Origin of the sequence: Massilia sp. 2TAF26, assembly GCF_052115005.1 — a bacterium.
Lineage (GTDB): Bacteria > Pseudomonadota > Gammaproteobacteria > Burkholderiales > Burkholderiaceae_D > Telluria.
In genome coordinates this window covers 1-55928 of sequence record NZ_JBFRFV010000027.1, presented here as the reverse complement: position 1 = coordinate 55928, position 55928 = coordinate 1, and the positions used below count along the sequence as shown (strand labels likewise).

Below are 55928 nucleotides of genomic sequence, written 5' to 3'. Positions count from 1 at the left end.
CTGTTCCTGTCGGACCGCCGCGCGCTGGTCATGACCCTGGTGCTGCCGGTCGTGATCGCGGCCTTCTTCGGCTCCCTGTTCGGCGGCAGCGCCAAGACCAGCGCGATCGAGGTCGCGCTGGTGCAGCAGGACGGCAGCGAGATCGGCAACCGGATCGCCGCCGGCCTCAAGGCCGACCCCAACCTGCGCATCACGCCGATGACCCGCGAAGCCGCGGAAAAAGCGGTGCGCAAGGGCGACCAGAAAGTGGCGATCGTGCTGCCGGCGGGCTTCGGCGAAGCGGCCGGCGCGGCCCTGTTCGGCAACGGCGGCAAGCCCGCGATCCCGCTGTTGTACGATCCCTCGCAGCCGGCCGTGCTGGGCATGGTCAAGGGCATGCTGACCCAGCAGGTGATGTCGGTGGTGAGCGCCGAGATGTTCGGCGGGAAGATGGGCCAGGAGATGACCGAGCGCAGCCTGCGCCAGCTCGACGCGAAAGCGCAGACCGACCCGGACAGCCGCGCCTTGCGCGACATGCTGGCCAGCGTGCAGAAATTCCAGGCCCTGCCGCAAAAGGATGCCGGCGCGTCCGGCGCCGCGGGCAGGGGCCTGAGCATGCCCTTCACCACCCGCGACCAGCAGCTCAGCAGCGGCGCGGCGGAGCAGGGCTACAACGCCTACGCCCACGCCTTCGCCGGCATGGGCGTGCAGTTCATTCTCTTCATGGGCATCGACATGGGCATCGGCATCCTGCTGGCGCAGCGCACCGGCGTCTGGAACCGCCTGCTGGCGGCGCCGGTGGGCCTGACCCAGTTGCTGCTGTCGCGCGCCGCCTCCGGCGCCATCATCGCCTTTACCCTGCTGTGCATCGTGTTCGCGGTGGCGGTGGCGGTGTTCGGCGTGCACATCGCCAGCCTGCCGGGCTTCCTCGGCCTGGCACTGTGCTTCGGCGTGCTGACCGCCAGCCTGGGCCTGCTGATCGCGGCCTTCGGCAAGACCCCCGAAGCGGCGCGCCGCATCGCGATGTTCGCGGTGCTGATCATGGTGATGCTGGGCGGGGCCTGGATGCCGTCCTTCCTGTTCCCGGAATGGCTGCAGAAGCTGACCATGGCGGTGCCGACCCGCTGGGCGGTCGACGGACTCGATGCCGTCACCTGGCGCGGCATGGATGCGATGGCGGTGGCGCCGGCGATGGGGGTGGAGCTGGCGTTTGCGCTGGTATTCGGCTTGCTCGCCGTGTGGAAGTTCAAGCGGGCGTAGCCACCACGTCGTTCCCGCTTTCGCGGGAATGACGGCTCAGGCGTTACAGGTTCGGCGCCAGATAGCGCTCGACGTCTTCCTTCGGCAGCCCGCGGCGCGCCGCCATGTCGTCCAGCTGGTCCTGCCCGATCTTCCCGACCACGAAGTACTTCGACTCCGGATGCGAGAAGTAGAAGCCCGACACCGCCGCGCCCGGATACATGGCGAAGGATTCCGTCAGCTGCATGCCGATCTCCTCGGCCTGCAGGGTCTTGAACAGCTCGGCCTTCACCGTGTGCTCAGGGCAGGCCGGATAGCCCGGCGCCGGACGGATGCCGACATAGGCTTCCTTGATCAGCTGCTCGTTGCTGAGCTTCTCCAGCGGCTCGTAGCCCCACAGGTCGGTGCGCACGCGCTCGTGCATGTACTCGGCAAAGGCTTCGGCCAGGCGGTCGGCCAGGGCCTTGACCATGATCGACGAGTAATCGTCACCCTCGGCTTCGAAGCGCTTCTCGATCTTCTCGGCGCCCAGGCCGGCGGTCACCGCGAACATGCCGATGTAGTCGGCCACGCCGGACTCCTTCGGCGCGATGAAGTCGGACAGGCACTGGTTCGGACGCTGCACGCCGTCCACCACCGGCTTCACGCCCTGCTGGCGCAGGCCGTACCAGGTGAAGGCGACTTCGCTGCGCGATTCGTCGGTATAGATCTCGATGTCGTCGTGGTTGACGCTGTTCGCCGGCAGCAGGGCGACGGCGCCGTTCGCCGTCAGCCAGCGTCCATCGACGATCTTCTTCAGCATCGCCTGGCCTTCCTCGAACACCTTGGAAGCCGCTTCGCCCACCACCTCGTCGCTGAGGATGGCGGGGTAGGGGCCGGCCAGGTCCCAGGTCTGGAAGAAGGGGCCCCAGTCGATGTAGCGCGCCAAGGTGGACAGTTCGACGTTCTTGAAGACGCGGCGGCCGATGAACTTCGGCTTTTGCGGCGCGTAGTCGAGCTTGGCCTTGTTGGCGCGCGCCTGTTCCAGGCTCACCATCGGCAGCGCCTTCTTGTTGGCGTGCTGCTCGCGGATGCGCTCATAGTCGCCGGCCAGTTCGGCCACATAGGCGTCGCGCGTGTCCGCGGTCACCAGGGCCTGGCCCACCGACACCGAGCGCGAAGCGTCCGGCACGTACACGACCGGGCCTTCGTAATGCGGTGCGATCTTGACCGCGGTGTGGGCGCGGCTGGTGGTGGCGCCGCCGATCAGCAGCGGCACCTGGCGCTCGCGGAACCAGGGGTCGCGCTGCATCTCGCGCGCCACATAGGCCATCTCTTCCAGCGACGGCGTGATCAGGCCGGACAGGCCGATGATGTCCGCGTTCTCTTCCTTGGCCTTGGCCAGGATCTCGGCGGCGGGCACCATCACGCCCATGTTGACGATCTCGAAGTTATTACATTGCAGGACCACCGAGACGATGTTCTTGCCGATGTCGTGGACGTCGCCCTTCACGGTCGCGATCACCATCTTGCCCTTCGGTTTGGCGACGATGCCGGTGCGGCGTTCCTCCTCCGCCTTTTCCTCTTCGATGAAGGGGATCAGGTGGGCCACGGCCTGCTTCATGACGCGTGCCGATTTCACCACCTGGGGCAGGAACATCTTGCCCTGGCCGAACAGGTCGCCGACGATGTTCATGCCGTCCATCAGCGGGCCTTCGATCACCTGGATCGGACGGCCGCCTTCATTCGCGATTCCAGCGCGCGCTTCCTCGGTATCCTCGACGATCCACTGCGTGATGCCGTGCACCAGCGCGTGCGCCAGGCGCTTGCCGACCGGCGCCTCGCGCCACTCGAGGTTCGCTTCCTGTTTATTCCCGCCGGCCTTCAGGGTGCCGGCGAATTCGATCATGCGCTCGGTGGCGTCCTTGCGGCGGTTCAGCACCACGTCCTCGACGCGCTCGCGCAGCTCGGCATCGAGATCGTCGTAGACGCCGATCATGCCGGCGTTGACGATCCCCATGGTCATGCCGGCCTTGATCGCGTGGTACAGGAACACGGTGTGGATGGCTTCGCGCGCCGGGTCGTTGCCGCGGAAGGAGAAGGACACGTTCGACACGCCGCCCGACACCTTCGCATGCGGCAGGTTCTCGCGGATCCAGCGGGTCGCGTTGATGAAGTCGACCGCGTAGTTGTCGTGCTCCTCGATGCCGGTGGCGATCGCGAAGATGTTCGGGTCGAAGATGATGTCTTCCGGCGGAAAGCCGACCTTCTGCGTCAGCACGTCGTAGGCGCGCTTGCAGATCTCGGTCTTGCGCTCGAAGGTGTCGGCCTGGCCCTTTTCGTCGAAGGCCATCACGATCACGGCGGCGCCGTAGCGGCGGCACAGCTTGGCCTGGCGCAGGAATTCTTCCTCGCCTTCCTTCATCGAGATCGAGTTGACGATGGCTTTACCTTGCACGCACTTCAGGCCGGCCTCGATCACGCTCCACTTCGAGGAGTCGATCATGATCGGCACGCGCGAGATGTCCGGTTCGGAGGCGATCAGGTTCAGGAAGCGGGTCATGGCCGCCTGCGAATCCAGCATCGCCTCGTCCATGTTGATGTCGATGACCTGGGCGCCGTTCTCGACCTGCTGGCGCGCCACCGACAGCGCCTCGTCGAACTGCTCGTTCAGGATCATGCGCGCGAAGGCCTTGGAGCCGGTCACGTTGGTGCGCTCGCCGACGTTCACGAACAGCGAGGCGTCGTCGATGGTGAAGGGCTCCAGGCCGGACAGGCGCAGCGCGGTCGGTACCTCCGGCACGGTGCGCGGCGTGGCCTTGGCCATCACGTCGGCGATCGCCTTGATGTGTTCGGGCGTGGTGCCGCAGCAGCCGCCGGCCACGTTGATGAAGCCGGCTTCGGCGAACTCTTTCAGCAGCGCCGAGGTGTCGGCCGGCAGCTCGTCGAAGCCGGTGTCGCTCATCGGATTGGGCAGGCCGGCGTTCGGGTAGATGCACACATAGGTGTCGGCAATCGTCGACAGCTCCTGCGCATAGGGACGCATCAGGGCCGCGCCCAGCGCGCAGTTCAGGCCGATGGTCAGCGGCTTCGCGTGGCGCACCGAGTTCCAGAAGGCCGGCACGGTCTGGCCGGACAGGATGCGGCCCGAGGCGTCGGTGACGGTCCCGGAAATCATCAGCGGCAGGCGCGGCGTCTGCGGATGCTCGTCGAAGTACTGGTCGATCGCGAACAGGGCCGCCTTGCAGTTCAGGGTGTCGAAGATGGTCTCCACCAGCAGCAGGTCGACGCCGCCGTCGACCAGGCCGCGCAGCTGCTCGTAATAAGAGCTCACTAATTGATCGAAGCTGACGTTGCGCGCGGCCGGGTCGTTCACGTCCGGCGAGATCGATGCGGTCTTCGGGGTCGGGCCGAGGGCGCCGGCGGCGAAGCGCGGCTTGTCCGGGGTCGAATACCTGGCGCAGGCGGCGCGCGCCAGTTTGGCGGCCTCCACGTTCATCTCGTAGACCAGCTCCGCCATGTGGTAATCGTCCTGGGCGATGCCGGTGGCGCCGAAGGTATTGGTTTCGATGATGTCGGCGCCGGCCGCGAGGTAGCGCTCGTGGATCTCCTGGATGATCTGCGGCTGGGTCAGGTTCAGCAGCTCGTTATTCCCCTTCACGAACAGCTCGCGTGCTCCGCTGCCGGCAGGCGCGGCGAAATCCCGGAAGCGTTCGCCGCGGTAGGCCTGTTCGTCGAGCTTGTACTGCTGGATGATCGTGCCCATCGCCCCATCGAGGATCATGATGCGGCGCGCAAGGATCTCGCGCAGCTGGGCGTCGGCGGGGGAATAGGTCGGGGCAGCGGTGTTCATCGTCGGTTTCCGGGAGGGTTTTACAGAGGCGGGTCTTCGATTATACCTTTACTAGCAGAGTTTGTTCGGCTGTCAAGCGGAGGCTACCGAAGGCCTCCGCGTAAAGACGTTTGTAACCTTATGTATCAGAAGTCACATTGTTACAGTACGATACAAAATGAGGCTTATTAGCAATTTCCCGGATACATACAGGGACGACAATTAATTCCCATGGAGCCGCCGCTGGCGCGGCCCCTAGTCCAAATCGAACGGAATGTGCGGACCCGTCGTCCGCCGCCTCAATGGGAAGAATTGCAATGAACAAAGAATACGTGCCTGAATGGGACCAGCCGGCAACCCGCACTGAAGAAAGCACCGCCAACAAGAACGCCGCCAGCGGCGTGAAGCAGATTGTGACGATCCGCCTGGACGTCGACATGCTGGAATGGTTCAAATCGGCAGGCCCGGGCTACCAGACCCGCATCAACCAGGTCCTGCGCGAGTACATGGAAGCCAATCGCGTGCGTGCTCAGGTAGAGCAGCACTAAGATGCAGGGTGTGATTGATGCAGGGCATCGATCACGAAGCCCACGAAAGATGTGAATGTGTAAAGGTGGGCATGGAGTGCCCACCCTATGTAGCAATTATTCGAACGACACGCCGTCGAACGAAAATCCCTTCAGGAACTCTCCCGCCGCCAGGCGCTTGCCGCCCGGTTTCTGCAGTTCCGTCAGGCGCAGCGCGCCTTCCCCGCAAGCCACCACGATTCCCTGGGCATCCGCCGCCAGCACCTGGCCGGGCCGGCCTTTGCCGTCGACCGCCTGCGCATTCCAGATCTTGATGGTCACGCCACCCGCCTGCGCATGCGCACCCGGGAAGGGATTGAAAGCCCGCACCTTGCGCGCCAGTTCGGCAGCGGGGCGCTGCAGGTCCAGCTTCGCTTCTTCCTTGCTGATCTTGGCGGCGTAGGTCACGCCTTGTTCCGGCTGCGGCACGGCGGCCAGGCCGCCTTCCGCCATCTTGTGCAAGGCCTCGACGATCATGCGGCCGCCCATCGCGGCCAGCTTGTCGTGCAGGCTGCCGGTAGTGTCGGTGTCGAGGATGGGCAGGCGCTCCATCGACAGCATCGGGCCGGTATCCAGGCCTTCTTCCATTTCCATGATGGTGACGCCGGTCTCGGCATCGCCGGATTCGATCGCGCGGTGAATCGGTGCCGCCCCGCGCCAGCGCGGCAGCAGGGAGCCGTGGATATTGATGCAGGGCTTGATGTCGAGGGTGGAGCGCGGCAGGATCAGGCCATAGGCCGCGACCACCATCACGTCATAGCTGGTGGCCAGCAGGCGTTCGTGGGCGGCTTTCGCCTCCTCGGCGCGCTGGGCATCCCTGGCATCCATGCGCAGCGACAGCGGCTGCAGCACCTCGATGCCATGGGCCAGCGCGACCTGCTTGACGGCGGAGGCTTGCAGCTGCATGCCGCGCCCGGCCGGACGGTCCGGCTGGGTCAGCACCAGGGGAATCTCGAAACCGGCGTCGATCAGGGCGCGCAGGGCACAAGCGGCAAACTCCGGCGTGCCGGCGAAGACGACCTTCATGCGAGCCGCCATCAACGGCGGCCGGCGGCCTTCGGACCGCTGTTCTGGTGGGCGCGCTCTTCCTTGAGCAGCTTGGTCTTGATGCGGTTGCGCTTGAGCGGCGACAGGTATTCGACGAAGACCTTGCCCATCAGGTGGTCCATCTCGTGCTGGATGCATACCGCCAGCAGGCCGTCGCATTCCATCTCGAAAGGCTTGTTGTGCTGGTCGACGGCCTTGACCTTCACGCGCGCCGGACGCTCGACGCCGTCGTAGACGCCGGGCACCGACAGGCAGCCTTCGTCGTAGACCTGCTTTTCCGGGCTCGACCAGGTGATTTCCGGGTTGACGAATACCAGCAGCTGGTCGTGGGTTTCGGTGACGTCGATCACGATCACGCGCTCGTGCACGTCGACCTGGGTCGCAGCCAGGCCCACGCCGGGGGCGTCATACATGGTCTCGGCCATGTCCTCGACCAGCTTGTGCAGGCGCTCGTCGAATTCGGTGACCGGTTTGGCCACTTTGTGCAGGCGCGGGTCGGGATAGCGAAGGATGTTCAGTAAGGCCATGGCTCTCTATTTACTCTGTTTATTCTGTCGTAATGCGTAGATGGGGTGTCCGTCACGCCCGTTCAAGCCTGTACAATTGTTTCCGCACAGACACAAAAGCAACACGCCGCGCCTGTGGCAGGACGCGGTTGTCTTGCTAGTTCAGGGATTTGTGGGCAGAATTTGATTCAGTTCGGCAACCCTTCGGTACAACAAGCTTTGATCCGGCGTGCGGTCAGCGAGTCGATTGCCAGGAACTTATCTGTGTTTTAGCCGCACTTTACGGACTCTTTGATGAAAAATTTTAGCACAGGCGTCGTCCGATCGCTCACGGTCCGCAGCGCCGCCGCCGCTCTTGCATCTGCCGTTCTGGCCATCCCGGCCCTGGCCGCTCCCGCCGCCGGCCCCCACTGCAGCTTCCGCCCGAACGCGCCCGACCAGCACGTGGTCGTCAAGCGCGATACGCTTTGGGATATTTCTGGCAAGTTTCTCGAGCATCCCTGGTGCTGGCCCCAGGTCTGGGGCATGAACCGCGACGAGATCCGCAACCCGCACTGGATCTACCCCGGCCAGATCATCTATTTCGACCGCGCCCACGGCCGCCTGACGCTCAGCAAGCCGGGCGCGGGCGGCGCCGGCGCCGAAGCCGGCCTGCCGCCGGTGACGAAACTGTCGCCGCAGATCCGCACCGAGGAAATGGCGCGCGACGCCATCTCCTCGATTCCCTCGAGCGCGATCGAGCCCTTCCTGACCCAGCCGCTGGTGGTCGAGCCGCGCGAGCTGGATGCCGCGCCGCGCATCGCCGCGACCCCGGAAACCCGGGTCTACCTGGCCGAAGGCGACCGCGTCTATGTGCGCGGCCCCCTGAACGGCGCCGCCAATTTCCAGGTCTTCCGTCCCGGCAAGGAACTGATCGACCCCGATACCGGCAAGGTCGTCGCCCACGAAGCCGCCTATGTCGGCTCGGCCAGGCTGGTGAAGGAAGCCGGGCCGGGCGTGGACGTGCACAGCTTCACGGTCACCAGTTCGGTGCAGGAAATGGGTGTCGGCGACCGCCTGCTGCCGACCCCGGCCGTCCCGATGCGCAACTACGTGCCGCACGCGCCGGAGCGGCCGGTCACGGCGCGCATCATGTCGATGGCCAGCGAATCGAATTACGCGTCGCAGAACCAGGTCGTGACTGTCAACCGGGGCGCGCTTGACGGACTCGATGTCGGCTCCGTGCTGCAGCTCTATCATCTCGGGAAGACGATCCAGGACCCGGGCGGCAGCAAAGGCTTCCTCGGCTTCGGCAAGTCGAGCTTGAGGATGCCGGACGAGCAGTATGGCGAACTGTTCATTTTCCGGGTGTTCGGCCATGTCTCGTATGGACTGGTCATGCAAGTGACGTTGCCGGTGGAAATAGGCGACGTGGCGAAATCACCGGAGTAATCCCGCCGTGCAGGACACGGACTTCCACCCCTCGCACAAGACGGCCGCTGCAGACGATCCAGCGGCCGTCGCGTTTCTGGCGTCACCCATGAGCGACGCAAGGCTGGCGGCCTGGCTGCGCCTGGAGCGGGCGAGCGGCATCGGCCCGCGTACCGGCATCAAGCTGATCGAGGCCTTCGGCAGCATCGACGCCGTGTTCGGCGCCGGCCAGGCGGCCTTGGCGGCGCATGTGAGCCCGGCCCAGGCAAGGGCGCTGCTGGCGCCCGCCCCGGCCGAGCTCGAGCGCCTGGTCGAGGCCACGCTGCGCTGGCGCGAGCGGCCCGGCCACCGGGTGCTGGCGCTGGGCGAGCCCGGCTATCCGGAACTGCTGGCCCAGATTCCCGATCCGCCCTTGCTGCTCTATATAAAAGGGCGTGTGGAATTGCTGGCATCGCCCATGCTGGCGGTGGTCGGCAGCCGCAACGCCAGCGCCCAGGGCAAGGCGAACGCGCTGGCCTTTGCCGCGAGCCTGTCCGGTGCCGGCCTGTGCATCGTCTCCGGCCTGGCGCTGGGGATCGACGCCGCCGCCCACGAGGGCGCGCTGACGGGGCCCGCCTCGACCGTCGCCGTGATCGGCACCGGACCGGACCTGGTCTATCCGGCGCGCAACCGCGCCCTGTGCGAGCGCATCGGCGTGGAAGGCTGCATCGTCAGCGAATATCCGGTCGGCACGCCTCCATTGCCAGGCAATTTCCCGAAGCGCAACCGGATCATCAGCGGGCTGGCGGCCGGGGTGCTGGTGGTCGAGGCGGCGGCGCAGTCCGGTTCGCTGATCACGGCGCGCCAGGCGGCCGAGCAGGGCAGGGAGGTGTTCGCGATCCCGGGTTCGATCCATGCCGCGCTGGCCAAGGGCTGTCATATGCTGATCCGCGAAGGCGCCAAGCTGGTCGACACCGCGGCCGACGTGCTGGAGGCGATGGCGATGTCGCCGCTGGCGCGCTGGGCGTCGCCGGAGGCGGCCCGTTGCGCCGCCCGCTGCGATGCGCCGGACGCCGCGCCGGCCGGCAGCGACGCCCTGCTGGCCGCGCTCGGCCATGACCCGGTCGAGCCCGATATTTTGCTGGCATCGCTGGGCATCGGCCCCGCATTATTGAGCAGCCAATTGCTTGCGCTCGAGCTCGCCGGAATGGTCGAACGCCAGCCAGGTGGCAGGGTGCAAAGAGTGGTGAAGTAAGTAGAGAAGCGGATAAGGCCGATAAACAACGGTGATGTTTCTGGACGGCAGTGGACCTTGTGACGCACTTGTGCCGGGGCGAACTTAGCTGCTACAGTAGCGTCACCATGTTCGACATTCTAGTCTACCTCTACGAGACGTATTACCGTCCCGATGCCTGCCCCGAGCCGGCCGCTTTGGCGCGCAAGCTGTCCGCCGTCGGTTTCGACGATGTCGAGATTTCCGAAGCGCTGGACTGGCTGAACGGTCTCACCGAAATGGCCGGCACCACCAATCCGGCCCTTGAATCCAGCGGTACCCGTTTCTATATTTCGCAAGAAGTCGATGCCCTCGGCAGCGCTGCCGTCGGCTTCATCCAGTTCCTCGAGCTGGCCGGCCTGCTTACCGCCTCGCAGCGCGAGATCGTCATCGAACGCGCGCTGGCGCTGGACGAATCGCCGGTCACGCTGGGCAAGCTGAAGATCATCGTCCTGATGCTGCTGTGGAGCCAGGGCAAGGAGCCGGACGCGCTCATGTTCGACGACCTGTTCGGGGCCGACGAAGACGAAGACGCCGAACCGCGCTTGCTACACTGATATTTCACAATCGTCATGACGAAAACGGGGCTGCGGCCCCGTTTTTTCTTGCAATAAGGCAAGATGAGGCGTATTTTCGCTCAGCAGACGGGAGGCAGAGTCTACTTGCGGAGTGCGCGTCAACCCGCTTATCATTTGCGGCTACTTGTTAATTGTTACCAATAAGCTATCAACGGACGGGACTCCAGGGGATGCGATCCTGATCCGTGCGGCCGCCGTCATGTATGATGCGCGTGCCGCGACCACCGAATATAGAGAAACCATATGACCAAAGCCCTCATCATTGCCGAGAAGCCCTCCGTGGCGAACGACATCGCCAAGGCGCTCGGCGGCTTCACCAAGCACGATGAGTATTTCGAATCCGACGAATACGTCCTGTCGTCCGCGGTGGGCCACCTGCTCGAGATCGCGGTGCCGGAGGAGTACGACGTCAAGCGCGGCAAGTGGAGCTTCACCCACCTGCCGATGATCCCGCCGTACTTCGCGCTGAACCCGATCGCCAAGACCGAATCGCGCCTCAAGGTGCTGAACAAGCTGATCAAGCGCAAGGATGTCACGACCCTGATCAACGCATGCGACGCGGGCCGCGAAGGTGAACTGATCTTCCGCCTGATCGCCCAGAACGCCAAGGCCAAGCAGTCGGTCAAGCGCCTCTGGCTGCAGTCGATGACGCCGAACGCGATCCGCGACGGCTTCGCCCACCTGCGCAGCGACGAAGAGATGCTGCCGCTGGCCGACGCCGCGCGCTGCCGCTCGGAAGCGGACTGGCTGATCGGCATCAACGGTACCCGCGCCATGACCGCCTTCAACTCGAAGGAGGGCGGGTTCTTCCTGACCACCGTCGGCCGTGTGCAGACCCCGACCCTGTCGATCGTGGTCGAGCGCGAAGAGAAGATCCGCAAGTTCGTGCCGCGCGATTACTGGGAAGTGCGCGCCGAGTTCGTCTGCGCCGCCGGCGTCTACGAAGGGCGCTGGCTGGACACGAATTTCAAGAAGGACGAGAACGATCCGGAAAAGCGCGCCGAGCGCCTGTGGAGCAAGGCCGCCGCCGAATCCATCGTCGTCGCCTGCCATGGCAAGCAGGGCATCGTCACCGAGGAATCGAAGCCGACCACCTCGATGGCGCCGGCCCTGTTCGACCTGACCTCGCTGCAGCGCGAAGCCAACGGCCGCTTCGGCTTCTCGGCCAAGAACACCCTGGGCCTGGCCCAGGCGCTGTACGAGAAGCACAAGGTGCTGACCTATCCGCGTACCGATTCGCGCGCGCTGCCGGAAGACTACATCGGCACGGTCAAGGACACCCTGGGCGTGCTGAAGGAAAACCCGAACTACCACCAGTTCGCCAAGCAGATCCTGGATAAAGGCTGGGTCAAGCCGAACAAGCGCATCTTCGACAACAGCAAGATCTCGGACCACTTCGCGATCATCCCGACCGGCGTGGTGCCGAAGAACCTGTCCGAGCCGGAACAGAAGCTCTACGACCTGGTCACGCGCCGCTTCATGGCCGTGTTCTTCCCGGCCGCCGAGTTCCTGGTCACGACCCGCTATACCGAAGTCTCGGGCCACCAGTTCAAGACCGAGGGCAAGGTCATGACCAACCCCGGCTGGCTGGCCGTGTACGGCAAGGAAGCCGCCGGCGACGACAAGGACGGCGCCAGCCTGGTGCCGGTCGCCAAGGGCGAGAAGGTGCTGGCCGACAAGGTCACGCCGAACGGCCTGGTGACCAAGCCGCCCGCACGCTACAACGAAGCGACCCTGCTGTCGGCGATGGAAGGCGCGGGCAAGCTGGTCGATTCCGACGAGCTGCGCGACGCCATGGCCGGCAAGGGCCTGGGCACGCCGGCGACCCGCGCGGCCATCATCGAAGGCTTGCTGACAGAGAAATACCTGCTGCGCGAGGGCCGCGACCTGATCCCGACCGCCAAGGCCTTCCAGCTGATGACCCTGCTGCGCGGCCTGGGCGTGAACGAGCTGACCGCGCCGGAACTGACCGGCGAATGGGAATACAAGCTGTCGCAGATGGAGAAGGGCCAGATCTCGCGTGAAGAGTTCATGCGCGAGATCGCACAGATGACCCAGATCATCGTCAAGCGCGCCAAGGAATACGACAACGACACCATCCCGGGCGAGTACGCGACCCTCAAGACGCCGTGCCCGAATTGCGCCGGCGTGGTCAAGGAAAACTATCGCCGCTTCGCCTGCACCAAGTGTGATTTCTCGATGAGCAAGGTGCCGGGCGGCCGCCAGTTCGAGATCGAGGAAGTCGAGGAACTGCTGAAGAACCGCACCATCGGCCCGCTGCAGGGCTTCCGCTCGAAGATGGGCCGTCCCTTCGCCGCCATCCTGCGCATCGTGCGCGACGAGGACATCCACAACTACAAGCTGGAGTTCGACTTCGGCCAGGACCAGCAAGAGGGCGAGGAGGGCGAAGGCGTCGACTTCACCGGCCAGACCCCGCTCGGCCCCTGCCCGAAATGCAATGGCGGCGTCTACGAGATGGGCCTGGCCTATGTGTGCGAACACCAGGTGGCCAAGCCCAAGACTTGCGACTTCCGCAGCAGCCGCATCATCCTGCAGCAGGAGATCCTGCCGGAGCAGATGGCCAAGCTGCTGAACGAAGGCAAGACCGACCTGCTGCCGGGCTTCATCTCGCAGCGCACCCGCCGCCCATTCAAAGCTTTCCTGGTGCGCGGCAAGGACGGCAAGATCAGCTTCGAATTCGAGGAGCGCAAGGCCAAGCCGGGCGCCAAGGGCAAGGCTGCGGGTGCCGACGAGGGCGGAGACGAGGGCGGCACGGCGGTAGTGGCCAAGACGGCAGCCAAGACCGCCGCCAGGAAGACGGCGGCCAAGACGGTTGCCGTCAAAAAGCCTGCCGCCAAGGCAGTGGCAGCCAAGAAGCCGGCGGCCAAGCGTGCCACGGCGGCAAAGAAGGCGGTTGGCGAATAAGACCAGCTGTTTCCCATAAAGGAACGCGGGCTTTGGCCCGCGTTTTTTTGCTGTTCGCGCCATGTATGGAATCTTTTCCGCAATGTCCGGCCCGGCCGTCACGCCCGGCGATGGCTGGGAAAGCTTCTGCGCCAATTCAGAAGCTGAGCCGATAAATCGACAGTGCCTATAAGCATTGCCGATGGAGGCGTGTTACGCTCTTCCAGGATTCGTCATCGGAAAGTGAACACGCGTGAAGGCACTGGAAAAAGTCAGCAGTTTTGTAGGCAGAACATTTTCGGCCTGGGTCCTCCTGTTCGCCTGCTTCGGCTTTTTCGCGCCCCAGCTGTTCACGGGCCACAAGGCCTGGATCACGCCCCTGCTCGGCATCGTCATGTTCGGCATGGGGCTGACCCTGTCGGCGGCGGATTTCCGGGAAGTCTTCCGCCGGCCGAAGGACGTCGCGATCGGCGTCGTCGGCCACTACCTCATCATGCCCGGCATCGCTTACGTGCTGGCGGTGGCGCTGCGCCTGCCGCCGGACATCGCCGTCGGCGTGATCCTGGTCGGCTGCTGTCCCAGTGGCACGGCCTCCAACGTGATGACCTTCCTGGCGAAGGGCGATGTTGCGCTCGGGGTGTCGATCGCCTCGGTGTCGACCCTGGTCGCGCCGCTCGCCACGCCGGCCCTGGTGTCCCTGCTGGCCGGCAAATGGATGAGCATTAACACGCAGTCCCTGTTCCTGGATATCGTGCAGGTAGTCATCGTCCCCATCCTGCTGGGGATCGTCGCCAAGACCCTGTTCCGCCGGCAGGCGGCGGCCAGCGTCAAGGTCCTGCCGCTGGTGTCCACGGCGGCCATCGTGGTGATCGTCGCCATCGTCGTTGCCCTGAATCAACCCAAGCTCGCGACCGGCAGCCTGCTGATCCTGGTCGCCGTGGTCCTGCACAATCTGCTGGGTTTCGCGCTCGGCTACCTGTTCGCCAGGATGTTCGGCATGGACCTCGCGAAGCGCAAGGCGGTCATGCTGGAGACGGGCATGCAGAATTCCGGACTCGGCGCCGCCCTGGCGGCCGCGCACTTCAGTCCCCTGGCGGCGGTGCCGAGTGCGCTGTTCAGCGTCTGGCACAACCTCTCCGGTTCCGTGCTGGCGGCCTGGTTCGCGCGCAGGACCGATACCCGGGCATAAAAAAACCGCGAATCGCTTCGCGGTTGTTTCAAGGTCTGCCACAAGCCGCGGCAGCGGCGGATTACTCCCGCCAGTCTTCCTTCAGCGCGCGGATCGCCGCCTCGCCGTTACGGATCGCCTTCACGCGGCGCACGATCTCGGCGCGCCAGGCTTCGTCGGCGTCCTGTTCCGCCTCGTCGCTGTCGGTCAGCAGCAACTGCAGCAGCTCGCGCTTTTCCGCTGGGGAAAGCTGCTGGATCTGTGCGGCCAGTTCGGCGACGATAGACATCCTCATACTCCTAACAGGAAATTGTGACCAGATAATAACGTGAAGTTTATTGCGTGTCGACAGGGACCATATTATCCGTTGGTTTCCTGTCGATCAGCTTGTTATCGGGGTCGATGCCGGCCCTTGCCGGGCGGCCGTCGACCACCAGCACGACGGTCTGCTGGCGGCGCTCGACCAGGCGGCGCTCGCGTGCCAGCGGGTTGCCGTTTTCGTCGTCGACGCCGAATTCGATCCAGTCCTTGAGCGGCACCTCGCGTTCCTCGCCCAGTTCGCCGGCGCTCACCTTGCCGGCGGTGGCGCGGATCGTCACCTCGTATTTGCCATCCTTGCGGCGGCGCGCGCTGGCGCTGTCGGCGCGGTTCCCGTACAGCACGATGGACTCGAACAGGTCGTCGATCAGGTAGGCCTTGTCCGCCGGCGTCACCGCGCGCAGCCTCTCGATCAGGGTGGTGACGGTCGGGTAGGGTGCCCCGCGGAAGGCGTATTCGGCCAGCAGCTGGCGCAGCACGCCGTTCACGGTTTCCTCGCCCACCAGGTCCTGCAGCAGGTACATCGCCAGGCTGCCCTTGCGGTAGTGGATGTAGGGCTGGTCCTCGTTCTGCGCCAGCGGCAGTTCGCGCTTGCGTTCCGTCGCCCGGCCCATCAGGTATTCCTCGAGGTCGTAGCGCAGGAAGCGCCGCATCTTGCTGGAGCCGAAGCTGCGCCGCATCGTCATCAGCGCCGTGTATTCGGCCAGGCTCTCCGACAGCACGGTGGCGCCGCGGGTGTCGGCGCCGATCAGCTGGTGCGCCCACCACTGGTGGCCGACTTCGTGGGCGGTCACGTAATACGGGTAGTCGATGTCCTTGCGCGACTCCGGATCGACCTTGGCGATGAAGCCGGCGCTCTCCGAGAACGCGATGGCGCCCGGCGCCGCCTGGGCATACGAGGCATAGCGCGGGAACTCTGCGATGCGCAGCTCGCGGAACTGGTAGGGAGCGAAGTGCTTCGTGCCGTATTCGAGGGCGGCCTTGGCGCCGCTGATCATGCGGTCGACGTTGAAGTCGTGGCCGGGCTGGTAGTAGACGTCGATCGTCACATCCTGCCAGCGGTCGTGCCGCACTTCGTAGCGCGCCGACTGGAAGGTATAGAAGTTCAGGATCGGCTTGTCCATCCGGTAGTGGAAGTAGTGGCGGCCCTTGGCCATCCACTCGCTGTCCAGGGTGCCCGGCGCCACCGCGATCTGGTCGAGCGAGGTGGAGACCACGGCGTCGAAGCGGATCCAGTCGGCGTCGCCGCCGAGGTAGTTGCTGGCGCGCGCGCTTTCGTCCTCGCGCGCCGCCATGCGCTCCTTCGGCGCCAGGCCGTGGCGCTTGCGGTCGCGGTCGTCCTGCAGTTCGACGTTGTGCTGGTAGCCGACGTGGGGCAGGAGCGCGTTGCTGAAGAAGGTGCCGTTGCCTACCACCGCCGTGTCGCGGCCCAGGCCCAGCACGCCGCCCGGCGCATCCTCCAGTTCGAATTCGAGGGCGATGCGCGCGCCCGCCGCCAGCGGCGTGGCCAGGGTGTAGCGGTAAAAGCCGCGTTTGGCGTCGGCCGACAGCAGGCGCACCGGCTGCGAGAAGCGCGGACGCAGCACCGGGCCGGGCTGCTGGGTCAGGACCAGTTCCGAGATCGGTGCGCCGCTGCGGTTCTCCAGCTGGTAGGCGCCCTTCACCTTCAGGGTGCGGGTGGCCGGCATGATGTCGACCTGCAGGTCGACGTCGGTGATGCGCGGCTGCGCGAGTTTCGCGTAGCGGTGGTAGCGCAGTTCGTACTCGGCGCGCAGGCGGTCTTTGGTCCAGGCGGATTGGTAGGCGCCCACGTGTTCCAGGTTGTACCAGAGCAGCGCGCCGGACCCCAGGAACAGCAGGGCGCCCAGGCCGAAGGCGCCCAGCACGCCCGGGCTCAGGCGCTGGCGCGCCAGCTGCAGGCGGTCGTGGAAGCGGTCGGTCACGCCGCGCGGCCACAGCACCAGCGCGGCCGCCAGCAGCACCAGCGCGGCGCCGCCCCAGTACACCAGCAGCGCGCGCTGCAGCGCCAGGTGGTGGCCGAAGCCGTTCATCGCCGAATAGGTCACGTCCGGCAGCGCCCCGTACAGCAGCATCGGGTGGTCCAGGCCCAGGGTGGACAGGGTGATGCTGGCCACGTAGTACAGCACCAGCACGAAGTAGCCGAGGTATTTGTGGTTGAGGATGGCCTGGACCGCGACCGCCAGCACCGCCACCAGCGCGTACTTGGGCAGCAGCACGACGAACAGGGTGAACAGGTAGAGGCCCGGCTCCAGCGCCACGTAGCCGCGGAACAGCTGGATCAGCATCCCGCACACCATCGCCACCAGCAGCAGCACGGCCTGCAGGCCGACCAGGGCCAGGGTCTTGGCCGCCAGCGGCAGCCAGCTCGGCACCGGCATCGCGTCCAGCATCTGGGCCATGCGCGATTCGCGTTCGCGCCAGACCATCTCACCGGCATAGAAAGTGGTGACGATCAGCAGGAACACCGCGAACACGTCGCGGATCAGGTCCAGCACCATGTAGGTGACCGGATAGGTGGTGGTGCCGTAGATGGTGCCCAGGTCGAGCGAGCTGACCACCAGCACCAGCACGCCGGCCAGCGCGATCACGGCAAAGTAGACGTTCTTGACCGACTCGCGCAGGTTGAGCCAGGTCGATTTCAGCAGCAGCAGGCCCAGGTTGCGGGCGGCGAAGTCGGGCGCCTCGCGCGTGCTGGCGGCCGGCTGGGGCGTGGCCGCCGCGGTCTCGCCTTCGCCGCGCGCGGCCGCGCGCCGGGCCGGCGGGCTGGAGACGAAGCTGAAGCGCCAGTAGCCGAGCAGCAGCACGACCAGCGAGAAGGCCGACCAGATCAGGCGGTTCGCCAGGTAGACGCCTTCGAACGGGACCATGCGCGTGTTGCGCTCGGCGATGGTCCAGTATTCGGTCAGGCGGATCAGGGCGGTGGTTCCGAAGGGGTCGATCAGGGCCGCCAGGGTCTTGTAGTCGAGGTCGCGCGCCAGCGAGGGCGCCACCAGGTAGCCGATCATCATCACCACGCCGGCCACGTACACCGGCAGCATGCGCCGCGTCAGCGCCGCCAGCACGAAGAAGATGGCGCCGAAGATGAACAGGTTGGGCAGCAGGGTCAGGAAGTAGGGCGCCAGGTAGGCCAGCGCCGAGAATGGCCCGACCCGCGACGGGTCGACGCCCGGCAGCAGGGTCCCCAGCAGGTTGCCCAGCACGATCGAGGAATACACCACGGCCATCGTGGCCAGGGCGCCGAGGAAACGCCCGAACACGTAGGCGGACTTCGGGATCGGCGCGCTGAAGAAGAAGTGGTGGGTCTCGTATTCGAAGTCCTGCTGCACCGAGCGGCCCAGCATGGCGGCCGCCACCACGATGCCGAAGCAGCCCAGCAGGGCCACGGACAGCGCCACCTGGCGCGGACCGTTGACCAGCACCCGGCCGCCGAAGGAGACCGTGAAGTCCTTGAAGGCGCCGCCGGACGCGGCCACCCACAGCATCGCCAGCGCCAGGAAGGAGGCGAAATAGACCCAGGTCGAGAGGAGCTTCAGGCGCTGCCGGGCCTCGAACAGCGCAATGGCGTAGAGCGCGCGCATGAACTCAGCAGTTTCCCGCCGCCGCATTGTGGCGGCCGGCAATGGTGGCGAAGTAGACGTCTTCGAGGGTGGGGTGGACGGGTTCGAAATCGTCGCCCGGATAGCGCTCGGCATACACGTGGATCATCGGGCGTCCGCTCAGCAGGCGGGTCGAGATCACCGTATGGCGCTTCTGGAAGGCGAGCAGCTCGGGCTTGCTGACGAAACGCGCCCAGATCCTGCCTTCGATGCCCTCGATCAGCCTGGCGGGCTCGCCGCACAGCAGCACGTGGCCCTTGTTGATGATCGCCATGTTGGCGCACAGGTCGGCGACGTCGGACACGATGTGGGTGGACAGGATCACGGTCTTGTCCTGGCCGATGTCGGACAGCAGGTTATGGAAGCGCACCCGCTCCTGCGGGTCGAGGCCGGCGGTCGGCTCGTCGACGATGATCAGCTGCGGGTCGCCCAGCAGGGCCTGGGCGATGCCGAAGCGCTGCTTCATGCCGCCCGAGAAGGTGCCGAGGCGCTGGTCGCGCACCTCGAACAGATTGGTCTGCTGCAGCAGGCCGTCGACCACTTCGCGCCGGCGGGCGCGGTTCGCCAGGCCTTTCAGCTGGGCGAAATGGTCGAGCAGTTCGTAAGCGGTCACTTTCGGATAGACGCCGAAATCCTGCGGCAGGTAGCCGAGCAGGCGGCGCACCTCGTCCTTTTCGTCGAGCAGGTCGATATCGTCCAGGAACACCGAGCCGGAATCGCATTCCTGCAGGGTGGCCAGGATCCGCATCAGGGTCGATTTGCCGGCGCCGTTCGGCCCGAGCAGGCCGAACATCCCGGGCGGGATGCTCAGCGTGACCCCGTCCAGCGCCACCACGCCGTTGGCGTAGGTCTTGGACAGGTTGCGGATTTCTAATTCCATAGTGAGAATCTGCGTATTTTGATGACTATTGCATTGTATTAAAAATGAGCGCCAGGGGCAGCGTCCATGCGACACACGGCAGTTTCACCGTCCCAGATTGCAAAAATGCGCGACCAGGGTGCAGCGGAAACTGCGTCTCAGCATACGGCAGTGAAAAATTTCTGTCCAGTTTGACAACTTCCCTTCCCTGCCGGATGGGGGAAAAGCGGCCGAGGGATATAATGGCGCTTTCAAGCGTATTGAACATGCAAGCCATGGATAACCTGTCCCGCTCCATCAATCCTCTCGACAACCTGATCTCGGGCTTCGACCGCGCGCTGCGCGTGGTCGGCGGCGTGGCCAAGGCCTCGCGTCCGAATCCCGGCACCCTGGCCCAGGACTGCGAACTGAATGCCCAGGAGGCGCGCCACAGCGCCGGCCTGATGCGCGTGAACCACGTCGGCGAAGTCTGCGCCCAGGCCCTGTACGACTCGCAGTCGCGCCATGCCGGCAGCCCGGCGATGCGCACCCAGTTCCAGCAGGCCGGCCGCGAGGAAGAAGACCACCTGGCCTGGACGGCCGAACGCCTGGCCGAACTGGGTTCCCAGCCGAGCCTCCTGAATCCCTTGTGGTATGCCGGCGCCTATGCGCTGGGGACGGTGGCGGCGCGCATGGGCGACGCCCACAGCCTGGGCTTCGTGGTCGAGACCGAACGCCAGGTCGAGGCCCACCTGAACAGCCACCTGGACAAACTGCCGCCGCAGGACGGCAAGTCGCGCGCCATCGTCGACCAGATGCGCGTCGACGAGATCGAGCACGGCGCCAAGGCCCAGGCGATGGGCGCGGCCGAGATGCCGCTGCCGGTGCGCATGGCGATGCGGGCGATGGCCAAGGTCATGACCACCACCGCGTATTACATTTGATTGGATGTCCGCGTGGGCACCCCGTGCCCACGTGCTTACGCCTCGACGATCTCGAACGAGTGCGTGATCTCGGCCGTCTTGGCAAGCATGATCGAAGCCGAGCAGTACTTGTCGTGCGACAGGTTGACGGCCCGCTCCACCGCCGCCGGCTTCAGGTTGCGGCCGCTGACGATGAAATGGAAGTGGATCTTCGTGAACACCTTCGGATCGGCGTCCGCGCGTTCGGCCTTCAGCGTGACGTCGCAGCCGCGCACGTCCTCGCGGCCGCGCTTCAGGATCAGCACCACGTCATAGGCGGTGCAGCCGCCGGTACCGAGCAGCACCATCTCCATCGGGCGCGGCGCCAGGTTGTGGCCGCCGCCTTCCGGCGCGCCGTCCATGCTGACCATGTGGCCCGAGCCGGTTTCGGCCCGGAAGCTCATCCCCGACGGGCCGTTCCAGCTGACTTTGACTTCCATTGCATTCTCCCTTGCGTGATTCAGGGCGTCTATTCTAAGGCTTACACGGAGAGCACGTAGCGTTCGCTCTTCATGCGCCAGCTGGCGAAGCCGACGGCCACAAGCGCCGCCAGCGCCGAACAGGCAAAGGTCATCAGGACGGGCAGGGCGCCGATGTCGCCGCCCTTGCTCATTTCGCGCAGCAGGGTCTGGTTCGACAGCACCGGCACCATATACATCCAGTCAGCGGTCTTCAGCTCCATCATCGGCACGATGAAGGCCGGCAGCATCGGCACGATCATCACGAAACTCAGCACGCTCTGCGCTTCCTTGAAGGATTTGGCGTTCATGGCCAGCGCCACCTGCAGCCCGGCGGCGAACAGGCACAGCGGCACGCTGACGATGCAGATCAGTATCAGCTCGCCCCAGCCCATGCTCCACGACATGCCGATCTCTTCCAGCGGCAGCCAGGACAGGATGGCGTGCGCCAGCACCAGTTCGAGCGTGACGCCGATGATGGCCAGGCTGCCGGAAGTCAGCCATTTGCCGACCACCAGTTCCCAGGCCTTGGCCGGCTGTGCCATCAGCACTTCCATCGAGCGGCGCTCGCGCTCGCCGGCGGTGCTGTCGACGGCGGTCGACATGCCGCAGATGAAAGCCGGCACGAACAGGATGCCGAGGATGCCGCCGATCAGGCCCGCCGAACGCGAAGCATTGGTGGCGGTATCGAAGCGCTGGACCTGGACTGGCGCCAGCGTCGCCGGCGACACCCCGTGGGCGAGCAGGCGCGCGCCGGCGACGTTGGCGTTGTAGGCTTCCAGCACGCTCTCGACTTCGCGGCGGCGCGGCCCGTTTTCGTCGGCTGAGTCGTACCACAGCTCGACGCGCGCCGGGCGCATCGCCGCATAGTTCTCGGTGAACTTGTCGGACAGGCGCAGCACCACGGCGTATTTGCGCGCCTGCAGCGCTTCGGTGATCGCCGGCTCGTCGAGCGGGCCGAGTTCCCTGGCGGTGATGTTGCGCTGCTTGAGCTGAGCCATCAGCGTGGGCGCCTGGGCGCCGCCGATGACCGCGATCTCGACGCCGTCGCGCTCCGGCTTGGTGGCGCGCTTGATGGTCTGGTTGACCACGTAGCCGATCATGATCGGATACATCAGGGTGAACAGCGCCAGCAGGGCGAGCGTGCGGCGGTCGCGCAGGGCTTCGCGCAGCTCTTTCAGGAAGACGATCAGGAATTTCGGTTTCATGCGGCGATCCCTTCTTCGGTGCCGACCAGGCTGACGAAGGCGTCTTCCAGGTTGGCGATGCCGGTACGCCGGCACAGGTCCTCGGGCGAGCCCTGGGCCACCGTATGGCCCTTGGCGATGACGATCACGTCGTCGCACAGGTGGGTCACTTCCTGCATCACGTGGGTGGCCATGATCACGCAGCAGCCCTCGGCTCGAAGGCTTGACAAGGCGGTGCGCAGGGCGCGCGTGCTCATCACGTCCAGGCCGCGGCTCGGTTCGTCCAGCAGCAGGTGGCGCGGGCGGTGCAGCAGCGTGCGCGCCAGCGCCACCTTGATGCGCTGGCCCTGCGAGAAGCCCTTGGCGCGGCGCTCCAGGATGTCGTCCATCTGCAGCAGCCCGGACACTTCGTCGATGCGCTCCTGCAGCGAGGGGCCGGCCATGCCGTTCAGTTCACCGAAGTACCGCAGGTATTCGCGCGTGCTGAGGCGCTCGTAGAGTCCGAACTGGTCGGTCAGGAAACCGATGTTGCGGCGTACCGCCAGCGGATCCTTTTCCGGGTCGACGCCGTCGATCGCGATGCTGCCGTGGTCGCGCCTGAGCAGCCCGACCAGGGTGCGCAGGAGGGTGGTCTTGCCGGCGCCGTTGGGGCCGAGCAGGGCGGTGATCTGGCCGTCGCGTGCGGTGAAGCTGACGCCGCCGAGGGCGTGCACGGAGCCGAACTGTTTGCGTACTTCCTGGACTTCTATCATGGCGGACTGGGGATCAGGGTTGCGGCCCGGCGCTGCCGAGCTGGAAGGTCGGGGCCGGGATCTCGGACAGGCACTTGGCGTCGAGCGGGCTGGCCGGGCGGTCGAGGAATTCGCGCAGCAGGCGCGGCGCGCAGCCGAGCTGCGAGACGCCGTGGCCGGCATTCGCCACCACCAGCTGCTGGGCATTGCGCATGTGGCGCGCGGCGCTTTCGGCGCGGCGCGGCGGCGTCACCGGATCGAGGGCGCCGGACAGCAGCAGCGCCGGCGCCTGGATCGTCGACGGCTCGGCATACGGCACCGCCGGCACCGACATCAGCCGGCACAGGCCGGGAATGCGGTCGGCCAGCGGGCGCGTGAGCAGCGCCGCGTCGTCCTTCAGCAGCGCCGGCGTCATGCGCGGAACGTCCTCGGCGCAGACCACCGACAGGTAGAGCAGGGTCGCGGTCGAGGCATCGCTGGCGAAGTCGCCGGCGATGTTGTGGCGCGCGATGAAGGGCTCCCAGCGGCCCTGCCAGGCGCTGTGCAGCAGGAAGGGCAGGCGGCGCGCGTCGGCCGGCGAGTACAGGATGTTGTGCACGGTGCCGAGGAAGCGCGGACCGGTCATCGTGAACGTCACCTGCTGGGCCGTGCGCGGATCGGCGACCGACAGCTTGAGGCCGGCCTCGGCGCGCGCGGCCAGGGTGTCGAACTCGGCGCGCAGCTTGGGGTAGGCCTTGTTGCAGGCGGCGTCGGCCCGGCATTGCGCGAACAGCTTGTCGAGCGCGGCCTGGCCGTCGCGGCCGCCGGCCGGAATCACCTGGTCCGGCGCGGCGACGCCGTCCAGCACCAGCGAACGCACGCTGTCCGGGAAGGCGCGCGCATAGGCCTGGCCGAGGCGGGTGCCGTAGGAGCCGCCCCAGACGTTGATCTTGCCGTAGCCGAGGGCGCGGCGGACCTGCTCGATGTCGCGCGCGGCGGCGGCCGTGGTGTAGGCGGCGAAGGGCGCCGGCTTGGTGCCGATGCAGCGGCGCAGCCCGGCTTCGATCTCGGCGTCGCTCAGCATCTCTTCGTTGGGCGGGGTCTCGCAATCGAGCTTGCCGGACAGGCCGGTGCCGCGCTGGTCGATGAAGACGATGTCGCGGGTGGCGCGCACGCGCTTGAAAGCGGCCGACAGCAGGGGCAGCACGTCGCTGCCGGCCTGGCCGGGACCGCCGGCCAGCACGAACAGCGGATCGGGGCGCGCCGGCGCGCGGAAGGCCGGGGCCACGGTCACGTGCAGCTTCAGGCCGGCGGCCGCGGGCGCGGCATAGTCGAGCGGGACGGGAATGGACAGGCAGCGCAGGGTTTCCTCGGCGCCGGGCAGGTGGCAGCTGTGGGCAGCCGGCTTGGCGGCGGTGACGGCGGACGCGCTGGCGGACGCGGCGGGTAGCGCGGCGAGCGCCGACGCCGAGTACAGCAGGGCGAACAGGGCAGGCAGGATCGGACGGGTGTTCACGGAGTCTCCTCTACGATGTCACCCATAGTAAATTGCTATTCTTTTGTGGGTCAACAAATAGTTGCATATACGCATTAACCTTCTTTGTGCTGGATCACCATGCGGAGTGTGGGGTATGCGTCAAGGCTGGCTTGACTGGGGAGCCCCCGATCAGCTATGATCGTGGGCTTTCCATTTGCTCAGGAAAAGACAATAAGGCAGAGTCCGCAGTTGGCTGCATCGACGAGCGGAACCACCATTTGAGCATTTACACCTAGATATAGGAAGTCAACATGAAAACTTTTTCCGCTAAGGGCCATGAAGTCCAGCGCGATTGGTACGTGATTGACGCGACGGACAAAGTCCTCGGACGTGTTGCCAGCGAAGTGGCACGCCGACTGCGCGGCAAACACAAGCCGGAATTTACTCCGCACGTCGACACCGGTGACTTTATCGTCGTCGTCAACGCAGGCAAGCTGCGCGTGACCGGCACCAAGGCCACCCAGAAGACCTACTACCGTCACTCGGGCTACCCGGGCGGTATCTACGAAACCAACTTCCTGAAAATGCAACAGCGCTTCCCGGGCCGCGCCCTGGAAAAGGCTGTCAAAGGCATGCTGCCGAAGGGCCCGCTGGGCTACGCCATGATCAAGAAGCTGAAGGTCTATGCGGAAGCTACCCACCCGCACGCAGCCCAGCAACCGCAAGCACTCGATTTCTAAGGAACTGACATGATCGGTAACTACAATTACGGCACCGGCCGTCGCAAGAGTGCAGTCGCCCGCGTGTTCATCAAGGCTGGCACCGGCCAGATCATCGTGAACGGCAAACCGGCCGCCGAGTACTTCTCGCGCGAAACCGGCCTGATGGTCATCCGTCAGCCGCTGGAACTGACCGGCAACGTCGAGCGTTTCGACATCAAGGTCAACGTGCATGGCGGCGGCGAGTCCGGCCAGGCAGGTGCAGTGCGCCACGGCATCACCCGTGCACTGATCGACTACGATGCAGGCCTGAAGCCTGACCTGGCACGTGCCGGTTTCGTCACCCGTGACGCCCGTGAAGTCGAGCGTAAGAAAGTTGGTCTGCGCAAAGCACGTCGCGCAAAGCAATTCTCGAAGCGTTAATTGGATCTGCAGCGCTCTGCGCTGCTGCCAGACAGAAAGCCGCCCGCTGCAAAGCCGGCGGCTTTTTTGTTTTCCAATAACTCGGGTCAGTAATTCGGGGTCAGAGCACTTTTTCAGCATGCGAAAAAGTGCTCTGACCCCGAATTTTCGGTGACGCTGCTAAAATTGCAGCCTCGTCCTCGCTGGGCCTTATTTATCTTTACGAAGGAAAGAACATGATCAAAGTTGGCATCGTTGGCGGTACCGGTTACACGGGCGTGGAGTTGCTGCGCCTGTTGTCGGCCCATCCCGAGGTGCAGCTGACCGCCATCACCTCGCGCAAGGAAGACGGCCTGCCGGTGGCAGACATGTTCCCGTCGCTGCGCGGCCACGTCGACCTGGCCTTCTCGAGTCCGGACAAGGCCGACCTGACCCAGTGCGACGTGGTGTTCTTCGCCACCCCGCACGGTGTCGCCATGGCCCAGGCCCCGGCGCTGCTGGCCGCCGGCGTGAAAGTCATCGACCTGGCCGCCGACTTCCGCCTGAAGGACCGCGCCGCCTTCGAGAAGTGGTACAAGATGGAGCACACGGCGCCCGAGCTGATCGAGGAAGCGGTGTATGGCCTGCCGGAGCTGAACCGCGAAGACATCAAGAAGGCCCGCCTGATCGCCAACCCGGGCTGCTACCCGACCACCATGCAGCTGGGCTTCTACCCGCTGCTGAAGGCCGGCCTGATCGACGCCGGCAACCTGATCGCCGACAGCAAGTCGGGCGTGTCCGGCGCCGGCCGCAAGGCCGAGATCGGCACCCTGTTCTCGGAAGCCAGCGACAACTTCAAGGCCTACGGCGTGGCCGGCCACCGCCACACCCCGGAAACCTCGGCCCAGCTGCAGCGCTATACCGACCAGAAAGTCGGCCTGATCTTCACGCCCCACCTGGTGCCGATGATCCGCGGCATGCACTCGACCCTGTACGCGCGCCTGACGAAGGAGATCGACAACGCCGCCCTGCAGGCCCTGTTCGAGGACGCCTACCGCGACGCCGAATTCGTCGATGTGATGCCCTTCGGCTCGCACCCGGAAACCCGCTCGACCCGCGGCTCGAACATGCTGCGCATCGCGCTGCACCGTCCGGACGGCGGCGACACCGTGGTGATCCTGGTGGTGCAGGACAACCTGGTCAAGGGCGCCGCCGGCCAGGCCGTGCAGTGCATGAACCTGATGTTCGGCGTGCCGGAAAACATGGGTCTGCAGCAGATCGCGCTGCTGCCGTAAGGAAAGCGCGTCTCCCCTCGCAAGGGTTGCCGACAAGATGCAGATCAAGGCAGGTGATGTTGAGCACGGTAAATTGATCTTTGCACTAGCTTGCTTGGCAACGCATCACAACGCGAGGGGAGTCCCATGTTCGGTCGTAATGCAAAAAGCGAAATCGATAGCCTGATCGGCATTTCCGCACGCATCGAAGGTGACCTGGTATTCACCGGCGGCCTGCGCATCGACGGCGAGGTGCACGGCAACGTGATTGCCGGCGATGCCGCCGCCGACAGCGTCCTGATCGTTTCCGAGCACGCGCGCATCGAGGGCGAGGTGCGCTGCGCCAACCTGGTTGTCAACGGCCATATCGCCGGGACGGTGCGGTCGACGGAACTGCTTGAATTACAGCCGAAAGGCCGCATACATGGGGATGTCCATTACCGCCTGCTGGAAATGCACGGCGGCGCCCTGGTGACGGGCAAGCTGACCCACGAAGCCGCGCCGATCCCGGCCGCCGAGCCGGTGTTTCATTTGGGCGTCGCCGCGGAAGGGGCATCAGCATGACTGGCGCCAACCGTCTATAATGGACGAAATCCGAATTCAATCAGGAGTTTATCCATGACCGCAATCGCCGAATTGCATCGCTCGCAAGAGCAGGACACCATGCCGTCGCCCATCAACTTCACCGATAGCGCCGCGCAGAAGGTCGCCCAGCTGATCGAGGAAGAGGGCAATCCCGACCTGAAACTGCGCGTGTTCGTGCAGGGCGGCGGTTGCTCGGGCTTCCAGTACGGCTTCACCTTCGACGAGATCATGAACGACGACGATACCGCCATGGAAAAGAACGGCGTCACCTTGCTGATCGACTCGATGAGCTACCAGTACCTGGTCGGCGCCGAGATCGATTACAAGGACGACCTCGAAGGCGCCCAGTTCGTCATCAAGAACCCGAACGCCACCTCGACCTGCGGCTGCGGTTCGTCGTTCTCGGCGTAATCGTTCTTCGCATTCATCAAATGGCCGCCCCGGCATTGCCGCGGCGGCCATTTCATTGTCAGGCCGGCGCGCGCCGATAAGCCATGCCGATCGATGCCGGCGCCGTCGGCACGAAACCGAACTGCGCGTACAGGGCATGCGCCTTGCCGTCCGCGATCAGGCTGACGTAGCCGCTGTCCGGCACCTCGCGCTCGATATAGGCCATGATCTCGCGCATGATGGTCTTGCCGAGTCCCTGGCCCTGGTGTGCCGGCAGGACGGCAATGTCGACAACCTGGAAGAAGCAGCCGCCGTCGCCGATCACGCGTCCCATGCCGACCGGCGCGCCTTCATGCAGGATCTGCACGGCGAACAGCGTGTTCGGCAAGCCTTTCGCGGCCGCCTCCACCAGCTTCGGGCTCAGGCCGGCGCCGACGCGCAGCATGCGGTAGGTATCGATCGAAGGCGTGGAAAGCCGGGTAATATAGGGCGTCATCGAACGCTCCTCAGGCTGGATACAAGGCGCCGAGTACGCGCAGGCCCGCCGCGCCGGTCACCGCCGGCAGGTTGCCCGGCTGGCGCCTCGTGAAGCGGTAACCCAGCCAGGCAAAGGCCAGCGCCTCGACCCGGTTCGGCGCCACGCCGAGTTCTTCGGTGGACGCCACCGGAATCCCGCCGCCGAGGGCCTCTGCGATGTCTTTCAGCAGCACGCCGTTATAGGCGCCGCCGCCGCACACGTAGACGGCCTGGGCCGGCCGGCCGGCGGTCGCATCCTGGATCGCCTGCGCGATCGTCACCGCCGTCAGGCGCGTCAGGGTTGCCTGGACGTCGGCCGGGGCCAGGCCGGGGCGCTGGAGCAGCTTCGCATCCAGCCATTCCGCATGGAAGAGGTCGCGCCCCGTGCTCTTGGGCGGCGGCTGGCGGAAATATGGCTCGTCCAGCAGGATCTCCAGCAGTTTTCCGTCCACCTTGCCGGCCGCCGCGAAGGCGCCATCCTCGTCATAGGGCTTGCCGGTGTGGCGCGCAACCCACAGATCCATCAGCACGTTGCCGGGGCCGGTGTCGAAGCCGCTCACGCGGCCGTCGCCGTGCAGCACGCTGATATTGCCGATGCCGCCGATATTCACCACCACCCTCAGCATCTTCGGCTTGCCGAAACGGGCTTCATGAAAAGCCGGCACCAGCGGCGCGCCCTGGCCGCCGGCGGCGATGTCGCGCGTGCGGAAATCGGCGATCACGTCGACGCCGGTCAACTCCGCCAGCAGGGCCGGATTATTGGTCTGGCGCGTGAAACCCAGTTCCGGGCGGTGGCGGATGGTCTGGCCATGTACGGCGACGGCGCGTACCGGACCCGGCGCCCGGGCCAGAAGTTGCTGCACGCAATCGGCGTAGCAGCGCGCCAGCGCGTTCGCGGCCAGGGCTTCGCGCTCCAGTTCGTTCTCGCTGGCCGCCTGCAGGGCCATCAGCTCGGTGCGCAGTTCGGCAGGGAAGGGCGTGAAGGCGGCGTCCAGGGTGCGGATGCCGCGGCCGGAAAAATCGGCCAGGACGCCGTCGACGCCGTCCAGGCTGGTGCCGGACATCAGGCCGATGTAGAGGGAGGAAGCGCTCATATTCTATTTGCTTGAATGGGCTCTTGAGTAAAAAAAAAGCGCCTTGCACTGTGCAGTGCAAGGCGCCTCATTCTATCTACGATTCAGTTGCAGCTCAGCGCGCAGCCATCGCGTTGCCGGCCGGATTCAGCAACGAGAAGCGGTGCGACATATCGGTGGCGGCCATGCGGAAGCGCGACAGTTCGCCGGCGTTCAACGGCTGGGCCTGCAGGTTCTTCAGCTTCATCGGGTCGGTAGCCTGGCCGCCGATGCGGAATTCGTAGTGCAGGTGCGGGCCGGTTGCCCAGCCGGTCGAACCGACGTAGCCGATCACGTCGCCCTGGTGGACCTTCTCGCCGCGGCGCAGGCCGCTGGCGAAACGGCTCATGTGGCCGTAGGCGGTGCTGTAGTTCGACCAGTGCTTGAGCACGACCATGTTGCCGTAGCCGTTCGACACGCCGACGAAGTCGACGGTGCCGTCGCCGGCGGCGCGGATCGGGGTGCCCGTCGGGGCGGCCATGTCGACGCCCTTGTGCGCTTTCCACACATTGAACACCGGGTGCATGCGCATCGAGAAGCCGGAAGAGATGCGGCTGAAGGCGACCGGCGACTTCAGGAAGGCTTTCTTCAGCGACTGGCCGTCCAGGCTGTAGTAGCCGCCCTGGTGGCTGACCGGGTCTTCGTACCAGACCGACTGGTAGGCGACGCCGCGGTTGATGAACTCGCCGGCCAGCACGCGGCCGGTACGGACCAGTTCGCCATCCTGGTAGAAGTTTTCGTAGACGACGTTGAAACGGTCGCCGCGCTTCAGGTCCGAGCGGAAGTCGATGTTGGTCGAGAACATCTCGATGATCTGGTTGACCACCGAATCCGGGATCTGGCCGCCGTCGACGTTGGCGTCGGTAGCGGCGTACAGCGAGGTGCTGATTTCGCGCGAGCGCATTTCGACGCGGCGCTCGAGTTCGGCCGGCGCCTTGGTGACGACGAACTTGTCGCCCTTGCGCGTCACGGTAACGGTATTAAATTGATCCTTGTCGACGGCGATGGTGGCGCGCAGCGACAGCATCAGGCCGTTCTCGTCGGTCTCGGCCTGGATGCGCTTGCCGGTCTTGAGGGAGAGGATGCTGCGGGCCAGCTTGTCGTTGCGGACGAAAGCCGCTGCCTGCTGGTCGTCGATGCCGAGGCGGGTGAAGACGGAGCCGAGCGAGTCGCCCGGGCGGATGCGTTCTTCGTGGATGAATTCCTGCTGGTCCTGCTGCAGCGCGGCGATCTGGTCAGCCAGGTTCGGCAGTTGCAGGTCTTGTGCGATGGACTTGACAGGAATGTCGGAGGCGTCCGGCGCGATCGGGGCGACTGCGGTCGCGCCGAAGGCACACAGGGCCAGGGCAGCGGCGCCACCCGCGATGATGCGGGTTTTGCGGCTGGTCTCTGCGAGACCGAACCAGCGCTTGCCGGTGATTTTCTGTATTGGGTTCATGCAATCAGTTAAAATTTACCGCTTCATCGTCCCAAGACCAACGCTTTTTCTTTTTGTTTTCTTACTTGTTGTCTGTGGAACTTTTCATGCGGCAAGATTGACGGGATCGCGAATTATATCAAAATACCGGGTCCTACAACCGTTTTAGCCTTATTCCTACAAGATTTTTATGACTTCTGCTGAGCTTTCTGCTAATGCAAAAAATGCAACTTCGGCCGGCGCGACGGCTCTTCCCTTGAGCGATGCCGTCCAGGAAGCCCTTGCGATCACCAAGCGCGGTGTCGACGAACTGCTGATCGAGAGCGAATTCGCCCAGAAGCTGGCGCGCTCCGAGCAGAGCGGCCAGCCGCTGCGCATCAAGCTGGGCCTGGACCCGACCGCGCCCGACCTGCACCTGGGCCACACCGTGGTGCTGAACAAGCTGCGCCAGCTGCAGGACCTGGGCCACCAGGTCATCTTCCTGATCGGCGACTTCACGTCGATGATCGGCGATCCCTCGGGCCGCAACGTGACCCGTCCGCCGCTGACCCGCGAACAGATCGAAACCAATGCGCAGACCTATTTCAAGCAGGCCTCGCTGGTGCTCGATGCCGCACGCACGGAAATCCGCTACAACTCCGAGTGGTGCGATCCGCTGGGCGCGCGAGGCATGATCCAGCTGGCCTCGCGTTACACGGTGGCACGAATGATGGAGCGCGATGACTTCACCAAGCGCTTCAAGAATGGGACTCCGATTTCGGTCCACGAGTTCCTGTATCCGCTCATGCAGGGCTATGATTCGGTCGCTTTGAAAGCAGACCTTGAGCTGGGTGGTACGGATCAGAAATTCAACCTGCTCGTGGGCCGCGAGTTACAGAAGGACTACGGCCAGGAACCGCAGTGCATCCTGACCATGCCGCTGCTCGAAGGCCTGGACGGCGTCGAGAAGATGTCCAAGTCCAAGAACAACTACATCGGCATCACCGAGCCGGCCAACACCATGTTCGGCAAGCTGATGAGCATCTCGGACGTGATGATGTGGAAGTACTACGAGCTGCTGTCCTTCCGCTCGCTGGACGAGCTGGCGGCGCTGAAGAAGGCCGTCGAGGGCGGCGCCAACCCGCGCGACGCCAAGGTTGCGCTGGCCCAGGAAATCGTGGCGCGCTTCCACTCGCAGCAGGCGGCCGAGGATGCGCTGGCCGACTTCGTCAACCGCTCGAAGGGCGGCATTCCGGACGACGTGCCGGAAGTGAGCCTCGGCGGCGCCCCGCTGGGCCTGCCCCAGCTGCTGCGCCAGACCGGCCTGTGCGCTTCCAGCTCGGAAGCCATGCGCATGATCGACCAGGGCGGCGTGCGCATCGACGGCACGGTCGTGTCCGACAAGTCGCTGCAGGTCGAGGCCGGCACTTTCGTGTTGCAGGTCGGCAAGCGCAAGTTCGCGCGCGTGACCCTGGCCGCTGCATGATCGGATTGTTGCAGCGCGTGACCCAGGCCAGCGTCGTGGTTGACGGCGAGACCATCGGCGCCATCGGCCGCGGGCTGATGGTGCTGGTCTGCGCCGAGAAGGGCGATACCGAGCGCGAGGCCGACGCCTTGCTCGCGAAGCTGCTCGGCTACCGCGTCTTTTCCGACGAGGCCGGCAAGATGAACCGCAGCGTCGCCGACGTCGAGGGCGGCCTGCTGCTGGTGCCGCAGTTCACGCTGGCGGCCGACACCCGCTCCGGCACCCGGCCCTCGTTCTCGCCGGCGGCCGCGCCGGACGACGGGCGCCGCCTGTTCGAGCGTTTCGTGCGCCAGGCGCGCGAGCGTCACGGTAAGGTCGAGACCGGCCGCTTCGGCGCCGACATGCAGGTCTCGCTGACCAATGACGGTCCAGTGACTTTCTGGCTTCGTATTGATCCACCCAAGGTCTTGAGCTGAAACTGCGGCGGGTGGCGCAGGTCAATGTAAAAGAGCGTCTGGCAAAGCCGGCAGGGCAAGGGGCATCGCCGCAGCGGCGGACCGCGAAGACAGTACGCCAGTACGGCGAGACGAATGCAACGCCGCCATGCCGGGTTTGGCAGAGGCTCAGAGGGAAATGGAGGGCTGAGAGATGAAAATCTGGAGCGATTCCTTTATCGAGGGCGGCCTCATTCCGCCCCGCTGCGCGTTCGCCGAGATCGATCCCGGCGGCCACATCAAGCTGTCGAGCAACCGCAGCCCCCACCTCGCCTGGGACGACGTCCCGGCCGGCGCCGAGTCCCTGGTGCTGCTGTGTCACGACCTCGACGTGCCGGCCAGCGGCGCCGACGTCAACCAGGAGGGGAGGACGGTGCCGGACGCCTTGCCGCGTACCGACTTCTACCACTGGTCGCTGGTCGACATCCCGGTCAGCCTGACTTCCTTTGCCGAAGGCTTGTTCTCGGACATGGTCACGCCGGGCGGCAAGAGCGGTCCGCTGGTCCCGTTCACGATCAAGAACGGCACCGAGCACCAGTTGCGCCACGGCATCAACGACTATACGAGCTGGTTCGCCAACGATCCCGACATGGCTGGCGAATACTACGGCTACGACGGCCCCTGTCCACCCTGGAACGACGAGCGCATCCACACCTATGTGTTCACGCTGTATGCCCTCGACATCCCGCGCCTGCCGCTGACCGGGCGCTTCACCGGCAGGGAAGCGCGCCTGGCGATCACGGGCCACATCCTGGACGAAGCGCGGATCTTCGGCGTGTATTCGCTGAACCCGCAAATCGCCGCCACTATCATCGATAAATAATTGAACAAGATTCTCCTGATCCGCCATGGCGAAACCGCCTGGAACGCCGAACGCCGCCTGCAGGGCTATCTCGATATCCCGCTGAACGAGGAAGGCGAACGCCAGGCCCGGCTGCTGGCCGAAGCGCTGGAGTCCGAGTCCATCGACGTGGTCGTCTCCAGCGACCTGCACCGCGCCCGCCAGACGGCCCAGGCCGTGGCCACCCTGCGCGGCATGCCCCTGCACGTCGACCCGGCCCTGCGCGAGCGCTGCTACGGCGGCTTCGAAGGCTTGCTGTACAGCGAGATCGAACAGCGCTTCCCGGCCGAATTTGCCGCCTGGCAGGCGCGCGATGTCGACGCAATTTTGCCAACTGGCAAAAATCGTGGTGAAACCTTCCGCCAGTTCTACACCCGCGCGACCAGCGCCATCCTGGCCACCGCCGCCGCGCATCCGGGCCGGACCATCGCCATGGTGGCCCATGGCGGCGTGCTCGAATGCGCCTACCGGATGGCCAGGGCGCTGCCGTTGGAGACGCCGCGCGACTTCAAGGTCTACAACGCCAGCATCAACCGCTTCCGCATCGACGACGGAAAACTCCTGCTCGAGAGCTGGGGCGAGGTGGCGCACCTGCGTCCGGCCCTGCTCGACGAACTAAGCTGACAGAGGTTTATGTCAGATTTGCAACACACGATAAAAGTGTGCTGATAAATTGAGCAGCGCTTCGGGTAAAATAGCGAGTTCCCGATTATTTTCTGGTTTTTCTCCCGTGCAAATTGGTCCCTACGCGCTGCGTAACAATGTCTTCGTCGCTCCGATGGCCGGGGTGACCGACCGCCCGTTCCGTCAGCTGTGCAAGAAGCTCGGCGCCGGCTATGCGGTGTCGGAGATGGCAGCCTCGAATCCTCGCCTGTGGGCCAGCGAAAAGTCTTCGCGGCGCACCGACCATGCGGGCGAGATGGAGCCGAAGGCGGTGCAGATCGCCGGCGCGGTGCCGGAAGAACTGGCGGAATGCGCGAAGTTCAACGTCGACCGCGGCGCCCAGATCATCGACATCAATATGGGCTGCCCGGTCAAGAAGGTCTGCAACAACTGGTGCGGCTCGGCCCTGCTGCAGCACGAAGACCTGGTCCAGCGGATCCTCGAAGCCGTGGTTGGTGCCGTCGACGTGCCCGTCACGCTGAAATTCCGCACCGGCTGGGACCGCCAGAACAAGAATGCCCTGACGATCGCGCGCATGGCCGAGCAGGCCGGCATCGCCATGCTGACCCTTCACGGCCGCACCCGCGCCGACGGCTACAAGGGCGATGCCGAATACGACACCATCGCCGCGGTAAAGGCGGCGGTCTCGATTCCGGTGGTGGCGAATGGCGACATCACGACCCCGGAAAAGGCGAAATTCGTGCTCGACCACACGGGCGCCGACGCCGTCATGATCGGGCGCGCGGCCCAGGGCCGTCCATGGATCTGCCGCGAGATCGATCACTACCTGCGCACCGGCGAATACCTGCCGGCGCCGCTGGTCGAGGAAGTGCGCGAGCTGATGAACGAACACCTGCCGGCCCATTACGCCTTCTACGGCGAATACCTGGGCGTGCGCACCGCGCGCAAGCACATCGGCTGGTATGTGCAGGACCTGCCCGGCGGCGAAGAATTCCGCCAGCGCATGAACCTGCTGGAATCGACCGCCGAGCAGCTGGCGGCCGTGGATGAATTTTTCAAATCGCAACAGCGGTATGGCGAGCGGTTACAATACCGGCCCGCGCATTCCGATGATGTCGCGATTGCGGCATGAACGAATAATCAAGTAATAGCAAAAAAATAAGAAACAATCGGAGACAGGGCTGCCAAAAGCGGCACATCAACCAAGGTGAAGTAGCACATGAGCAAAGAAAGTATCCAGGAAGTCGTTCAGAAAAGCCTCGAAGATTATTTCAACGACCTGGGCGAGCAGAAACCGACGAATATCTACGACATGATGCTGCTGACCGTCGAAAAGCCGATCCTGCAAGTGGTGATGACCCGTGCCGAGGGCAACCAGTCGCATGCCGCGCAGATGCTGGGCATTAATCGCAATACCCTGCGCAAGAAATTGCAGGAGCACGGGCTGCTGTAAACGCCGGCGGGAGGGCCGGCGTGCGAGCGTGCGCCGACCCTGTCCGGCGTAGTAGACACTCCATGCTCGCACCGATTTTTATCAACAGGCCTCTCCCATGATCAAACAAGCCCTCATTTCCGTTTCCGATAAAACCGGCGTGCTCGATTTCGCGCGCGCGCTGTCCGCACTCGGCGTGAACATCCTGTCGACCGGCGGTACCGCCAAGCTGCTGCAGGACAATGGCGTCCCCGTCACCGAAGTCGCCGACTACACGGGTTTCCCGGAAATGCTCGATGGCCGCGTCAAGACCCTGCACCCGAAAGTGCATGGCGGCATCCTGGCGCGGCGCGACTTTCCCGAGCATATCGCCAAACTGGAAGAGCATGGCATCCCGCAGATCGACATGGTGGTGGTCAACCTCTACCCCTTCCAGGCCACGGTCGCCAAGGAGCAGTGCTCGCTGGAAGATGCGATCGAGAACATCGACATCGGCGGCCCGACCATGCTGCGCTCGGCGGCCAAGAACCACCGCGACGTCGTCGTGCTCGTCGATCCGGCCGACTACGGTCCGGTGCTGGCGGAAATGAAAGGTACCGGCGAGACCGCCGGCAGCGTGTCCTACGACACCAAGTTCCGTCTGGCAAAGAAAGTCTTCGCCCACACCGCGCAGTACGACAGCGCGATCACCAACTACCTGACCAGCCTGGGTGATGACAAGCAGCACGCCACCCGCGCCGCCTACCCGCAGACCCTGAACCTGCACTTCGAGAAGGTGCAGGACATGCGCTACGGCGAGAACCCGCACCAGAGCGCCGCTTTCTACCGCGACCTGGTCCCGGCCGCCGGCAGCCTGGCCAACTACCGCCAGCTGCAGGGCAAGGAACTGTCGTACAACAATATCGCCGATGCCGATGCCGCCTGGGAATGCGTCAAGACGATGAAAGGCCTCGAGCAGCCGGCCGGCTGCGTGATCATCAAGCACGCCAATCCCTGCGGCGTGGCGATCGGCGCCGACGCCCTGGACGCCTACCAGCGCGCACTGAAGACCGATCCGACCTCGGCCTTCGGCGGCATCATCGCCTTCAACGTGCCGGTCGACGGCCAGGCGGCCGAAGCGATCGCGAAGCTGTTCGTCGAAGTGGTGATCGCCCCGGCCTTCACGGCGGAAGCGCGCCAGATCATGGCGGCCAAGCAGAACGTGCGCCTGCTCGAGATTGCGCTGGGTGAGGGCCAGAACCTGTTCGACGTCAAGCGCGTCGGCGGCGGCCTGCTGGTGCAATCGCCGGATGCGAAGAACGTACTGCCGGCCGACCTGCGCGTGGTCACCAAGAAACAGCCGACCCCGCAGCAGCTGGCGGACCTGATGTTCGCCTGGCGCGTGGCCAAGTTCGTCAAGTCGAACGCGATCGTGTTCTGCGCCAACGGCATGACCCTGGGCGTCGGCGCCGGCCAGATGAGCCGCATCGATTCCGCCCGCATCGCCTCGATCAAGGCCCAGAACGCCGGCCTCTCGCTGGTCGGTTCGGCGGTGGCGTCGGATGCCTTCTTCCCGTTCCGCGACGGCCTGGACGTGGTGGTCGATGCCGGCGCGACCTGCGTCATTCACCCGGGCGGCTCGATGCGCGACCAGGAAGTGATCGATGCGGCTGACGAGCGTGGCGTGGTCATGCTCTATACTGGCACCCGCCACTTCCGTCACTGATCTGGCGATATGCGTGGGGTGATTGATGCCGGGGGCCTCAATCACGAGCCCACGCACCTTGCGTGGCATGTTTGCCATGCACCTGTGTTTTTGCACAGTATTTTTCCCACGAAACAAGCCAGCCGGTATAACATTCGATAATGATTATTCTCGGCATCGACCCGGGCCTGCGCACGACGGGGTTCGGGGTCATTGAAAAACACGGGCAGCGGCTGCGCTACATCGCATCCGGCACCATCAAGACCGGCACGGAGGGCGCCTTGCCGCCGCGCCTCAAGATCATCCTGGCCGGCATCAGCGAAGTCATCGCCACCTACAAGCCGGCCTGCGCGGCCATCGAAAAAGTCTTCGTCAACGTCAATCCGCAGTCGACCCTGCTGCTCGGCGCCGCGCGCGGCGCCGCCATCACGGCGCTGGTCGGGGCCGATCTCGAGGTGGCGGAATATACGCCGGCCGAGGTCAAGCAGGCCGTGGTCGGTAGTGGCAAGGCCGTCAAGGCCCAGGTCCAGGAAATGGTGGCGCGCCTGCTGAAACTTCCCGGCCTGCCCGGCACCGACGCCGCCGACGCCCTCGGCATCGCGATCTGCCACGCCCACGGCATGGATGCGCTGGCGCTGATCGGTTCGCTGTCCCCGGAAAAGCAGGCCCTGCACATGCGGCGCGGCCGCCTGGTCTCCTCCTGATTACATTGAAAGGTCAACCATGATCGGTCGTCTCTCCGGCGTGCTGCTGGAAAAGAATCCCCCGCAAGTGCTCGTGGATTGCCAGGGCGTCGGCTACGAGGTCGACGTGCCGATGGGCACCTTCTACAACCTGCCGCACACGGGCGAGAAGGTGGTGCTGTTCACCCACTACGTGGTGAGGGAAGACGCCCACCTGCTGTTCGGCTTCGGCTCCGCCAACGAGCGCGCCGTGTTCCGCCAGCTGATCAAGATCACCGGCGTCGGCGCCCGCACCGCGCTGGCCATCCTGTCCGGCATGTCGGTGGCCGACCTGTCCCAGGCCGTGACCCTGCAGGAAGCCGGACGCCTGGTCAAGATCCCGGGCATCGGCAAGAAGACCGCCGAGCGCCTGCTGCTGGAACTGAAGGGCAAGCTGGGTGCCGACATCGGCGCGGTCGGCGGCGCCGTGCAGGACGACGCCCAGGCTGACGTGCTCAATGCGCTGCTGGCCTTGGGGTATTCTGACAAGGAAGCGCTGGCTGCGATCAAGAACATGCCGGCGGGGACCAGTGTTTCCGAGGGCATCAAGCTGGCCCTCAAGTCGCTGTCGAAGGCCTGAAACCCGTCGTTCCCGCGCAGGCGGGAACCCAAGTTCTGCTTGAGCTATCGAAACGCACGCAAACTTGGATCCCCGCCTTCGCGGGGACGACGTTCATTCGCTAACACATATGAGCATCCAAACCGACAACTTCACCGAGCAGCGCATCATCGACGCCGCGCCGGCCTCGCCGAACGAGGAGGCGATCGAGCGCGCCTTGCGGCCCAAGCACCTCGACGAATACGTCGGCCAGTCGAAAATCCGCGACCAGCTCGAGATCTTCATCTCGGCCGCCCGCAAGCGCCGCGAGGCGCTCGACCACACCCTGCTGTTCGGTCCGCCTGGCCTGGGTAAAACCACGCTGGCCCACATCATCGCGCGCGAGATGGGCGTGAACCTGCGCCAGACTTCCGGCCCGGTGCTGGAACGTCCGGGCGACCTGGCTGCGCTGCTGACCAACCTCGAAGCGAACGACGTGCTGTTCATCGACGAGATCCACCGCCTGTCGCCGGTGGTCGAGGAGATTTTGTATCCCGCGCTCGAGGACTACCAGATCGACATCATGATCGGCGAGGGCCCGGCCGCGCGTTCCGTGAAGCTCGACCTGCAGCCGTTCACCCTGGTGGGAGCGACCACCCGCGCCGGCATGCTGACCAATCCGCTGCGCGACCGCTTCGGCATCGTCGCCCGCCTCGAGTTCTACAACGTCGACGAACTCACCAGGATCGTGACCCGCAGCGCGGCGCTGCTGGAGGCGCCGATCAACGAGGACGGCGCGCGCGAAGTCGCCAAGCGCGCCCGCGGCACCCCGCGTATCGCCAACCGCCTGCTGCGCCGCGTGCGCGACTATGCGGAAGTGAAGGGCACCGGAGAGATCACCAAGGACATGGCCGACCGCGCATTGAAGATGCTGGACGTCGACACCGTCGGCTTCGACGTGATGGACCGAAAGCTGCTCGAGGCGGTGCTGTTCAAGTTCGCCGGCGGTCCGGTCGGCATCGGCAACCTGGCGGCGGCGATCGGCGAGGCCGCCGACACCATCGAGGACGTGCTTGAACCCTACCTGATCCAGCAGGGCTATCTGCAGCGCACCCCGCGCGGGCGCATCGCCACGCCGCTGGCCTATAAGCACTTCGGCGTCGCCGCACCCCGCATCAGCCCGACCGGCGACCTGTGGGACAACCTGCCGCCGGCATAAGGCGCCGGCCATGGAAATCTGGGTCGATGCCGATGCCTGCCCGGGCGTGATCAAGGACATCCTGTTCCGCGTGGCCGAGCGCCTGCAGCTGCAGGTGACTCTGGTCGCCAACCAGCTGATCCGGGTGCCGGGTTCGCGCTTCATCCGCGCCCTCCAGGTGCCGAGCGGGCCCGACGTCGCCGATACCGAGATCGTCGAGCGCCTGGCGCCGGGCGACCTGGTGATCACCGGCGACATTCCGCTGGCGGCGCGGGTACTGGAGAAGGGTGGGGATGCGCTGAATCCGCGCGGCGATTTCTACACCAAGGACAATATCGCCCAGCAGCTGACGATGCGCGCCTTCATGGAAGAGTTGAGGAGCGGCGGCATCGATACCGGCGGCCCCGCCGCCTTCAGCCAGACCGACCGCCAGCAGTTTGCGAATGCCCTCGACAGGCATCTGGCGCGCCGTCCAAAAATTTAGAACCGCGAACCGCGCCGCTCCGCCGACGAATGGCGCTGGACCAGCACAAGCGCGGGCTCGCTGCGTTCGCGCTGGCGCATCGGGCGCTGGCGGCGATCCGGCGCTGCCGGGTAGACGAAGCTGATGAACAGCAGTACCGCGAACGACACCAGCATGCCGCTGGCCCACAGCAGCTCGGCATTGGTGCGCGTCGCCAGCGCGACGATGCCGGCGGTCGCCGGGATCAGCAGAAGCAGGCCGCCGAGCATGCGGACATGCGGGGAACGGCGCATGCGCTTGCCCAGCACGGCGATGTAGAGGAAGCTGAGCGCTACCAGCGCGAGCCCGGCCAGGCCGCCGGCGACCATCCAGGCCGGCATGCCGGTCTGGCCGGCATTGGACAGCAGCGCCGGAGGCAGGATGAGGACCAGGCCTCCCGCGAGCAGGGCAAGCAGACGCAGAAAGATCATGAGGCGGTTTCCTTGACGCATGGCCGCACTGGATGTAGTCGATTCACTGGATTTCCTTGGATCAGGCACAACGATGAGTCAGGCAATCTTATCATTGAGATAATTGCTGATGCGCACGTTTGAAGGCCTGTGCCGCAAATCCGCTCCGCATCCATGGCATGGCCTGGCTGGCCAGCCATTGACCGATGATTCGCCGTGGAACGGCCTTCGAAAACAGATAACCCTGGCCGAAATCGCAGCCGGCGTGCTGGAGCAGTTCGAGCTGTTCGGGTGTCTCGATGCCTTCGGCGATGACCTGCATGCCGAGCTTGTGGGCCATCGTGACGATCGTTTCGCACAGGGCGAAGTCGGTGGTGCCGGCTTCCAGGTGCATGACGAAGGAGCGGTCGATCTTCAGGTACTGGAACTCGAATTTTTTCAGGTAGGACAGGGAGGAATATCCGGTACCGAAATCGTCCAGCGCCAGGTCGATGCCATGCTCGGCGATCTGGCGCAATTGCTGGACGACGATGGGGTTGTTGTCGAGCAGCATGCCCTCGGTCACTTCGACGGTCAGGGTATGTTCCGGCAGCGCGGCATTCCTGGCCAGCTGGAAGCAGCGCTCGCAGGATTCGCGGCCGGACAGCAGCTGGACCGGGGACATGTTGACGCCGACCTGGAGGATGGTGCCATGCTCCCGTTTCCAGTCGGCGACGTCGCGCACCACCGTCTCGAAGATCTGTTCGCCGAGCTCGACGATCATCCCGGTTTCTTCGCACAGGGGAATGAATTCGGCCGGGCCGATCATGCCGCGTTGCGGATGGGTCCAGCGCACCAGCGACTCCGCCTTCTGCAGAGAGCCGGTCGCCAGGTCGACGATGGGCTGGTAGTGGACTTCGAGCTGGCGTTCGCCCAGCGCGTTGCGCAAGTCCTTGATCAGCTGCCGGCGCGCCTGGGCGCGCTCCTGCATCACATGCGAGAAATACGCATAGCGGTTGCGTCCCTGCTGCTTGGCCACGTACATGGCCTGGTCGGCGTGCTTGATCAGGCTTTCCATGTCGGCGGCGTCGCGCGGGTAATGCGTAATGCCGATGCTGGCCGACAGGTGCAGGGTTTCGTCGGCGATGGCGAACGGGCGGGCCATCGCCTGGATGATGGTTTGCGCCGTCCGGTCGACGGTGCGCGCCGAGGCCAGCAGCACCATGAACTCGTCGCCGCCGAGGCGCGCCACGGTGTCGCCGTCGCGCGTGCAGTCGAGCAGCCGCTTCGCGGCATCCTTCAGGATCTCGTCGCCCGCGGAGTGGCCCAGGGTTTCGTTGACGTCCTTGAAGCGGTCGAGGTCGATCACCAGCAGGGTGAAGCTGCCGGCCTCCTGGTCGGCATCGTGGATCGCCTGGGCCACGCGCTCCATGAACATCTGGCGATTCGGCAGGCCCGTCAGGACATCGTAGTTCCCCTGGCGCCAGGCAAGTTCTTCCGCGCGCTTGCTCTCGGTGATGTCGGTGCCGATCTCGATGTAGTTGCGGACCTGTCCGTCCGGACCGCGGGCGGCGGTGATGGTGCGGTATTCGGCCAGTACGTGGCCATCCTTGTGCCGGCTCCACAATTCGCCCTGCCAATTTCCGGTGGCGCGCAGCTGCGCCCACAAGGCTTCATCGAAGCCGGGCTCTTGCAGGCCGGCGGCGTACACGCGCGGCGCCTTGCCGGCAATTTCGTCCAGCGAAAAGCCGCGCACGACGGTGAAGGCCGGATTGACCGCCTCGATGCGGCCCTCGGGGTCGAGCACGGCGATCGCATCGTGGCTGTTCTCGAACATCAGCGAAGCGAGTTCGAGCTGGTGCCGGTTATGGACATGTTCGGTGATGTCGTGCACGACGCCCATCAGCAGGCGGCAGGCGCCGTCCGCATCGAGCACCGGCGTCACGGTGACCTCGCCGGTCTTGGTGCCGGTCGGGTAGGACGACACTTCCTGCCAGCGTACGACCTTGCCGGTGACAATGGCTTCCCGGTATCTCGACTTCACCAGGTCCAGCGATGCGGGAGGGATGATCGCGTCGACTTCCTTGCCGACCACCGCGGAGACCGGCAGGCCGGTGGTTTCGGTGAAGCGTTCGTTGACAGCGGAAAAGCGGTAACGGTCGCCGTCCAGCACCTCCAGGAAGAAGATGACGTCGGCGACGTGTTCGAACAGGTAAGTCAGGTAAGGCAGGGGCACCGGCGGCGCATCGGGAGCGGCCAGGTAGCGTGCGACCTGGCTGGATGCCGGGTCCGAAGGCTGGTCAACGGGCGGAGTCATGATGCGCAGTGTAACGCACCATGACCCGGTGGTTCACTCCTGGCGAAGCCAGACCTGCGAGCGGCCGAACATCGGCATGCCGACATAGCCGCGTACCTCGACCTTCTTGCCGCCTTCGTGCACCGTCAGCTTGCTCCTGTAGACCTTGCCGTTCTTCGGGTCCAGGATCTCGCCGCCCTTGTATTCGTCGCCGTCCTTCTTCAGGCCGGAGACGATGGTCATGCCGACGATGGGCTGGTCCTTGCGCGCGTCGGTGCAGGCCACGCATTTCGGATTCTGGTCTTCGTCCGGCGCACGGAACAGCTTTTCGATCTTGCCCGTCAGCACACCCTGGTTCTCGGTGATGCGGATCAGCGCGGTCGGCTTGCCCGAGCTGTCGTCGATGGTCTTCCACAGGCCGACCGGCGATCCGTCCTGTGCCCACGCGAGCGGGGCGGCGAGGATGGACGCGATCAATGTGGCCTTGATGAGGGTGCGCATGGTGTCTCCGTTGATTTATGGGTAATCGAGTGTAGCAAACTGTACGGTCGTTCGGTAAACAGCCGGACGGAAATTCTTGCGGGTGACATTTGTCACCTGAAAGTGATGGCGCTCGCTTCTGTCGCGGCCGCCGCCGTTTCCCGATACTGGCGTCAGTGGCAATCGCCATCGACGAAAACCGATACAACAATCAAGGGAAACACATGAAACCGACCATCCTGACTTCGCTGCTGCTGGCCGCCGGCCTGGCCTGCGCTTCCTCCGCCCTTGCCGGCACCACCCTGGTGCAGGACGTGCGGGTGTTCGACGGCAAGACCGCCCACGAACACCGTTCCGTGCTGGTGCGCGACGGCGTGATCGCCGACGGCGACTATCGCGGCAAGGTGCCGGCTGGCGCGCGCGTGGTGGACGGCACAGGCCGCACCCTGCTGCCGGGCCTGATCGACGCCCACGTCCACACCTACCGGCACTTCGAGCTGCCGCTGGTGTTCGGCGTCACCACCGAGGTCGACATGATGGCCCCGGTAACGATCATGCAGGACTTCAGCAAGGCGATGGCGGAAGGCCGCAACCACGACCGCGCCGACCTGTTCTCGGCCGGCACCCTGGTGACCGCGCCGGGCGGCCACGGCACCGAATTCCCGATCAGGATCCCGACCCTGGAGAAGGGCGCCGACGTCCAGGCCTTCGTCGACGAGCGCATCGCCGAGGGCTCGTACTTCATCAAGATCGTGATGGAAGACGGCTTCGGCGACCATCACTTCAACAGCCTCGACCCCGCCACCGTGAAAGCGGTGATCGACGCCGCCCACAAGCGCGGCAAGCTGGCCGTGGTCCACATCAGCACCCTGGCCAATGCGCGCGCCGCGCTGGAAGCGGGCGCGGACGGCCTGGCCCACCTGTTCCTGGGGGCGAAGATGACGCCGGAAGAGGCCGACGGCCTGGCGCAGCTGGCGATGTCGAAGGGCGCCTTCATCGTGCCGACTTTCTCGGTGCTGGAGAGCATGGCGGGCGTGAAGCCGCGCGACATCCTCGACGATCCCGCCGTCGCCGGCCTGCTCGACCGCGAGGAACGCGCTTTCCTGGAAACCGGCTACGGGCAGGTAGCCAGGCCGGCCGCCCTGAACGCGCCGAAGATGGTGACCGCCGCGCTGCGCAAGGCCGGCGTGCCGGTGCTGGCCGGCACCGACGCCGGCAACCCCGGCACCCAGTACGGCGCCAGCCTGCACCACGAACTGGCCGCGCTGGTCGAGGCCGGGCTGAGCCCGCGCGAAGCCCTGGTGTCGGCCACCAGCGCACCGGCGAAGGCCTTCCGCCTGGGCAAGCGCGGCGAGATCGCGACCGGCTACAAGGCGGACCTGGTGCTGGTCGAGGGCAACCCGCTGCAGGACATCGGCGCCACCCGCCGCATCGTCGAGGTGTGGAAGGACGGCGAAAGCATGGCCGCGCAGCGCGACCGGCAGCGCGAGCACGTGGCCCAGGAAGCCGCCGGCAAGCGCGCGCTGGCGCTGCCCGCCGACGGCAGGATCAGCCTGCTGAAGGACGGCAGGCTGGCCAGCCCCTTCGGCACCGGCTGGCTGCCGTCCTCCGACAAGTTCGCCGGCGGCGTCTCCAGCGTGAACCTCGATGCCAGGGCCGCACAGGAGGGCGGCGCCGCGATCGCCGTCGACGCCCAGGTCAAGCCCGGTTTCATGTTTCCCTGGGCCGGCGCGGCCTTCATGCCGGGCGCGCAGCCGATGCAGGGCGCCGACCTGAGCAACGCCAGGGTGATCCGCTTCCGGGTGCGCGGCGACGGCCGCAAGTACATGCTGGCGATGGCCTCGACCGGCATGACGATCCCGCGCAGCGTGCCCTTCGAGGCCGGCGCCGAGTGGAAGGAAGTGGCGATTCCCTTCAGCGCCTTCGACGGACTCGATCCGGCCGCAGTGACCATGATAGGATTTAATGCTGGACCGCAACCTGGCGATTACCGCTTCGAGATCGCCGACGTTCGCCTGGTCGACCGCTGATAACCACTACAACACCAAGCGATGCAGACTCTCAAGCGCGTGCTGGCCGGGCCCTGGGTGCCGCCGGAACTGGGCAAGCTCCCCTATCTGTGGGCCTTCTCCCTGACCTTCATGCTGTGGCAGTACTTCTTCGTGCCGCCGCGCGCGATCGAGCTCGTGATGTTCGGCGTCACCGCCGTGCTGTTCCTGCCGCTCTACCTGTACAGCTTCTGGGCCGAGGGGCGGGCGGCCATCCTCTGCATCGCCCTGACCTGCCTGATCGGCGTCATCTGGATCCCCTACAACACGGGCGCCGGCACGCTGTTCGTGTTCGCGGCCGGCATGTGCGGGCGCCTGTCGCCGGGGCGCAATGCCTACCGGATGCTGGCGGCGGTGCTGGGCCTGGCGACGGTGGGCGGCTATCTGCTGTCGCCGATCGGCAAGACCTTCCTGCTGGCGCCCTGGATCATCGGCGTGGCGGTGGGCCTGGGCTCGATCATGGAGTCGGAACAGCGGGCCGCGCGCAGGCAGCTGCTGCGCAAGCAGGAAGAGGTCGAGCACATCGCCCGCATCGCCGAGCGCGAACGCATCTCGCGCGACCTGCACGACCTGCTGGGCCACTCGCTGTCGCTGATCGCATTGAAGGCGGAACTGGCGAGCAAGCTGGCCGGGCGCGACCTTGAGGCCTGCAAGCGCGAGATCGGCGACATCGAAACCACCGCCCGCCGCGCCCTGGCCGAAGTGCGGACCGCCGTCACCGGCTACCGCGACAGCGGCCTGTCCGGTGCCCTGGCCAGCGCCCGCGCCAGCCTGGCCGCGGCCGGCGTCGAATTGCGCGAGGACGTGCCGCCGCATTTCCTGCACGGCGCTTTGGCGGCAGGGCAGGAACACGTGCTGGCGCTGGCGCTGCGCGAAGCGGTGACCAATGTGGTGCGCCACGCCGGCGCCACCCGCTGCACGGTCAAGCTGGCGCTGGAAGGGCAGGAGGCCGTGCTGCGCGTGGCCGACGACGGCGACCGCCTGCCCGCCGGCGGCGAAGTCCGCGCCGGCAACGGCCTGAGCGGCATGCGCGAACGCGCCGCCAGCGTGGGCGGCCGGCTGGCGATCGCCGTGGACAAGGGCATGCGCCTGGAGCTGCGCCTGCCGGTGAAGGAATCGAAGGAGACGGCATGTCCGCGAATCTGATCCCGCATCCGATCCGTATCGTGATTGCGGAAGACCAGGCCCTGGTGCTGGGCGCGCTGGCGGCCCTGCTCGGGCTGGAAGCCGACCTCGAGGTGGTGGGCACGGCCGGCAACGGCAAGGACGCCTTGGCGCTGTGCCGCGAGCTGCGGCCGGACGTCGTGCTGACCGACGTCGAGATGCCGCAGATGACCGGCCTCGAACTGGCGGCGCGGCTGGCAGAACTCGACCTGCCGAGCAAGGTGGTGATCGTGACCACCTTCGCGCGCAGCGGCTACCTGCGGCGCGCGCTGGAGGCCGGGGTGCGCGGCTACCTGCTGAAGGATGCGCCGGCCGAGAACCTGGCGGCGGCGATCCGGCAGGTGGCCGGCGGCGGCAGGGCGATCGCGCCCGAGCTGGCGCTGGAGAGCTGGAGCGCGGGCCAGGACCCACTGTCCGACCGCGAGCGCCAGGTGCTGCGCCTGGCCGGCGAGGGCAAGACCAGCGCCGAGATCGCGAAACAGGTCCACCTGTCCGAGGGCACGGTGCGCAACTACCTGTCCGAGGCGATCAGCAAGCTGAATGCCGGCAACCGGATCGAGGCTTACCGGATGGCGAGGAATGCGGGCTGGCTCTGATCAGGATAGGGCGTACCGTCGGGGAACCGGCATCGGGCAACCTCACTGAAGGCCGTCTTGTGCCAGACCAGCCGCCGGGCAAGTAAGGGATTCCCGTTCATTCTCTCAGGACTCGCGGTGTCGCACTTGAAAAGTCGCTTGTGCATCCGATAAGCGAAGACCTCGTCGATCTTGGGATGCGAATGCAGGGTGGCGTGTTCGTAGAAAACGAAATAAGCGGGATTTTCCGGGCTAATACGCCGGATCTCGAGGGCAAACTCGCTGTCGACATACGTTTCGCCCCGTCGCTTCCTTGTGTAGTTATCGGAGTATCTCTCGGTGCCATGCCATCCGCGTTGAAAGCGGACCGCGATGCCTTCGCGCCGAGTGCATTCTCCAATCTTGATGAAGCGGTGGGCTTCGTTTTTGAATCGGTAGAAATAGACGCCAATCGAAGCACCGACGCCCGCAGCCTTGAGACATTTGAGTACATGGTTGTCTGGAGCCACGATCAGATCGTCGGGGCTGGCAAGGAGTACGCATACCACGCGCTCCTTCCCCGTGCCGCGCCCTGACGCGGCCTGGTATTCCTGGTACGCCATGCGGCAAGGTTCTGAATTCATCATCGTTGTGCCAGTAGAGTGTTCGTGAGGTCGAAAAAAATGCGCCGGCGTGAACCGGCGCATTTTAGTGAACGGCGATGAATGATCAGGCCGGCGGCAGCTTGCCCAGCTGCTCCTGCATCTTGGCCAGGGTGGCGCCGAAGTTGGCGACGCGTTCGCGTTCCTGGGCCACCACGGCGGCCGGGGCGCGGGCCACGAAGCTTTCGCTCGACAGCTTGCCCTCGGCCTTGGCGATCTCGCCCTGCAGGCGCGCGATCTCCTTCGACAGGCGCTCGCGCTCGGCGGCGACGTCGATCTCGACCTTCAGCATCAGCTTGGTGGTGCCGACGATCGACACCGCGGCCGGCGATTCCGGCAGGGCGTCGACGATCTGCACTTCCGACAGCTTGCCCAGCAGCTGGACGTAGGGCGCGAAGCCCTTGGCCGCTTCGCGGTCGGCTTCCGAGCCCGGCTCGACGATCAGCGGCACGCGCACCGACGGCGACAGTTTCATCTCGCCGCGCAGGTTGCGGGTGGCGTCGGTCAGCTTCTTGAACTGCGCCATCCAGGCTTCCGCGCCTTCGTCGATCGCCGCTTCGTCGGCGATCGGGTAAGGCTGAAGCATAATGGTGTCGCCGGTTTTACCCGCCAGCGGCGCGACGGCCTGCCACAGGGCCTCGGTCACGAACGGAATGATCGGATGCGCCAGGCGCAGGATCACTTCCAGCACGCGCAGCAGGGTGTGGCGGGTGGCGCGCTGCTGCGCCTCGGTGCCTTGCTGGACCTGGACCTTGGCCAGTTCCAGGTACCAGTCGCAGTACTCGTCCCACACGAAGCTGTAGATGCTGCTCGCGATGTTGTCGAAGCGGTAGTCGGCGAAGCCCTTCGCCACGTCCTGCTCGACGCGGTTCATCAGCGAGATGATCCAGCGGTCGGCCTGCGACAGGTCGGCCGGATCAGGCTTCCCGCAGTCCTTGCCCTCGGTGTTCATCAGCACGAAGCGGGTCGCGTTCCACAGCTTGTTGCAGAAGTTGCGATAGCCTTCGGCGCGGCCGAGGTCGAAGTTGATGTTGCGGCCCAGCGAGGCGTAGCTGGCCATGGTGAAGCGCACGGCGTCGGTGCCGAAGGCCGGGATCCCTTCCGGGAATTCCTTGCGCGTCGCTTTCTCGATCTTCGGCGCGCTGCGCGGGTCCATCAGGCCGGTGGTGCGCTTGGCCACCAGCTCGTCGATGCCGATGCCGTCGATCAGGTCGATCGGGTCCAGGGTATTGCCCTTCGACTTGGACATCTTCTGGCCGGAGGAATCGCGCACCAGGCCGTGCACGTAGACCGTCTCGAACGGCACCTTGCCGGTGAAGTGCGCGGTCATCATGACCATGCGCGCGACCCAGAAGAAGATGATGTCGAAGCCGGTCACCAGCACCGACGACGGCAGGAACAGGTCCATGTCCCTGGTCTGTTCCGGCCAGCCCATGGTCGAGAAGGGCACCAGGGCCGAGGAGAACCAGGTGTCGAGCACGTCCTGGTCGCGCTTCAGCTCACCGCTGATGCCGGCCGCCGCCGCCTTCTGCTGCGCTTCCTCGTCACTGCGGGCGACCACGATCTCGCCGTTCGGGCCGTACCAGGCCGGAATGCGGTGGCCCCACCACAGCTGGCGCGAGATGCACCAGTCCTGGATGTTGTTCAGCCACTGGTTGTAGGTGGTGGTCCAGTTCTCGGGCACGAACTGGATCTCGCCGTTCGCCACTTTTTCGAGCGCCACGTCGGTGATCGACTTGCCCGGATTGAAGGTGCCTTCCGGCGCCGGCTTGCTCATCGCGACGAACCACTGGTCGGTCAGCATCGGCTCGATGATGACGCCGGTGCGGTCGCCGCGCGGCACCATCAGCTTGTGCGGCTTGACCTGTTCCAGCAGGCCCTGGGCTTCGAGGTCGGCGACGATTTTCTTGCGCGCTTCGAAGCGGTCCAGGCCGCGGTAGGCTTCCGGCGCGTCGTCGACGATTTTCGCGTCGAGCGTCAGGATGCTCGGCATCGCCAGGTGGTGGCGCTGGCCGACCGCGTAGTCGTTGAAGTCGTGGGCCGGGGTGATCTTCACGCAGCCGGTGCCGAAGGCCTTGTCGACGTAGCTGTCGGCGATGACCGGGATCTCGCGGCCGCTCAGCGGCAGCTTGAGCATCTTGCCGTGCAGGTGGGTATAGCGCTCGTCGGTCGGATCGACCGCGACGGCGACGTCGCCCAGCATGGTTTCCGGACGGGTGGTGGCGACCGTCAGGTGGCCGCTGCCGTCCGCCAGCGGGTACTGGATGTACCACATCGAGCCGTCTTCTTCCTGCGAGTCGACTTCGAGGTCGGAAACGGCGGTGCCCAGCACCGGGTCCCAGTTGACCAGGCGCTTGCCGCGGTAGATCAGGCCCTGTTCGTACAGGCGCACGAAGACTTCGGCCACGGTCTGCGAGCGCGGCTCGTCCATCGTGAAGTATTCGCGCTTCCAGTCGGCCGAGGCGCCCAGGCGGCGCATCTGGCCGGTGATGGTGTTGCCCGACTTTTCCTTCCACTCCCAGACCTTCTCGACGAAGGCTTCGCGGCCGAGGTCGTGGCGCGAGATATTCTGGGCGTCCAGCTGGCGCTCGACCACGATCTGGGTCGCGATGCCGGCGTGGTCGGTGCCCGGGATCCAGGCGGTGTTATAGCCACGCATGCGGTAGTAGCGGGTCAGGCCATCCATGATGGTCTGGTTGAAGGCGTGGCCCATGTGCAGGGTGCCCGTCACGTTCGGCGGCGGCAGCTGGATGCTGAACGAAGGCTTGTCGGCGTCCATGGTGGCGGCGAAATAACCTCGCTGTTCCCATTCGGTACGCCAGAATTGTTCGATGTCGGCTGGCTCGAAAGACTTGGCTAATTCCATGATATGGCTGTAGTGGCGTTTAATTTGCGGAAACGGTCATTATAGATGACGGGATGGCCCCTGCAATGGCGGCCGCGTCACCGGTTGGTATTCTCCGCGCAGGACGCTGTCGATCTGCGCGAAGGTGGCGGGCTTGGTCAGGTGGTGGTCGAAACGGGCGTCGATCACGCGCGCCAGCGTTGCCTGATCGTTCCAGCCGCTCAGCGCAGCGACCACGATCCGTTCCAGGCCGGTAATCCGGCGCAGCCCGACGGCGGTCTCATAGCCATCCATGACCGGCATGCCGAGATCGAGGAAGACGACCTCCGGCTGAAACTCGCGGGCACGCGCCAGGCCGCGCGCACCGCTGGCGGCGGTGGCGACTTCATGGCCGTACAGTTCGAGCCCGACGGCCATCAGTTCGCGGGCGTCGTCATTGTCGTCGATCAGCAGGATCCGTCGCGCGGGCGTCGGTCGTCCCTCGGCAGGCGCGCTCACTGGAGGTCGTCTGCACGCAAGCCTGGCTGCAGACGGCGCGGCAAGGTGAGGCGGAAGGTCGTGCCCTCCGCCTCGTTCGACTCGACGCTGATGCTGCCCTTGTGCGCGGTGACGATCTCGCGTGCGATGAACATCCCGATGCCGAGGCTGGTTTCGCGGACGTCGTTTGCATTCTGCTTGATCGCCAGGCGCACCAGCGGATCGAACACGCTGCCGATTTTGTTGGCCGCAATGACGGGCCCTTTGTTGTTGACGGCAACGCTGACGTCCTGCTCGGTCGACGACATGCGCACGCCGATCGGTTCGCAGGGCGCGCCATACTGCAGCGCATTGCCGATCAGATTGGACAGGACTTGTGCGAGCCGGTTGTCGTCGCCATACAGGTCCTCGCGGCTGAAACTGTTGAAATCGATGATGCGCTCGGGATGGGAGGTGCGCAGTTCGTCGACGACGTTCATGCAGACCTCGGTCAGGTTCATCCTCTTCAGCTTGACCGGAATGCCGGCCCCGAGGTGGGTGCGGGTAAAGTCGATCAGGTCGGCGATCAGTTTGTTCATCCGCTGGCCGCTGTTGAACATGCGCGTTGCCGCCAGCACGTACTTGCTGGGTATGTCGTTCGCCCGCATCAGGAAGGTGGAGCCGGTGACGACCGTGCCGAGCGGGTTGCGCAGGTCGTGTCCGAGAATGGCCAGGAACATGTTTTCCGATTGCTTGACCATGGCGGCGTAGCGCGCAACCGATTCGGCCAGTGCCTGGTCGATGGCTTCGTTGAAGCGCATCACGTCTTCCATGTCGGTGACCTGGGTATCCTTTGCCTGCGACGCCCACAGGTGCAGCACGCTGGAGCGCAGCGCCCGGTATTCCGATACCAGCTGGTCGACATTGTAACCGGACAGCAGGCGTGCCTCGGCATGGGTTTCCGCTGCGCTATCCTGTTTGCCGCGCGGCGCTTTTCCTTTGGATTTCTCCGCCTGCTCGAGCGATGTTTGCGGCGTCTTGAGGTCGTCCGCGATCGCCGTCAGCATCAGCTTGGCGTGGTCGCGCAGTGCGATGTCGTCCATCGTCAGGGCTGGCGGTTCGATGGTGCGCGCAAAGTCTTCCCACTCCTGCAGGATCGGCTCCATGTTCGTGACGATGAAGTCGGATAATCGTATGGTTGTTTTCGTGAGCATGCCTGCCTTGTGCGAATGCGGGTAAAGTCAGGACGGCTGCCCGGACTGCAGCACGATCAGGAAGACGACCGAAGGAGATTCACGCAGGAATGATCCGCCATGGCGAACGCAGGCTGGGGGAGAGACCGACAATAATGAGGCCTGAGGGATGCGGCACCAATATACAGCCGGAACCCGCTATTACCTACTCTTATTTTCCCGGATGCCGATCAGCGAGCCCACCAGGATCAGCGACACCGGTTTCCCGGTGTCCGGATGCACGGGTTCGCGGATTTCCCGCAGCCGCAGGCCATGGCTGAGGTACAGATCGACCCAGCTGCCCAGTGTGCGGAAATACCAGGGCGGCGGATCGGTGAAGCCGGCGTTGAAACCCGCCCAGCTGCCTTCGCGCCAGCCGTCGCGGTAGGGCGCATCGCCGCAGGCCGCGACCGGATGCATGGTCTGGACTACGAAATGGCCGCCGGGCCTGAGGAAGCTCGGCGCCGCGCGGAACAGGCCCGCGACGGACTCTTTGCCCAGCAGCGAAAAATTGCAGATGGCGACATCGAGGGCCAGGTCCAGGCCGCCCTGCGCGATCTCTTCGTAGGACATGCTGCGGAAGTCGCCGCCGCCGGCCTGGCGCGCGGCCTCGACCAGGCCGGGCACGACGTCGACGCCGAGCATGGCGACGCCGTCGAGCGCGCGCACCAGCCAGCCCTCGCCGCAGCCGATATCGATGCCGCTCGCCGGCCCGAGGCTGCGCACCGTGTCGACGATGGCGCGGTTGGTGACCAGGGTGCGGCTGGCGATTTCGCCTTCGCGCACCGCCTGCACCCACGGCGAGGTGTTCTTGCCCCAGGAGGCGATGATTTTCGTGTCCATGATCGCTCGATTCTAACCAAAGGAAGGCGCCGAAGCGCCGTCTTTTATTTGCCGCAGCCCAGCGAGCCATCGCATCCACGTTGAAGATCTCCGGCTTGACCGAGTCTGGACGCGGCGACCAGCGACTTCACGTCCGCCTTTGCGCCGGGGTTTGAATCGTGCACGAGAGTTATTGCTCTATCGTCTTTGCATATGATTCAATTGATACAGATCGAAATGCACCGAGAATGTGCATTCTATATTTTTCGCCGCCGGAACCGGAGTTGGGAAGACTCCGTCAATTCCGGCGATTGCTTCTTCTTCCGCTGCGAGAACACAACACGATGAGTGCGCCCGCTTCCTCCCGCCGGCCGATCCTGCTGGTCGACGACGATCCCCTCCTGCTCGAATTCCTCGCCACCGTACTGCAGCACGCCGGCTACGACACCGTGGGCGCCGCCTCGGCGCCGGAAGCGCTGCAATGCATCGCCGAACGGGATGCCGCGCACCAGGAACCTTGCTTCGCGATGGCCCTGCTCGACATCACGATGCCCGGCATGTCCGGCCTCGACCTGGCGCGCCGCCTGAGGGAGCACACCGAGGTGCCCTTCATGTTCCTGTCCTCGGTGGACGATGCCGAGACCGCGCGCCAGGCTGCCAGCCATGGCGCGCTCGGTTTCGTGGTCAAGCCGGTGGATGCGGCCCGCCTGCTGCCGGCCTTCGAGGCGGCGCTGGCGCGTGCGGACGAGATCCGCCAGCTGCGCCGCACCGAGGCCAACCTGAACGCGGCCCTGGCCGCCGGCCGCGAGACCAGCCTGGCCGTGGGCCTCCTGATGGCGCGCTACCAGACCGACAGGAATACCGCCTTCGAAGTGCTGCGCGACCATGCGCGCTCGAGCCGGCGCAAGGTCAACGAGGTGGCCGAACAGATTGTCGCGGCCGAGGAGCTGCTCAACAGCCTGCACGGGGCGTTCGCGGGCCGGCTGCGCGGCAAGTAAAAGGCTTAGTTTCGCTGCGCCGAGGCCACGCCGGTGGTGGCGAAGCGTTCGCGGTAGAGGGTGGGGGCGATCCCCATCCGCTTCTGGAAGGCGCGGCGCATCTGCGCCTCGCCATTGAAGCCGGCGCGCGCCGCCACCGTCTTGAGCGGCAGTGCGAGGTCGGCCAGCAGTTGCCGGGCGCGTTCGAAGCGGCAGGCGGCGATGAATTCCTGGGTACTCATGCCGACTTCCTGCAGGAAGACGCGGGCGAAGTGGCGCTCGCTCATCATCGCCTTTTCCGCCAGCTGGGTCACGCTCAGCCGCTCGTGCAGGTTTTCGAGGATCCACTTCTGGATCTCGCGGATGCCGGGCCGCGCCGTGCGTTCGCTCAGCAGGTGGGAACTGAACTGCGACTGTCCGCCCGGGCGCTTCAGGTAGACCACCATGTCGGTCGCCACCTGCAGCGCCAGCTCCTTGCCGAAATCCTCTTCGACCAGGGCCAGCGCCAGGTCGATCCCGGCGGTGACGCCGGCCGAAGTCCACAGGTTCCCGGCGCGCACGAAGATGGCGTCCGCATCGACGGCGATGTCCGGATGCTCGGCCTGCAGGCGTTCGGCCACGCTCCAGTGGGTGGTCGCGGCCTTGCCGTCGAGGATCCCGGCCGCGCCGAGGAAGAAGGCGCCGGAACACAGGGCGGCCAGGCGCTGCAGGCGCGGGCCGGCGGCGGCGACCCAGTCGACGATGGCGCCGCCTTCGGCCAGCGCGCGGTGGATGTCGCGGGCGCCGACGACGATCGCCGTATGCGGCAGCGCCAGCAGGTCGAGGCACTTGCCGGCGTGCAGCGACATCAGGGTATCGGAGGGCACGCTGCCTTCGCTGCTGGACGCGATGCGCACCTCATAGCCGTCCGGCTTGCCGCTCTTGCGCAGGTGCACGTTGGCATATTCGAAGACCGACATCGGACCGATGGCTTCCATGGCCTTGAAGCCGGGATAAACGACGATATCGACGGTAATTGCCGGGGACGCTGGCCTGTTCTGCATGGGTCTGTACTGCTCTTGACGGCTGACAAATCCGGTCATTATTGCATTAATTTCGGACATCCAGCAGAGCGCCTATTGGCCGCGGCATGGCTTGTGCGGATAATGGCAGGATTGCACAACCACTCAGGAAATCCCATATGAAAACCAAGGCAGCGATTGCATGGCAGGCGGGTAAGCCGCTGACGATCGAGGAAGTCGAGCTCGAAGGCCCTAAGGCGGGCGAGGTGCTGGTCGAGGTCAAGGCCACCGGCATCTGCCACACCGACTGGTACACGCTGTCGGGCGCCGATCCGGAAGGCATCTTCCCGGCCATCCTCGGCCATGAAGGCGCGGGCGTGGTGGTCGACGTCGGTCCCGGCGTGACATCCCTGCGCAAGGACGACCACGTCATCCCGCTGTACACGCCGGAGTGCCGCCAGTGCAAATTCTGCCTGTCGCAGAAGACCAATCTCTGCCAGGCCATCCGCTCCACGCAAGGCCGCGGCCTGATGCCGGACGCCACCTCGCGCTTCTCGCTGGACGGCAAGCCGATCTACCACTACATGGGCACCTCGACCTTCTCGAACTACATCGTGGTGCCGGAAATCGCACTGGCCAAGATCCGTTCCGACGCACCCTTCGACAAGGTCTGCTACATCGGCTGCGGCGTCACCACCGGCATCGGCGCCGTGATCTTCACGGCCAAGGTGGAGGCGGGCGCCAACGTGGTCGTGTTCGGCCTGGGCGGCATCGGCCTGAACGTCATCCAGGCGGCCAGGATGGTCGGCGCCGACAAGATCATCGGCGTGGACATCAACCCTGGCCGCGAAGAGATGGCCCGCAAGTTCGGCATGACCCACTTCGTCAATCCGACCCAGGTCGAGAACGTGGTCGACGCCATCGTCCAGCTGACCGACGGCGGCGCCGATTACTCCTTCGAATGCATCGGCAACGTCACCACCATGCGCCAGTCGCTGGAGTGCTGCCACAAGGGCTGGGGCCAGTCGATCATCATCGGCGTGGCCGAAGCGGGCAAGGAGATTTCGACCCGTCCGTTCCAGCTGGTCACCGGCCGCGTCTG

General features: G+C 65.4%; 51 protein-coding genes (1 of these 51 running past the window's edge). 29 read left to right on the top strand and 22 right to left on the bottom strand.

Going from position 1 to position 55928, the window contains the following annotated elements; all coding sequences use genetic code 11:
• On the top strand, positions 1 to 1239 hold the 3' portion of the coding sequence (locus AB4Z32_RS22210) for an ABC transporter permease (RefSeq protein ID WP_442124042.1). 63 nt of this gene lie to the left of the window's left edge; 1239 of the gene's 1302 nt are visible here — the last part of the coding sequence; its start codon lies beyond the left edge, outside the window; the stop codon is at positions 1237 to 1239.
• 43 nt (positions 1240 to 1282) lie between these two features.
• On the opposite strand, the gene metH is transcribed toward AB4Z32_RS22210, so the two are convergent.
• Entirely contained in the window at positions 1283 to 5050 is a 3768-nt protein-coding gene (gene metH / locus AB4Z32_RS22205) for a methionine synthase (protein ID WP_442124041.1), read from the bottom strand.
• A 296-nt stretch (positions 5051 to 5346) separates the two neighbouring features.
• Between metH and AB4Z32_RS22200 the strand changes: the two genes are divergently transcribed.
• Positions 5347 to 5577 (top strand): BrnA antitoxin family protein, encoded by a 231-nt coding sequence (locus tag AB4Z32_RS22200; protein WP_442124040.1) that lies wholly within the window; start codon positions 5347 to 5349, stop codon positions 5575 to 5577.
• A 96-nt stretch (positions 5578 to 5673) separates the two neighbouring features.
• Here AB4Z32_RS22200 and fmt read toward each other — a convergent pair whose 3' ends face one another.
• A complete protein-coding gene (gene fmt / locus AB4Z32_RS22195) occupies positions 5674 to 6621 on the bottom strand; it encodes a methionyl-tRNA formyltransferase (RefSeq protein WP_442124039.1) in 948 nt (315 codons plus the stop codon).
• 11 nt (positions 6622 to 6632) lie between these two features.
• The gene (def, locus tag AB4Z32_RS22190) at positions 6633 to 7169 is read right to left on the bottom strand and encodes a peptide deformylase (protein ID WP_442124038.1); all 537 of its coding nucleotides are present in this window, start codon (positions 7167 to 7169) and stop codon (positions 6633 to 6635) included.
• 273 nt (positions 7170 to 7442) lie between these two features.
• On the opposite strand from def, the gene AB4Z32_RS22185 reads away from it, so the two are divergent.
• From AB4Z32_RS22185 to AB4Z32_RS22165, 5 genes are all read left to right on the top strand, one after another.
• Positions 7443 to 8579: a LysM peptidoglycan-binding domain-containing protein gene (locus tag AB4Z32_RS22185; RefSeq protein ID WP_442124037.1), complete on the top strand. Its 1137-nt coding sequence runs from the start codon at positions 7443 to 7445 to the stop codon at positions 8577 to 8579.
• An 88-nt stretch (positions 8580 to 8667) separates the two neighbouring features.
• The gene (gene dprA, locus AB4Z32_RS22180) at positions 8668 to 9792 is read left to right on the top strand and encodes a DNA-processing protein DprA (protein ID WP_442124036.1); all 1125 of its coding nucleotides are present in this window, start codon (positions 8668 to 8670) and stop codon (positions 9790 to 9792) included.
• 107 nt (positions 9793 to 9899) lie between these two features.
• Entirely contained in the window at positions 9900 to 10367 is a 468-nt protein-coding gene (locus AB4Z32_RS22175) for a DUF494 family protein (protein ID WP_442124035.1), read from the top strand.
• Positions 10368 to 10631: 264 nt separating this feature from the next.
• Complete coding sequence (locus AB4Z32_RS22170) at positions 10632 to 13313, top strand: DNA topoisomerase III (RefSeq protein WP_442124034.1); 2682 nt, start codon at positions 10632 to 10634, stop codon at positions 13311 to 13313.
• Positions 13314 to 13545: 232 nt separating this feature from the next.
• Complete coding sequence (locus AB4Z32_RS22165; protein ID WP_442124033.1) at positions 13546 to 14481, top strand: bile acid:sodium symporter family protein; 936 nt, start codon at positions 13546 to 13548, stop codon at positions 14479 to 14481.
• 61 nt (positions 14482 to 14542) lie between these two features.
• Here AB4Z32_RS22165 and AB4Z32_RS22160 read toward each other — a convergent pair whose 3' ends face one another.
• From AB4Z32_RS22160 to AB4Z32_RS22150, 3 genes are read right to left on the bottom strand one after another with little or no spacing between them, the layout of a single operon-like run.
• Positions 14543 to 14749: an addiction module protein gene (locus AB4Z32_RS22160; protein ID WP_442124032.1), complete on the bottom strand. Its 207-nt coding sequence runs from the start codon at positions 14747 to 14749 to the stop codon at positions 14543 to 14545.
• A 46-nt stretch (positions 14750 to 14795) separates the two neighbouring features.
• Positions 14796 to 18377, bottom strand: a complete 3582-nt coding sequence (locus tag AB4Z32_RS22155) for an ABC transporter permease/M1 family aminopeptidase (RefSeq protein ID WP_442124031.1) — start codon at positions 18375 to 18377, stop codon at positions 14796 to 14798.
• A 4-nt stretch (positions 18378 to 18381) separates the two neighbouring features.
• Complete coding sequence (locus AB4Z32_RS22150) at positions 18382 to 19275, bottom strand: ABC transporter ATP-binding protein (RefSeq protein WP_442124030.1); 894 nt, start codon at positions 19273 to 19275, stop codon at positions 18382 to 18384.
• Positions 19276 to 19529: 254 nt separating this feature from the next.
• Here AB4Z32_RS22150 and coq7 point away from each other — a divergent pair, with 254 nt between their 5' ends.
• Complete coding sequence (gene coq7 / locus AB4Z32_RS22145) at positions 19530 to 20177, top strand: 2-polyprenyl-3-methyl-6-methoxy-1,4-benzoquinone monooxygenase (RefSeq protein ID WP_442124029.1); 648 nt, start codon at positions 19530 to 19532, stop codon at positions 20175 to 20177.
• Between the two features lie 35 nt (positions 20178 to 20212).
• On the opposite strand, the gene AB4Z32_RS22140 is transcribed toward coq7, so the two are convergent.
• The 4 genes from AB4Z32_RS22140 to AB4Z32_RS22125 are packed head-to-tail and all read right to left on the bottom strand — an operon-like array spanning position 20213 to position 24066.
• Positions 20213 to 20635, bottom strand: a complete 423-nt coding sequence (locus tag AB4Z32_RS22140) for an OsmC family protein (RefSeq protein ID WP_442124028.1) — start codon at positions 20633 to 20635, stop codon at positions 20213 to 20215.
• A 41-nt stretch (positions 20636 to 20676) separates the two neighbouring features.
• Positions 20677 to 21861: an ABC transporter permease gene (locus AB4Z32_RS22135; protein ID WP_442124027.1), complete on the bottom strand. Its 1185-nt coding sequence runs from the start codon at positions 21859 to 21861 to the stop codon at positions 20677 to 20679.
• Entirely contained in the window at positions 21858 to 22592 is a 735-nt protein-coding gene (locus tag AB4Z32_RS22130) for an ABC transporter ATP-binding protein (protein ID WP_442124026.1), read from the bottom strand. Before AB4Z32_RS22130 ends, AB4Z32_RS22135 begins: the two co-directional genes overlap by 4 nt.
• Before the next feature lie 13 nt (positions 22593 to 22605).
• A complete protein-coding gene (locus AB4Z32_RS22125) occupies positions 22606 to 24066 on the bottom strand; it encodes an alpha/beta fold hydrolase (protein WP_442124025.1) in 1461 nt (486 codons plus the stop codon).
• A 272-nt stretch (positions 24067 to 24338) separates the two neighbouring features.
• Between AB4Z32_RS22125 and rplM the strand changes: the two genes are divergently transcribed.
• The 5 genes from rplM (at position 24339) to erpA (ending at position 27397) form a co-directional block, all read left to right on the top strand.
• Positions 24339 to 24767 (top strand): 50S ribosomal protein L13, encoded by a 429-nt coding sequence (rplM, locus tag AB4Z32_RS22120; protein ID WP_435570927.1) that lies wholly within the window; start codon positions 24339 to 24341, stop codon positions 24765 to 24767.
• A gap of 9 nt (positions 24768 to 24776) precedes the next feature.
• A complete protein-coding gene (gene rpsI / locus AB4Z32_RS22115; protein ID WP_323143189.1) occupies positions 24777 to 25169 on the top strand; it encodes a 30S ribosomal protein S9 in 393 nt (130 codons plus the stop codon).
• Between the two features lie 215 nt (positions 25170 to 25384).
• Complete coding sequence (argC, locus tag AB4Z32_RS22110; RefSeq protein ID WP_442124024.1) at positions 25385 to 26422, top strand: N-acetyl-gamma-glutamyl-phosphate reductase; 1038 nt, start codon at positions 25385 to 25387, stop codon at positions 26420 to 26422.
• 126 nt (positions 26423 to 26548) lie between these two features.
• Positions 26549 to 26965, top strand: a complete 417-nt coding sequence (locus AB4Z32_RS22105) for a bactofilin family protein (protein ID WP_442124023.1) — start codon at positions 26549 to 26551, stop codon at positions 26963 to 26965.
• A gap of 54 nt (positions 26966 to 27019) precedes the next feature.
• Entirely contained in the window at positions 27020 to 27397 is a 378-nt protein-coding gene (gene erpA / locus AB4Z32_RS22100; RefSeq protein WP_442124022.1) for an iron-sulfur cluster insertion protein ErpA, read from the top strand.
• Positions 27398 to 27455: 58 nt separating this feature from the next.
• On the opposite strand, the gene AB4Z32_RS22095 is transcribed toward erpA, so the two are convergent.
• From AB4Z32_RS22095 to AB4Z32_RS22085, 3 genes are all read right to left on the bottom strand, one after another.
• Entirely contained in the window at positions 27456 to 27872 is a 417-nt protein-coding gene (locus AB4Z32_RS22095; protein WP_442124021.1) for a GNAT family N-acetyltransferase, read from the bottom strand.
• 10 nt (positions 27873 to 27882) lie between these two features.
• A complete protein-coding gene (locus AB4Z32_RS22090) occupies positions 27883 to 28986 on the bottom strand; it encodes an anhydro-N-acetylmuramic acid kinase (RefSeq protein WP_442124020.1) in 1104 nt (367 codons plus the stop codon).
• A 94-nt stretch (positions 28987 to 29080) separates the two neighbouring features.
• Entirely contained in the window at positions 29081 to 30442 is a 1362-nt protein-coding gene (locus AB4Z32_RS22085; protein ID WP_442124019.1) for a peptidoglycan DD-metalloendopeptidase family protein, read from the bottom strand.
• A gap of 169 nt (positions 30443 to 30611) precedes the next feature.
• Here AB4Z32_RS22085 and tyrS point away from each other — a divergent pair, with 169 nt between their 5' ends.
• The 11 genes from tyrS (at position 30612) to AB4Z32_RS22030 (ending at position 39882) form a co-directional block, all read left to right on the top strand.
• Positions 30612 to 31886 (top strand): tyrosine--tRNA ligase, encoded by a 1275-nt coding sequence (tyrS, locus tag AB4Z32_RS22080; protein WP_442124018.1) that lies wholly within the window; start codon positions 30612 to 30614, stop codon positions 31884 to 31886.
• Positions 31883 to 32341, top strand: a complete 459-nt coding sequence (gene dtd, locus AB4Z32_RS22075; RefSeq protein WP_442124017.1) for a D-aminoacyl-tRNA deacylase — start codon at positions 31883 to 31885, stop codon at positions 32339 to 32341. The genes tyrS and dtd overlap by 4 nt, the downstream gene beginning before the upstream one ends.
• Positions 32342 to 32513: 172 nt before the next feature.
• The gene (locus AB4Z32_RS22070; protein ID WP_442124016.1) at positions 32514 to 33182 is read left to right on the top strand and encodes a YbhB/YbcL family Raf kinase inhibitor-like protein; all 669 of its coding nucleotides are present in this window, start codon (positions 32514 to 32516) and stop codon (positions 33180 to 33182) included.
• The gene (locus AB4Z32_RS22065; RefSeq protein ID WP_442124015.1) at positions 33183 to 33824 is read left to right on the top strand and encodes a histidine phosphatase family protein; all 642 of its coding nucleotides are present in this window, start codon (positions 33183 to 33185) and stop codon (positions 33822 to 33824) included. It abuts the gene before it with no gap.
• 106 nt (positions 33825 to 33930) lie between these two features.
• Entirely contained in the window at positions 33931 to 34956 is a 1026-nt protein-coding gene (gene dusB, locus AB4Z32_RS22060; RefSeq protein ID WP_442124014.1) for a tRNA dihydrouridine synthase DusB, read from the top strand.
• A gap of 87 nt (positions 34957 to 35043) precedes the next feature.
• Positions 35044 to 35277, top strand: a complete 234-nt coding sequence (locus AB4Z32_RS22055) for a helix-turn-helix domain-containing protein (RefSeq protein WP_036235444.1) — start codon at positions 35044 to 35046, stop codon at positions 35275 to 35277.
• A 97-nt stretch (positions 35278 to 35374) separates the two neighbouring features.
• Complete coding sequence (gene purH / locus AB4Z32_RS22050; protein ID WP_442124013.1) at positions 35375 to 36961, top strand: bifunctional phosphoribosylaminoimidazolecarboxamide formyltransferase/IMP cyclohydrolase; 1587 nt, start codon at positions 35375 to 35377, stop codon at positions 36959 to 36961.
• 140 nt (positions 36962 to 37101) lie between these two features.
• Positions 37102 to 37644, top strand: a complete 543-nt coding sequence (gene ruvC / locus AB4Z32_RS22045; protein WP_442124012.1) for a crossover junction endodeoxyribonuclease RuvC — start codon at positions 37102 to 37104, stop codon at positions 37642 to 37644.
• A 19-nt stretch (positions 37645 to 37663) separates the two neighbouring features.
• Entirely contained in the window at positions 37664 to 38242 is a 579-nt protein-coding gene (ruvA, locus tag AB4Z32_RS22040) for a Holliday junction branch migration protein RuvA (protein WP_442124011.1), read from the top strand.
• A gap of 109 nt (positions 38243 to 38351) precedes the next feature.
• A complete protein-coding gene (gene ruvB, locus AB4Z32_RS22035) occupies positions 38352 to 39419 on the top strand; it encodes a Holliday junction branch migration DNA helicase RuvB (protein ID WP_442124010.1) in 1068 nt (355 codons plus the stop codon).
• 10 nt (positions 39420 to 39429) lie between these two features.
• A complete protein-coding gene (locus AB4Z32_RS22030; RefSeq protein WP_442124009.1) occupies positions 39430 to 39882 on the top strand; it encodes a YaiI/YqxD family protein in 453 nt (150 codons plus the stop codon).
• Here AB4Z32_RS22030 and AB4Z32_RS22025 read toward each other — a convergent pair.
• The 3 genes from AB4Z32_RS22025 to AB4Z32_RS22015 all read right to left on the bottom strand — a co-directional run bounded on the left by AB4Z32_RS22025 (position 39879) and on the right by AB4Z32_RS22015 (position 43086).
• Positions 39879 to 40331: a hypothetical protein gene (locus AB4Z32_RS22025; RefSeq protein WP_442124008.1), complete on the bottom strand. Its 453-nt coding sequence runs from the start codon at positions 40329 to 40331 to the stop codon at positions 39879 to 39881. The genes AB4Z32_RS22030 and AB4Z32_RS22025 overlap by 4 nt on opposite strands.
• A 91-nt stretch (positions 40332 to 40422) precedes the next feature.
• The gene (locus tag AB4Z32_RS22020) at positions 40423 to 42606 is read right to left on the bottom strand and encodes a putative bifunctional diguanylate cyclase/phosphodiesterase (RefSeq protein ID WP_442124007.1); all 2184 of its coding nucleotides are present in this window, start codon (positions 42604 to 42606) and stop codon (positions 40423 to 40425) included.
• 33 nt (positions 42607 to 42639) lie between these two features.
• Positions 42640 to 43086, bottom strand: a complete 447-nt coding sequence (locus AB4Z32_RS22015; RefSeq protein WP_442124006.1) for a DUF2147 domain-containing protein — start codon at positions 43084 to 43086, stop codon at positions 42640 to 42642.
• Positions 43087 to 43289: 203 nt separating this feature from the next.
• On the opposite strand from AB4Z32_RS22015, the gene AB4Z32_RS22010 reads away from it, so the two are divergent.
• Genes AB4Z32_RS22010 through AB4Z32_RS22000 form a run of 3 tightly spaced genes read left to right on the top strand, consistent with a single transcriptional unit; the run spans position 43290 to position 46873 of the window.
• Complete coding sequence (locus AB4Z32_RS22010) at positions 43290 to 45095, top strand: CIA30 family protein (RefSeq protein WP_442124005.1); 1806 nt, start codon at positions 43290 to 43292, stop codon at positions 45093 to 45095.
• Positions 45096 to 45116: 21 nt separating this feature from the next.
• The gene (locus tag AB4Z32_RS22005; protein ID WP_442124004.1) at positions 45117 to 46259 is read left to right on the top strand and encodes a sensor histidine kinase; all 1143 of its coding nucleotides are present in this window, start codon (positions 45117 to 45119) and stop codon (positions 46257 to 46259) included.
• A complete protein-coding gene (locus tag AB4Z32_RS22000; protein WP_442124003.1) occupies positions 46244 to 46873 on the top strand; it encodes a response regulator transcription factor in 630 nt (209 codons plus the stop codon). Before AB4Z32_RS22005 ends, AB4Z32_RS22000 begins: the two co-directional genes overlap by 16 nt.
• Here the strand turns inward: AB4Z32_RS22000 and AB4Z32_RS21995 are convergent.
• The 5 genes from AB4Z32_RS21995 to AB4Z32_RS21975 form a co-directional block, all read right to left on the bottom strand.
• A complete protein-coding gene (locus AB4Z32_RS21995; RefSeq protein WP_442124002.1) occupies positions 46840 to 47478 on the bottom strand; it encodes a hypothetical protein in 639 nt (212 codons plus the stop codon). The two genes, AB4Z32_RS22000 and AB4Z32_RS21995, sit on opposite strands and share 34 nt — an antisense overlap.
• A gap of 82 nt (positions 47479 to 47560) precedes the next feature.
• Complete coding sequence (locus AB4Z32_RS21990) at positions 47561 to 50359, bottom strand: valine--tRNA ligase (RefSeq protein WP_442124001.1); 2799 nt, start codon at positions 50357 to 50359, stop codon at positions 47561 to 47563.
• 39 nt (positions 50360 to 50398) lie between these two features.
• Entirely contained in the window at positions 50399 to 50836 is a 438-nt protein-coding gene (locus tag AB4Z32_RS21985) for a response regulator (RefSeq protein ID WP_442124000.1), read from the bottom strand.
• Entirely contained in the window at positions 50833 to 52008 is a 1176-nt protein-coding gene (locus tag AB4Z32_RS21980) for a sensor histidine kinase (protein WP_442123999.1), read from the bottom strand. The genes AB4Z32_RS21985 and AB4Z32_RS21980 overlap by 4 nt, the downstream gene beginning before the upstream one ends.
• 180 nt (positions 52009 to 52188) lie before the next feature.
• The gene (locus tag AB4Z32_RS21975) at positions 52189 to 52869 is read right to left on the bottom strand and encodes a class I SAM-dependent methyltransferase (protein ID WP_442123998.1); all 681 of its coding nucleotides are present in this window, start codon (positions 52867 to 52869) and stop codon (positions 52189 to 52191) included.
• Between the two features lie 323 nt (positions 52870 to 53192).
• Between AB4Z32_RS21975 and AB4Z32_RS21970 the strand changes: the two genes are divergently transcribed.
• Positions 53193 to 53846 carry an ANTAR domain-containing response regulator gene (locus tag AB4Z32_RS21970; protein ID WP_442123997.1) on the top strand — a complete coding sequence of 218 codons (654 nt, stop codon included), beginning with the start codon at positions 53193 to 53195 and terminating at the stop codon, positions 53844 to 53846.
• A gap of 5 nt (positions 53847 to 53851) precedes the next feature.
• On the opposite strand, the gene AB4Z32_RS21965 is transcribed toward AB4Z32_RS21970, so the two are convergent.
• Complete coding sequence (locus AB4Z32_RS21965) at positions 53852 to 54868, bottom strand: GlxA family transcriptional regulator (RefSeq protein ID WP_442123996.1); 1017 nt, start codon at positions 54866 to 54868, stop codon at positions 53852 to 53854.
• 137 nt (positions 54869 to 55005) lie between these two features.
• Here AB4Z32_RS21965 and AB4Z32_RS21960 point away from each other — a divergent pair.
• Positions 55006 to 55928 (top strand): zinc-binding dehydrogenase (locus AB4Z32_RS21960; protein WP_442123995.1); only part of this gene is annotated, 923 nt, incomplete at its 3' end.

Excerpts from the sequence above, each read along its gene's own strand:
- AB4Z32_RS21980 (WP_442123999.1), bottom strand. The coding sequence starts at position 52,008 with ATGCTCACGAAAACAACCATACGATTATCCGACTTCATCGTCACGAAC.
- argC (WP_442124024.1), top strand. The coding sequence starts at position 25,385 with ATGATCAAAGTTGGCATCGTTGGCGGTACCGGTTACACGGGCGTGGAG.
- AB4Z32_RS22015 (WP_442124006.1), bottom strand. The coding sequence starts at position 43,086 with ATGCGCACCCTCATCAAGGCCACATTGATCGCGTCCATCCTCGCCGCC.
- AB4Z32_RS22030 (WP_442124009.1), top strand. The coding sequence starts at position 39,430 with ATGGAAATCTGGGTCGATGCCGATGCCTGCCCGGGCGTGATCAAGGAC.
- AB4Z32_RS22090 (WP_442124020.1), bottom strand. The coding sequence starts at position 28,986 with ATGAGCGCTTCCTCCCTCTACATCGGCCTGATGTCCGGCACCAGCCTG.
- AB4Z32_RS22025 (WP_442124008.1), bottom strand. The coding sequence starts at position 40,331 with ATGATCTTTCTGCGTCTGCTTGCCCTGCTCGCGGGAGGCCTGGTCCTC.
- AB4Z32_RS22135 (WP_442124027.1), bottom strand. The coding sequence starts at position 21,861 with ATGAAACCGAAATTCCTGATCGTCTTCCTGAAAGAGCTGCGCGAAGCC.
- coq7 (WP_442124029.1), top strand. The coding sequence starts at position 19,530 with ATGGATAACCTGTCCCGCTCCATCAATCCTCTCGACAACCTGATCTCG.
- AB4Z32_RS22160 (WP_442124032.1), bottom strand. The coding sequence starts at position 14,749 with ATGTCTATCGTCGCCGAACTGGCCGCACAGATCCAGCAGCTTTCCCCA.
- metH (WP_442124041.1), bottom strand. The coding sequence starts at position 5,050 with ATGAACACCGCTGCCCCGACCTATTCCCCCGCCGACGCCCAGCTGCGC.
- ruvC (WP_442124012.1), top strand. The coding sequence starts at position 37,102 with ATGATTATTCTCGGCATCGACCCGGGCCTGCGCACGACGGGGTTCGGG.
- AB4Z32_RS22150 (WP_442124030.1), bottom strand. The coding sequence starts at position 19,275 with ATGGAATTAGAAATCCGCAACCTGTCCAAGACCTACGCCAACGGCGTG.
- purH (WP_442124013.1), top strand. The coding sequence starts at position 35,375 with ATGATCAAACAAGCCCTCATTTCCGTTTCCGATAAAACCGGCGTGCTC.
- AB4Z32_RS22200 (WP_442124040.1), top strand. The coding sequence starts at position 5,347 with ATGAACAAAGAATACGTGCCTGAATGGGACCAGCCGGCAACCCGCACT.
- rplM (WP_435570927.1), top strand. The coding sequence starts at position 24,339 with ATGAAAACTTTTTCCGCTAAGGGCCATGAAGTCCAGCGCGATTGGTAC.
- dtd (WP_442124017.1), top strand. The coding sequence starts at position 31,883 with ATGATCGGATTGTTGCAGCGCGTGACCCAGGCCAGCGTCGTGGTTGAC.
- AB4Z32_RS22055 (WP_036235444.1), top strand. The coding sequence starts at position 35,044 with ATGAGCAAAGAAAGTATCCAGGAAGTCGTTCAGAAAAGCCTCGAAGAT.
- ruvA (WP_442124011.1), top strand. The coding sequence starts at position 37,664 with ATGATCGGTCGTCTCTCCGGCGTGCTGCTGGAAAAGAATCCCCCGCAA.
- AB4Z32_RS21975 (WP_442123998.1), bottom strand. The coding sequence starts at position 52,869 with ATGGACACGAAAATCATCGCCTCCTGGGGCAAGAACACCTCGCCGTGG.
- AB4Z32_RS22170 (WP_442124034.1), top strand. The coding sequence starts at position 10,632 with ATGACCAAAGCCCTCATCATTGCCGAGAAGCCCTCCGTGGCGAACGAC.
- AB4Z32_RS22085 (WP_442124019.1), bottom strand. The coding sequence starts at position 30,442 with ATGAACCCAATACAGAAAATCACCGGCAAGCGCTGGTTCGGTCTCGCA.
- erpA (WP_442124022.1), top strand. The coding sequence starts at position 27,020 with ATGACCGCAATCGCCGAATTGCATCGCTCGCAAGAGCAGGACACCATG.
- rpsI (WP_323143189.1), top strand. The coding sequence starts at position 24,777 with ATGATCGGTAACTACAATTACGGCACCGGCCGTCGCAAGAGTGCAGTC.
- ruvB (WP_442124010.1), top strand. The coding sequence starts at position 38,352 with ATGAGCATCCAAACCGACAACTTCACCGAGCAGCGCATCATCGACGCC.
- AB4Z32_RS21965 (WP_442123996.1), bottom strand. The coding sequence starts at position 54,868 with ATGCAGAACAGGCCAGCGTCCCCGGCAATTACCGTCGATATCGTCGTT.
- AB4Z32_RS22185 (WP_442124037.1), top strand. The coding sequence starts at position 7,443 with ATGAAAAATTTTAGCACAGGCGTCGTCCGATCGCTCACGGTCCGCAGC.
- tyrS (WP_442124018.1), top strand. The coding sequence starts at position 30,612 with ATGACTTCTGCTGAGCTTTCTGCTAATGCAAAAAATGCAACTTCGGCC.
- AB4Z32_RS22155 (WP_442124031.1), bottom strand. The coding sequence starts at position 18,377 with ATGCGCGCGCTCTACGCCATTGCGCTGTTCGAGGCCCGGCAGCGCCTG.
- AB4Z32_RS22140 (WP_442124028.1), bottom strand. The coding sequence starts at position 20,635 with ATGGAAGTCAAAGTCAGCTGGAACGGCCCGTCGGGGATGAGCTTCCGG.
- AB4Z32_RS22175 (WP_442124035.1), top strand. The coding sequence starts at position 9,900 with ATGTTCGACATTCTAGTCTACCTCTACGAGACGTATTACCGTCCCGAT.
- AB4Z32_RS21970 (WP_442123997.1), top strand. The coding sequence starts at position 53,193 with ATGAGTGCGCCCGCTTCCTCCCGCCGGCCGATCCTGCTGGTCGACGAC.
- AB4Z32_RS22000 (WP_442124003.1), top strand. The coding sequence starts at position 46,244 with ATGTCCGCGAATCTGATCCCGCATCCGATCCGTATCGTGATTGCGGAA.
- AB4Z32_RS22010 (WP_442124005.1), top strand. The coding sequence starts at position 43,290 with ATGAAACCGACCATCCTGACTTCGCTGCTGCTGGCCGCCGGCCTGGCC.
- AB4Z32_RS22020 (WP_442124007.1), bottom strand. The coding sequence starts at position 42,606 with ATGACTCCGCCCGTTGACCAGCCTTCGGACCCGGCATCCAGCCAGGTC.
- fmt (WP_442124039.1), bottom strand. The coding sequence starts at position 6,621 with ATGAAGGTCGTCTTCGCCGGCACGCCGGAGTTTGCCGCTTGTGCCCTG.
- AB4Z32_RS22095 (WP_442124021.1), bottom strand. The coding sequence starts at position 27,872 with ATGACGCCCTATATTACCCGGCTTTCCACGCCTTCGATCGATACCTAC.
- dprA (WP_442124036.1), top strand. The coding sequence starts at position 8,668 with ATGAGCGACGCAAGGCTGGCGGCCTGGCTGCGCCTGGAGCGGGCGAGC.
- AB4Z32_RS21995 (WP_442124002.1), bottom strand. The coding sequence starts at position 47,478 with ATGATGAATTCAGAACCTTGCCGCATGGCGTACCAGGAATACCAGGCC.
- AB4Z32_RS22005 (WP_442124004.1), top strand. The coding sequence starts at position 45,117 with ATGCAGACTCTCAAGCGCGTGCTGGCCGGGCCCTGGGTGCCGCCGGAA.
- AB4Z32_RS22130 (WP_442124026.1), bottom strand. The coding sequence starts at position 22,592 with ATGATAGAAGTCCAGGAAGTACGCAAACAGTTCGGCTCCGTGCACGCC.
- def (WP_442124038.1), bottom strand. The coding sequence starts at position 7,169 with ATGGCCTTACTGAACATCCTTCGCTATCCCGACCCGCGCCTGCACAAA.
- AB4Z32_RS22070 (WP_442124016.1), top strand. The coding sequence starts at position 32,514 with ATGAAAATCTGGAGCGATTCCTTTATCGAGGGCGGCCTCATTCCGCCC.
- AB4Z32_RS21990 (WP_442124001.1), bottom strand. The coding sequence starts at position 50,359 with ATGGAATTAGCCAAGTCTTTCGAGCCAGCCGACATCGAACAATTCTGG.
- AB4Z32_RS22105 (WP_442124023.1), top strand. The coding sequence starts at position 26,549 with ATGTTCGGTCGTAATGCAAAAAGCGAAATCGATAGCCTGATCGGCATT.